This is a genomic window from bacterium, assembly GCA_028820935.1.
In the GTDB taxonomy this organism is placed as follows: Bacteria; Actinomycetota; Acidimicrobiia; order Spongiisociales; family Spongiisociaceae; genus Spongiisocius.
Genome location: JAPPHZ010000011.1, coordinates 1 through 57671, shown reverse-complemented (window position 1 = coordinate 57671; position 57671 = coordinate 1). Strand labels below are relative to the sequence as shown.

The 57671-nt window shown below is 66.7% G+C and carries 46 protein-coding genes (1 of these 46 running past the window's edge); 13 read left to right on the top strand and 33 right to left on the bottom strand.

The genetic code is table 11. From position 1 onward, the window contains the following. Positions 1-544: the final stretch of a CoA transferase gene (locus tag OXM57_02400; GenBank protein ID MDE0351534.1), read on the top strand. Its footprint begins 575 nt before the window's first position; the window shows 544 of its 1119 coding nt (coding positions 576-1119); its start codon lies beyond the left edge, outside the window; its stop codon occupies positions 542-544. A gap of 116 nt (positions 545-660) precedes the next feature. Continuing rightward, a complete protein-coding gene (locus tag OXM57_02395) occupies positions 661-1836 on the top strand; it encodes an aminotransferase (GenBank protein MDE0351533.1) in 1176 nt (391 codons plus the stop codon). Positions 1837-1866: 30 nt separating this feature from the next. On the opposite strand, the gene acpS is transcribed toward OXM57_02395, so the two are convergent. From acpS to OXM57_02330, 13 genes are all read right to left on the bottom strand, one after another. Continuing rightward, entirely contained in the window at positions 1867-2241 is a 375-nt protein-coding gene (gene acpS / locus OXM57_02390) for a holo-ACP synthase (protein ID MDE0351532.1), read from the bottom strand. A 37-nt stretch (positions 2242-2278) separates the two neighbouring features. Then, positions 2279-4117 (bottom strand): glutamine--fructose-6-phosphate transaminase (isomerizing), encoded by a 1839-nt coding sequence (gene glmS / locus OXM57_02385; protein ID MDE0351531.1) that lies wholly within the window; start codon positions 4115-4117, stop codon positions 2279-2281. 459 nt (positions 4118-4576) lie between these two features. Next, positions 4577-5926, bottom strand: coding sequence for a phosphoglucosamine mutase (gene glmM / locus OXM57_02380; protein ID MDE0351530.1), 1350 nt, complete (start codon positions 5924-5926; stop codon positions 4577-4579). A 53-nt stretch (positions 5927-5979) separates the two neighbouring features. Further along, positions 5980-6384 carry a 30S ribosomal protein S9 gene (rpsI, locus tag OXM57_02375; protein ID MDE0351529.1) on the bottom strand — a complete coding sequence of 135 codons (405 nt, stop codon included), beginning with the start codon at positions 6382-6384 and terminating at the stop codon, positions 5980-5982. Continuing rightward, positions 6384-6845 (bottom strand): 50S ribosomal protein L13, encoded by a 462-nt coding sequence (rplM, locus tag OXM57_02370; protein MDE0351528.1) that lies wholly within the window; start codon positions 6843-6845, stop codon positions 6384-6386. The genes rpsI and rplM overlap by 1 nt, the downstream gene beginning before the upstream one ends. A gap of 110 nt (positions 6846-6955) precedes the next feature. Continuing rightward, a complete protein-coding gene (truA, locus tag OXM57_02365; GenBank protein MDE0351527.1) occupies positions 6956-7690 on the bottom strand; it encodes a tRNA pseudouridine(38-40) synthase TruA in 735 nt (244 codons plus the stop codon). A gap of 28 nt (positions 7691-7718) precedes the next feature. Beyond that, the gene (locus OXM57_02360) at positions 7719-8180 is read right to left on the bottom strand and encodes a hypothetical protein (protein MDE0351526.1); all 462 of its coding nucleotides are present in this window, start codon (positions 8178-8180) and stop codon (positions 7719-7721) included. A 137-nt stretch (positions 8181-8317) separates the two neighbouring features. Then, the gene (locus tag OXM57_02355) at positions 8318-9550 is read right to left on the bottom strand and encodes an MFS transporter (protein ID MDE0351525.1); all 1233 of its coding nucleotides are present in this window, start codon (positions 9548-9550) and stop codon (positions 8318-8320) included. Next, positions 9507-10496, bottom strand: coding sequence for a 2Fe-2S iron-sulfur cluster-binding protein (locus tag OXM57_02350; GenBank protein ID MDE0351524.1), 990 nt, complete (start codon positions 10494-10496; stop codon positions 9507-9509). The genes OXM57_02355 and OXM57_02350 overlap by 44 nt, the downstream gene beginning before the upstream one ends. Next, positions 10489-12270, bottom strand: coding sequence for an NAD(P)H-dependent oxidoreductase subunit E (locus OXM57_02345; protein MDE0351523.1), 1782 nt, complete (start codon positions 12268-12270; stop codon positions 10489-10491). Before OXM57_02345 ends, OXM57_02350 begins: the two co-directional genes overlap by 8 nt. Positions 12271-12368: 98 nt before the next feature. Next, positions 12369-14303 (bottom strand): molybdopterin-dependent oxidoreductase, encoded by a 1935-nt coding sequence (locus OXM57_02340; protein ID MDE0351522.1) that lies wholly within the window; start codon positions 14301-14303, stop codon positions 12369-12371. A gap of 49 nt (positions 14304-14352) precedes the next feature. Continuing rightward, positions 14353-14742, bottom strand: coding sequence for a VOC family protein (locus OXM57_02335; GenBank protein MDE0351521.1), 390 nt, complete (start codon positions 14740-14742; stop codon positions 14353-14355). Positions 14743-14770: 28 nt separating this feature from the next. Next, the gene (locus OXM57_02330) at positions 14771-16540 is read right to left on the bottom strand and encodes a formate--tetrahydrofolate ligase (GenBank protein ID MDE0351520.1); all 1770 of its coding nucleotides are present in this window, start codon (positions 16538-16540) and stop codon (positions 14771-14773) included. A 196-nt stretch (positions 16541-16736) separates the two neighbouring features. Between OXM57_02330 and OXM57_02325 the strand changes: the two genes are divergently transcribed. The 6 genes from OXM57_02325 to OXM57_02300 all read left to right on the top strand — a co-directional run bounded on the left by OXM57_02325 (position 16737) and on the right by OXM57_02300 (position 28156). Continuing rightward, entirely contained in the window at positions 16737-17972 is a 1236-nt protein-coding gene (locus OXM57_02325; protein ID MDE0351519.1) for a glycine betaine/L-proline ABC transporter ATP-binding protein, read from the top strand. Beyond that, entirely contained in the window at positions 17969-20137 is a 2169-nt protein-coding gene (locus OXM57_02320; protein MDE0351518.1) for an ABC transporter permease subunit, read from the top strand. Before OXM57_02325 ends, OXM57_02320 begins: the two co-directional genes overlap by 4 nt. 186 nt (positions 20138-20323) lie before the next feature. Next, positions 20324-21631, top strand: a complete 1308-nt coding sequence (locus OXM57_02315) for a hypothetical protein (protein ID MDE0351517.1) — start codon at positions 20324-20326, stop codon at positions 21629-21631. A 147-nt stretch (positions 21632-21778) separates the two neighbouring features. After that, a complete protein-coding gene (gene ppc / locus OXM57_02310) occupies positions 21779-24517 on the top strand; it encodes a phosphoenolpyruvate carboxylase (protein ID MDE0351516.1) in 2739 nt (912 codons plus the stop codon). Positions 24518-24746: 229 nt separating this feature from the next. Next, a complete protein-coding gene (locus tag OXM57_02305) occupies positions 24747-26984 on the top strand; it encodes an MMPL family transporter (GenBank protein MDE0351515.1) in 2238 nt (745 codons plus the stop codon). Further along, entirely contained in the window at positions 26981-28156 is a 1176-nt protein-coding gene (locus tag OXM57_02300; protein ID MDE0351514.1) for an oxygenase MpaB family protein, read from the top strand. The genes OXM57_02305 and OXM57_02300 overlap by 4 nt, the downstream gene beginning before the upstream one ends. Here the strand turns inward: OXM57_02300 and ispH are convergent. The 14 genes from ispH to OXM57_02230 form a co-directional block, all read right to left on the bottom strand. Further along, positions 28070-29248, bottom strand: coding sequence for a 4-hydroxy-3-methylbut-2-enyl diphosphate reductase (gene ispH / locus OXM57_02295; GenBank protein MDE0351513.1), 1179 nt, complete (start codon positions 29246-29248; stop codon positions 28070-28072). The genes OXM57_02300 and ispH overlap by 87 nt on opposite strands. A 242-nt stretch (positions 29249-29490) precedes the next feature. After that, positions 29491-30507, bottom strand: coding sequence for an ABC transporter ATP-binding protein (locus tag OXM57_02290; GenBank protein MDE0351512.1), 1017 nt, complete (start codon positions 30505-30507; stop codon positions 29491-29493). Between the two features lie 136 nt (positions 30508-30643). Then, entirely contained in the window at positions 30644-31660 is a 1017-nt protein-coding gene (locus OXM57_02285; GenBank protein ID MDE0351511.1) for a polyprenyl synthetase family protein, read from the bottom strand. Further along, on the bottom strand, positions 31657-33045 hold the full coding sequence (hpnE, locus tag OXM57_02280; GenBank protein ID MDE0351510.1) for a hydroxysqualene dehydroxylase HpnE: 1389 nt from the start codon (positions 33043-33045) through the stop codon (positions 31657-31659). The genes OXM57_02285 and hpnE overlap by 4 nt, the downstream gene beginning before the upstream one ends. Then, positions 33042-33917 (bottom strand): squalene/phytoene synthase family protein, encoded by an 876-nt coding sequence (locus OXM57_02275; GenBank protein MDE0351509.1) that lies wholly within the window; start codon positions 33915-33917, stop codon positions 33042-33044. Before OXM57_02275 ends, hpnE begins: the two co-directional genes overlap by 4 nt. Beyond that, positions 33914-34858: a squalene synthase HpnC gene (hpnC, locus tag OXM57_02270; GenBank protein MDE0351508.1), complete on the bottom strand. Its 945-nt coding sequence runs from the start codon at positions 34856-34858 to the stop codon at positions 33914-33916. Before hpnC ends, OXM57_02275 begins: the two co-directional genes overlap by 4 nt. A gap of 253 nt (positions 34859-35111) precedes the next feature. Then, a complete protein-coding gene (locus OXM57_02265; protein MDE0351507.1) occupies positions 35112-36557 on the bottom strand; it encodes an NAD-dependent succinate-semialdehyde dehydrogenase in 1446 nt (481 codons plus the stop codon). Positions 36558-36589: 32 nt separating this feature from the next. Beyond that, on the bottom strand, positions 36590-38320 hold the full coding sequence (locus tag OXM57_02260) for a phospho-sugar mutase (protein ID MDE0351506.1): 1731 nt from the start codon (positions 38318-38320) through the stop codon (positions 36590-36592). Between the two features lie 66 nt (positions 38321-38386). Continuing rightward, positions 38387-38575, bottom strand: a complete 189-nt coding sequence (locus tag OXM57_02255; protein ID MDE0351505.1) for a 2-oxoisovalerate dehydrogenase — start codon at positions 38573-38575, stop codon at positions 38387-38389. Between the two features lie 181 nt (positions 38576-38756). Next, positions 38757-40022: a hypothetical protein gene (locus OXM57_02250; protein ID MDE0351504.1), complete on the bottom strand. Its 1266-nt coding sequence runs from the start codon at positions 40020-40022 to the stop codon at positions 38757-38759. An 8-nt stretch (positions 40023-40030) separates the two neighbouring features. Continuing rightward, positions 40031-40936: a hypothetical protein gene (locus OXM57_02245; GenBank protein ID MDE0351503.1), complete on the bottom strand. Its 906-nt coding sequence runs from the start codon at positions 40934-40936 to the stop codon at positions 40031-40033. Between the two features lie 360 nt (positions 40937-41296). After that, positions 41297-42007, bottom strand: a complete 711-nt coding sequence (locus tag OXM57_02240) for a M50 family metallopeptidase (protein MDE0351502.1) — start codon at positions 42005-42007, stop codon at positions 41297-41299. A 63-nt stretch (positions 42008-42070) separates the two neighbouring features. Next, positions 42071-43153 (bottom strand): phosphotransferase family protein, encoded by a 1083-nt coding sequence (locus tag OXM57_02235; GenBank protein MDE0351501.1) that lies wholly within the window; start codon positions 43151-43153, stop codon positions 42071-42073. Beyond that, positions 43150-43749 (bottom strand): hypothetical protein, encoded by a 600-nt coding sequence (locus OXM57_02230; GenBank protein ID MDE0351500.1) that lies wholly within the window; start codon positions 43747-43749, stop codon positions 43150-43152. Before OXM57_02230 ends, OXM57_02235 begins: the two co-directional genes overlap by 4 nt. Before the next feature lie 414 nt (positions 43750-44163). Between OXM57_02230 and OXM57_02225 the strand changes: the two genes are divergently transcribed. Beyond that, positions 44164-44466 carry a ferredoxin gene (locus OXM57_02225; protein ID MDE0351499.1) on the top strand — a complete coding sequence of 101 codons (303 nt, stop codon included), beginning with the start codon at positions 44164-44166 and terminating at the stop codon, positions 44464-44466. A 33-nt stretch (positions 44467-44499) separates the two neighbouring features. After that, positions 44500-45999: an N-acetylmuramoyl-L-alanine amidase gene (locus OXM57_02220; protein MDE0351498.1), complete on the top strand. Its 1500-nt coding sequence runs from the start codon at positions 44500-44502 to the stop codon at positions 45997-45999. 14 nt (positions 46000-46013) lie between these two features. Here OXM57_02220 and OXM57_02215 read toward each other — a convergent pair whose 3' ends face one another. Next, positions 46014-46886, bottom strand: a complete 873-nt coding sequence (locus OXM57_02215) for an amidohydrolase family protein (GenBank protein ID MDE0351497.1) — start codon at positions 46884-46886, stop codon at positions 46014-46016. Between the two features lie 345 nt (positions 46887-47231). Here OXM57_02215 and OXM57_02210 point away from each other — a divergent pair, with 345 nt between their 5' ends. The 3 genes from OXM57_02210 (at position 47232) to OXM57_02200 (ending at position 52970) form a co-directional block, all read left to right on the top strand. Continuing rightward, positions 47232-48857, top strand: a complete 1626-nt coding sequence (locus tag OXM57_02210; protein MDE0351496.1) for an AMP-binding protein — start codon at positions 47232-47234, stop codon at positions 48855-48857. 79 nt (positions 48858-48936) lie between these two features. Next, on the top strand, positions 48937-51738 hold the full coding sequence (locus OXM57_02205; GenBank protein MDE0351495.1) for an AAA family ATPase: 2802 nt from the start codon (positions 48937-48939) through the stop codon (positions 51736-51738). Positions 51739-51869: 131 nt separating this feature from the next. After that, entirely contained in the window at positions 51870-52970 is a 1101-nt protein-coding gene (locus OXM57_02200) for a hypothetical protein (protein ID MDE0351494.1), read from the top strand. Positions 52971-52997: 27 nt separating this feature from the next. Here the strand turns inward: OXM57_02200 and OXM57_02195 are convergent, their stop codons facing one another. From OXM57_02195 to OXM57_02175, 5 genes are read right to left on the bottom strand one after another with little or no spacing between them, the layout of a single operon-like run. Further along, positions 52998-53696: a hypothetical protein gene (locus OXM57_02195; GenBank protein ID MDE0351493.1), complete on the bottom strand. Its 699-nt coding sequence runs from the start codon at positions 53694-53696 to the stop codon at positions 52998-53000. Beyond that, positions 53696-54718, bottom strand: coding sequence for an ABC transporter ATP-binding protein (locus OXM57_02190; protein MDE0351492.1), 1023 nt, complete (start codon positions 54716-54718; stop codon positions 53696-53698). Before OXM57_02190 ends, OXM57_02195 begins: the two co-directional genes overlap by 1 nt. Before the next feature lie 10 nt (positions 54719-54728). After that, on the bottom strand, positions 54729-55646 hold the full coding sequence (locus OXM57_02185) for an ABC transporter permease (protein ID MDE0351491.1): 918 nt from the start codon (positions 55644-55646) through the stop codon (positions 54729-54731). Next, positions 55643-56581 carry an ABC transporter permease gene (locus tag OXM57_02180; GenBank protein ID MDE0351490.1) on the bottom strand — a complete coding sequence of 313 codons (939 nt, stop codon included), beginning with the start codon at positions 56579-56581 and terminating at the stop codon, positions 55643-55645. Before OXM57_02180 ends, OXM57_02185 begins: the two co-directional genes overlap by 4 nt. A 30-nt stretch (positions 56582-56611) precedes the next feature. Continuing rightward, entirely contained in the window at positions 56612-57538 is a 927-nt protein-coding gene (locus OXM57_02175) for an ABC transporter permease (protein MDE0351489.1), read from the bottom strand. Positions 57539-57671 lie beyond the last annotated feature (133 nt).

The window sequence follows — 57671 nt, the reverse complement described above, 5'->3', positions numbered from 1 at the left end:
CCAGATGGTCGACATCTCCATGCTCGACTGCCAGGTGGCCATCCTGGAGAACGCCATCGCCCGGCATTCGGCAACCGGGGAGACACCCGGTCCGCTGGGCGCCCGCCATCCGTCGATCACCCCCTTCGGCGCCTACCGGACCGCCGACCGCCCGATCGTGATCGCAGCCGGCAACGACAGCCTCTTCCGGAGCCTGTGCGCCACGCTGGGCCGGCCGGGGTGGGCTGACGATCCCCGGTTCCTCGACAACGACGCCCGCACCCGGCATGTCAACGAGCTGGGTGAGGAGATGGAAACCGTGTTGACGGGGCAGCGGGCCGACGTCTGGCTGGAGCGGCTGGAAGAGGCCGGTGTTCCGAGTGGCCCGATCAACGACATCGCCGATGTGATGGCCGACCCGGCCGTGCGGGCCCGCAACATGATCGTCGGGGTCGATCTCCCCGACGGCACGAGACTGGAGATCGCCGGGAACCCGATCAAGCTATCCGCCCATGACGATTCCCCGAGCCGTCCGGCCGCGCCGGACGGCCCCGGTGGGCCGTGATCCTCCGGATGCCGGACGGGGGACGAGCCGGCGGAGCCTGTGCCTATCGTTGGAGCCGGGGCCGACCCCGAGTCCCGGATGGCTCCACCATCCGCCACTGACCGCTAGGACGCCGTATGGACCCATCTCCTCCCGCCTTCAGCACCCGGGTTCGGGCCACCATGACATCGCCGGTGAGCGAGGTGCGGGCTTGGGCGGCGAGCGGCGCCCGAGACCATGGCTATCCGCTCCTCGACGTATCGCAGGCTGTTCCCGGATATCCACCACCTACCAGCCTGGCGGAGCACCTATCCGGGCTGGATCCGGCCGCCATCTCGCGATACGGACCGGTCCTGGGCGACCCGGAACTCCGGAGCGCCCTGGCATCCGACCTCTCGGCCGCCTACCGGGGAACGGTCCGGTCCGACCAGGTGGCCATCACGGCCGGCGCCAACCAGGCCTTCTGCCTGGCGGTGGCGGTTCTGTGCGAGCCCGGCGACCGGGTCATCCTGCCCGTTCCCTACTACTTCAACCACGACATGTGGCTGAGCATGAGCGGCGTGGAGCGCGACTACCTGGCCTGCTCGGACGGGATGCTCCCTTCGGTGGAGGCCGCCGCCGCCTTGATCGACGATCGCACCCGGGTCATCGTCCTGGTCACCCCCAATAACCCGACCGGGGCCGTGTATCCCCCCGAGCTCATATCCCGGTTCGCCCGCCTGGCGGCCGACCGGCAGCTGTACCTGGTCCTCGACGAGACATACCGGGACTTCCGGACCACCACCGAGCCCGCGCACCATCTGTTCGAGGACCCCGGCTGGGACCGGTCCGTCATCCATATCCACAGTTTCTCGAAGGTGTACTCGATCCCAGGCTTCCGGGTGGGCGGCATGGCTGCCTCCCCCGGCTTACTCCACGAGGTGGACAAGGCGGCCGACTGCCTCACGATCTGCCCCAACCGGATCGGCCAGGAGGCCGCCCGGTACGGGCTGGCGCACCTGGCGCCGTGGGTGGAGTCCAATCGCCGCACCCTGAACCGCAGGGTCGAGAGCTTCGCAGCGTCCATGGAGGACAGCCCCTACTCGGTGGCCTCGGCCGGGGGTTTCTTCGCGTACGTCCGCCATCCGTTCGAAGGAGTGGCAGGCAAGGAAGTGGCATGGCGGCTGTTCGACCGGCTCGGCATCCTGTCGCTGGCGGGCGAGATGTTCGGCCCCGGCCAAGACCGCTACCTGCGGCTGGCCTTCGCCAACCTGGAAGACCACCAGGCCATCGAGCTGGCCCGAAGGCTGATAACCGGCACCGAGTCCTGGTAGGACTCAACGGGCTTACGCCCGTGCGGCCTGTTAGTGCTCCGCCAGCGCGATGGCGAACACGAGGGCCTGGGAATCGGTGTGGGTGATCGTTATCTCCACTCGGGTTACTTCTAGCGAAGCGGCGCGTGCGGCGCCGGTGCCGGTCAGGTTCACCTCCGGCTTACCTCCGCCCGTGATCTCGACATCGCGCCAGCGCACCATCCGGTATCCGGTACCGAGCGCCTTCATCACCGCTTCCTTGCCCGCGAAACGGGCGGCGTACCGGCGGGCCGGGTTGGAGAACCGCTCGGCGTATGCCTGCTCGTGAGCCGTGAAGCACCGTTGCGCGAACCGTGGATAGCGGGCGAGGACCCGTTCGACCCGATCGATCTCGGCAATGTCCACGCCCAACCCGATGATCCGCATGGACAGCAAGGTTAGGAGGGCGCTGAGCGAACGGGCGTTACTCGACCGTCACGCTCTTCGCCAGGTTGCGCGGCTGGTCGATGTCCCTGCCCAGGCGGCGGGCCACGAAGTAGGCGAGCAGCTGGAGGGGTATGGCGGCCAGGATGGGCGAGAAGACGTCGGCGACCCGAGGTATCCGGAGCACGTGGTCGGCGACCATTCCGATCTCCTCGTCGTCCTCGTAGGCGACCGCGATGACCAGGCCGCGGCGGGCCTTGACCTCCTGGAGGCCCAGCATGGCCTTGCTGTGCACGTCCTCCTGGGTGACCACCGCCACCACCGGGGTGCCTTCCGAGATCAGGGCCAGGGTCCCGTGCTTGAGCTCGCCGGCCGGCATCGCCTCGGCATGGATGTAGGAGATCTCCTTCAGCTTGAGGGCGCCCTCCATGGCCGAGGCAAGGTCCAGGCCGCGGCCGATGAAGTAGGCGTCGGGGGATCCCGCCAGTATGTCCGCCAGGCGGGAAACCTCGTCCATGCCCTCCAGCACGCGGGCCGCCTTACCGGGAAGCGTCCGCAGCTCCGCTACCAGTTCCCGCTCCGCCGTCCGGGAGAGCGTGCCCCGCCTGCGGCCGAGCTCGATGGCCAGCAGGCTCTCCCCCACCAGCATCGCCACGTAGGCCTTGGTCGAGGCAACCGAGATCTCGGGTCCGGCCCACGTGTACAGGACATCGTCCGCCTCCCGGGCCAGACTCGATCCCACCACGTTGGTCAGGGCCAGCAGGCGGGACCCGCGCCGGCGGGCCAGGCGGGCGGCGGCCACCGTGTCGGCGGTCTCTCCGGATTGGCTGATGGCCAGGGTCAGCGATCCGTCGCGGAACAGCGGCTTGCCGTAGCGAAGCTCGTGCGCGAAGGCGACCTCGCCGGGGATGCCGGCCAGCTGCTCGAACAGGACCCGGCCCACCAGGCCGGCGTGGTAGGCGGTGCCACAGGCGGTGATCCAGATCCGGTCGATCGCCGCCGGGTCCGGATCCGACCAATCCAGGTCCTCCAGCGCCACGTGCTCGCCCCCGTCCCTGCTCGGCCGGATCCGCGCCCCCAGGGTTCGGGAGATGACGTCTGGCTGCTCATGGATCTCCTTGGCCATGAAATGGTCGAACCCTCCCTTTCTCACCGAATTGGTCTCCCAGTCGGCGGTGAAGGGCTGCTTCCGGACCGGACTACCGGCGATGGTCTCGAGGGTGGCGCCGTCGCGGGCGACGGTGGCGATCTCACCGTCCTCCACCAGCAGGAACTCCCGGGTGTACTCGAGGACGGCAGGGATGTCGGATGCCAGGAAGTTCTCTCCCTCCCCCAGGCCCACCACCAGCGGGCTGATCATCCGGGCCGCCACGATGCGATCCGGCTGGCGGGAGGTCATCGCCACCAGCGCGTAGGCGCCCTCCGCCTGGCGGATGGTGCGGCGGACCGCCTCGGTCAGGTCCCCGTCGAAGGCAACGGCGACCAGATGGGCCAGAACCTCGGAGTCCGTGTCGGAACGGAAGGCAATCCCATCGGCCTCGAGCCGGTCGCGGAGGGCCTGGAAGTTCTCCACGATCCCGTTGTGCACGACCACGAAGTCGCCGGTCGTGTCGGAGTGGGGATGGGCATTGCGGTCCGAAGGAACCCCGTGGGTGGCCCAACGGGTGTGGCCGATGCCGGCGTGGCCGGGAAGGGGGGACCGATCCACCCGTCCGATGAGGCGGGCGAGCTTCCCTTCCGCCTTGGCTACCGACACCCTCCCGCGGTCGGTGACCGCCAACCCGGCGGAGTCGTATCCCCGGTATTCCAGCCGGGCCAGGCCATGCATCAGAACGTCCTGCGCCTGGCGGGGACCCACGTAGCCGACGATGCCGCACATCTTCGCCTCCCAACCCTCGGGTCTGCTGCAAACCGATGCCGGACCCGCAAGGATGCTGGGCGAAGGCACCCGCTCGTGGCCTCGGTCAGGACACGGGGCGGTTGCTCGCCGGGCGGCGTGCGTGCGGCCGGAGAGGCCGGATGGCAGGCGGGTCGCATCCACCCGGCCGGACCCGGCCGGCGGCGCGCCGCGCGCCGATCACACGCTTCCACTCCGGTCCGGTCTCTGTCACCCCGGTTGCCCGCGGCTTTTGCTCCGAACCGTCACGACCGTGGAAGGGCCGAGAGGGCATCCGCCGAATGCTCGATGATCCCTCTTCCTCGTCACCCCGGTCCGGCGAGTCGATCTCTCGATTCGACAGCCGGGGTCAGGCGCTTGAAGAAACGGTTGTCCGTGATCGGTTGTCGCATCCAGATTAGCCCCGATCCGCACCGGCGCGGACCATCAGGCATCGGCCGGCTACACGCGGCCGAGTTCCTCGCGGACCACTCCGGCCAGCCGGTGGGCGATCGAGTCGGCGGTCTCCGCCCTGGCGGCCTCCACCATCACCCGGACCAGGGGCTCGGTTCCCGAAGCCCGCACCAGTACCCGTCCATCGTCGCCTAGCTCGGCCTCGGCCGAGGCGATCGCCTCCCCCAGGCCTTTCGCCCGGTCCAGATCCCGGGACCGGACCGGCAGGTTGACCAACACCTGGGGGAACTCGGTCATCGCATCCCGCCGCAGGTCGGCGAGCGGGCGCCGTTCCCGAACCAGCACCTCCAGGAGCCGCAGGGCGGTGAGAAGGCCGTCGCCGGTCGTCCCCCGGTCGAGTTGGATGACGTGGCCGGACTGTTCCCCGCCCAGCACCGCGCCGTGCTCGCGCATCGCCGCCAGGACGTAGCGATCGCCGACCTGCGTCTCCAGCAATTCGATCCCCGCCTCCCGCATGGACCTACGGAACCCCAGGTTGGACATGACCGTGGTGACCACCTTGTTGCCGACCAACTCTCCCCGTCTCTTGAGATGGAGGGCGATGATGGCCATGATCACGTCCCCGTTGACGACACGGCCATCCTCATCGAGCGCGATGAGGCGGTCGGCGTCGCCGTCGAAGCAGAACCCGATCCGGCCACCGGCCCCGGTCTCCGCGGCCAGGCGCTCGGGCGAGGTGGCGCCGCAGCCGTCGTTGATGTTCATCCCGTCGGGATCGGCGAAGAAGGTCACCACGTCAGCGCCGAGCGAGGCGAACAACCGGGGAGCAGCCCGGTAGGCGGCGCCGTTGGCGCAGTCGAGGGCGAGGCGCACCCCCTCCAGCGACCGGGAGGCATGGGAGCCGATCGCGGCCAGGTACCGGTCCGTCGCGTCCGGGAGGGCACGGCCGGCGCCCACCCCGGCTCCGGTGGGGCAGCGCCAGGGAGCTCCGCGGGAAAGCCGGGCCTCGATATCCGCCTCCCGCTCGTCATCGAGCTTGAAGCCGTCGGCATCGAGGAACTTGATCCCGTTGTCAGGCGCCGGGTTGTGCGAAGCCGAGACCATCACTCCCAGGTCGGCGCCGAGTCCGGTCACGAGGGCGGACACCCCGCCTACCGGAATCACGCCCGCGTCGAAGGTGTCTACGCCGACCGAGTGGAATCCGGCCTGCAGCGCGGCGACGAGCATCGGACCGGAGCGGCGGGTGTCACGGCCGACCACCACCACGCCTCCGCCCGCCGGCTCGCCGGCGGCGCGGGCCAGACCCATCACGAGATCGACACCCAGTTCGGAGTTGGCTAGCCCGCGCACACCATCCGTACCGAAGAGCCGGCGGGGATGAGAGGGATTAACGGGCAAGGTGGGGTGCGGCCCGGATGGGGACACGGAGAATCAGGGCCGGCGGCACTCTCCTACCGCTTGGTGTACTGCGGCGCCCGCCGAGCCTTGCGGAGACCGTACTTCTTGCGCTCCACGACCCGGGCGTCCCTGGTGAGCAACCCGGCGCGCTTGAGGTCGTGGCGGAGGCTCGGATCCATACTGGCCAGGCTGCGGGCGATGCCGAGGCGGAGGGCATCTGCCTGGCCATTCACGCCACCACCGTGCAGCTTGGCCACGATGTCGTAGCGGCCCTCCAGGTTGGCGACCCGAAGCGGCTCCAGCACCCGCATGCGGCGGGCCATGGTGGGGAAGTACCGCTCCAGCGACCGCCCGTTGAGGGTGAACACGCCGGTGCCGTGGTAAAGGCGCACCTGGGCCACCGCTTCCTTGCGGCGCCCTGTTGCCTGGGCTACGGCTTGGGCGACGGCTCGGGCCATCAGAAACTCACCTTCCTTATGGCGAGGTCGAGAACCTCCGGAGACTGGGCTTGATGAGGATGGTCCGGACCCGCGTAGACCTTGAGCTTGCGGATCATCCGGCGGCCCAGCTTGGTCTTGGGGAGCATACCCCGGACCGCCCGTTCGATGACCGCCTCGGGTCTACGCTCGATCAGGCTCTCGAACGATTCCTCCTTGAGGCCGCCGGGGTAACCGGAGTGCCGGTAGTAGATCTTGTTCTGGCTGTTGGTGGACGTGACCGCCACCTTCTCCGCGTTGACCACCACCACGAAGTCGCCGCCGTCCATATGGGGCGCGTAGGTGGGCTTGTGCTTGCCGGCCAGTATCGGAGCGAGGCGCGAGGCGAGGCGCCCAAGCGGCACGTCGGCCGCGTCCACTACGAACCAGCGCCGGCTGATGTCATCGGGCTTGGGGGTGTAGGTGGTCTGTCGCTTCACCATCGTCGCTCGGTTGCGGATCGGGATACTGGAAGGGGGCCGGAAAGCCAGGTGGTCGGCTATAAACGGCGGGCCGCCGGATTGTAGCGAGGTCAGCGGCCGGTTGCCAGCCGCTAACGGTAGTGCACCTGCCACAGGACCAGGCCGTGGGGCGGGGCGGCCCCCCTGGCCTCGTTCCTGTCCCTGGCGCGGAGGACCTGGGGGGTGGCACCGGGTTCGATCCGCCCCCTACCCACTTCCACCGAGAACGCGACGATGGACCGGACCATCTGGTGGCAGAACGCCGTTCCTGCGATCTCCAGTTCGAGGATGCCGCCGTGCTGGGCGGACCAGGCGGCCGAGAGAACGGTACGGACGGTCGAAGCCCCTTCCCGCCTGCGGCAGAAGGAAGCGAAGTCGTGCTCGCCGACCAGGTAACCCACCGCCCGGTTCATCGCCCCCAGATCGAGCGGCTTGCTGACGTACCACGAGGTCGTCCGCCGGAGCGGGTCGGGATGCGGACTGTTGAGGACCCGGTACCGGTACGTGCGGCGAGTGGCGGAGAAGCGTGCCGAGAATCCATCCGGCGCTCGCGCCGCGGCGTATACCACGATCTCGGGCGCCAGGAGCTTGGTGAGGGAACGAGCCAGCCGGTCGGGATCGACCGGTTTGGCGGTGGAGAAGGACACCACCTGATGGCGGGCGTGGACTCCGGCATCGGTACGCCCGGCCACCACCGTGTCTACGGGCTCGAGAACGCGGGCCAGAGCGGCCTCCAACTCACCCTGAACGGTGCGCACGGTGGGTTGGCGGGCGTAACCGTGGAATCCTGATCCGTCATAGGAGAGGTCGAGACGGTAGGTCGGCATCCGGGCGGAGCGCCCTTCTCGTGGTCCGCTAGAAGAGGATTATCGACAGGTACCAGCCGAGCAGGCCGGTGGCGGCGACGAAGCTGTTCTCCGGATGGTCGAGGTCGAACTGGGCGCCGACCGCAGTGCGGAGGGCGAGGAAGAACCACACCGCGGTGATCAGCAGCGCCACCAACCCCAGCAGGCCCGGTCGCCCGGCCAGGACCAGCGGGAAGAAGGCTACGTTGGCGAAGCCGACCATCCTGAAGGTGGCTCGGTGGTTTCCGTGGCGCTTGAAGATGTATACCGAGGCCGCCCACACCGCGGCGGTCACCAGGAGGGCGCGGAAGATGCTGGCAAGGATGGCGAACGCCGCGCCGACCAGCGAGAACGACCAGAACTGCGGAAGGATCCCGGCGATGATGATCATCACCACCGCGTTGCCGGTCGCGTACTGGTCGAAGAGCAGCGACTCGTAGAAAGGCCGATCGAGGCGGCCGGCTCGGATCATCTGGGAAAGCATGACGTCCTTGAGAATACGGCCTACCCGGCCGAAGTAACAGGAGCGACGAAGGCCGGCGGGATACCGCCCAGGCTACCACCACGCCCGCGGGCGCCTCGGTCCACCCACCAGGTGTTCCTCACTCGCTACACCCCCCTGACGCGCCGGCGGAAGTACTCGGTGGCGATCCAGGCGGTGACCAGACCGCTCAGGGTGGCCAGCACGACGACCGGGATGCGGAAGCTGCCCGTCCGGTCGATCCACCAGCCGGCCAGGGCGATTCCCGACGTTGCGCACCAGGCCGCCGCCGTCAGGCCTCCCGAGAAGGCCCGCACCGCCAGCCGCGGCGCCATGCCCTGCCCGGCCAGGTGGCCCAGCAGCCCCCATATCGGGTAGTTGAAGAACCCGAATCCCAGGGCCGCCACCATCAGGCCCGTGTACGACCAGGCCAGCACGAGAACAACCAGACCGGTGGCGTAGGCGAGAGAGATCACGCCGATGACCAGCACGGGCGATACCCGATCCGACCACGCGCCCATCATCACGGCCGCCATCAGCCCGACGGACGAAGCAATCCACCACAGCCCGGCCACCCCCACCGGTGACACACCGAACTCGTCCACCGCCGTGGCCGACATGTAGCTGACGAACGTGAAGCCGCCGAGGCCGGCCCCGACGCTGAGCAGGATCACCATCCGACCGGTCCGGACCGCCCACGTATCCCTCCAGTCTCTTCGCCGCACGGCGGTCCTGGCCAGCCGCGGCCTCGAGCCAGGAGTGCGGGGCAGCAGCACCAGGACGGCCAGCCCGGTCGCCACCGACACCGCAGTTGCGATCACGAAGGCCAGCCTCCATTCGTCCGGTCCGGCGAGGAAGAGCGCGTACGCACCGTTGATGCCACCCCCCACTCCGGCGCCCGAACTCGCCACCACGGTGACCCGCCCGAGGGAGGAGGGCTCGACCACCCGGGCGATGAGGCGTACCGACGCCGACCAACTGATCGGCGCCATCAGGCTGATGAGCACCACCGATCCGGCAAGAACCACCGGCGATCCGGCCCCCACCGCCACCAGGAACCCGACCACGCAGACCGACAGCGCGGCCAGGATGATTCCCCGTAGCGGGAACATGTCCACCACCCGGACACCCACGGCTGCGCCCAGACCGTACGCCAGAAGTCCTGATGACACGGCCAGGCCCAGGGCGCCATAGCCCGACCCGAAGCTCTCACCGATGCGCGGCAGGAGGGCAGGAACCAGACCGTTGCCGAAGCCGTGGGTGACCATGATCACGGCACAGAAGAGCGCCGCGGCCCGGCCCGTCCCTATGTAGTCCTCAGGCGCGGGACTCGGGGGACCGGCGCCGCCCTCGGTCGTCAATCCTGGCTCTCCGGAGAATCTCGTCGATGGGCGTGACGGCCAGGTCGCCGAGTTGCTGAACGTACTCGTATCCGAACCGTCCCTTGATACAGAGGTGTCCGGAGGTGACCGAGTGGTCCATCGGCGAGGTGACCTTCACGATCCGGTTGTCCTGGACGTGGAGGTCCAGGTTGCAACCGACCCCGCAGTACGAGCAGATGGTACGGGTGACGGTCTGGCCGTCCTCCTCCCACATGCCTGCCTGGCGCAGCTCGTACTCGCTGCGGAACATGAGGGCGCCGGTGGGACACACGCCTATGCAGTTCCCGCAGAAGACGCAGGCCGAGTCGGTCAACCCGGTGTCGAACTCGGTCGAGATGCGGGCGTCGAAGCCCCGCCCGGCCACCGCTATGGCGAATGTGTTCTGTGCGTCCTCGCCGCAGGCCTCCACGCACTTGTAGCAGAGGATGCACCGGGAGTAATCCCGCACGTAGAGCTCGTTGTCCACCTTGACCGGCTGGTAAACGGTCTCGGCTGCGGTCCCGGGACCGATCCGGTGGTGGCCCGCCTTGCGCTGATCGCGGTCGCCGGAAGGATCGGCGGGCGGGCCGTAGCGGTCGGGATCGCAGCCGTAACGGTCCATCCACGCCACGGTCTCCTCGTCGACCAGGTCGAGTTCGACCGAGGAGGCCAGGAACTCGTAGACCATCTTGCGGGAGTGGCGGACCCGGTCGCTGTCGGTGGCCACCTCCATTCCCTCCTCGGCCGGGCGGCTGCACGAGGGCACGAGGGTGCGGTTGCCCTCCACCTCCACCACGCATACCCGGCAGACGTTTACCGGGGTCAGGTTGTCCAGGTAGCAGAGGGTGGGCTGGTCGTTGCCCAGAACGCGGCAAGCGTCGAGGATGGTCGACCCGCCCGGAACCGTGACGGAGGTCCCGTCTACGGCCAGCGTGATCTCAGCCACGAGACCGCTCCAGCAGGCCCAGATCGATGACCGACCGGATGGCAGTCGACGCAGTGTGCCCCAACCCGCAGATCGAGGCGTCCATCATCACCCGCGCCACCTCCTCGAACAGATCCTCGTCCAGGGGCTCGCCGCCATCGTGGCGAGCCAGCAACTCCTCCTGGCGGACGGTACCGACCCGGCAGGGTACACACTGGCCGCAGGACTCGTCCCGGAAGAACTGGGCGATCCGCCTGGTTATGTCCGGGAAGTCGGTCCGGTCGTCGAACACCAGGATCACGCCGGAGCCGAGCGTGGCGCTGCGGGACCGGGCATCCTCGAAGGTCAGCGGCATGTCGAGATGGTCCTCACCGACGAACACCCCGGCCGCGCCTCCGAGCATCACCGCTCCTATACGGCCGGTTCCGGTAACGCCCCCGGCCAGGTCGATCAGTTCCCCCAACGTCCGGCCGAACTCCACCTCGTACAGGCCGGGCCGCTCGACGGCGCCGGACAGGCAGAACAGCTTCGGCCCGGTCGACTCCCCCGTTCCGATCTCCGCGAAGGCGGCCCCGCCCTCGAGCACTATGTCGAGCACGTTGATCAGGGTCTCGACGTTGTTGATCACCGTGGGACGTCCGAACAGGCCCACCTGGGTCGGGAAGGGAGGCTTGTTACGCGGCTCCCCCCGCTTGCCCTCGATGGACTCCATCAGGGCGGTCTCCTCACCGCAGATGTAGGCGCCTCCGCCACGCCGGATCTCGATCTCGAACGTGCGGCCCGAGCCGGCCACGTCCGCGCCGAGGAGGCCCTCCGCCCGGGCGCGGTCGATGGCATTCTGGAGGCGGGACTGGGCCAGGGGATACTCGGCCCGGATGTACAGGTACCCGAGCTCGGCCCCGACGGCCAGCCCGGCGATGGCCATCGACTCGACCACCGCGAAGGGGTCGCCCTCCATGATCGCCCGGTCCTTGAAGGTGCCCGGCTCCGATTCGTCGGCGTTACAGATCAGGTAGTGCGGCAGGGCGGGTGACCGGGCTACCGCCTCCCACTTGATCCCCATCGGGAAGGCGGCGCCCCCCCGTCCCCGGAGGTCGGACGCCTTGATCTCGGCGATGACCCGTTCCGGCCCCATCTCGACGGCCCGGGCCAGGGCCTGGTAACCGCCGGCCTCCCGGTAGGCGTCCAGGGAGTTCGGATCGACCGTGCCGATACGTTTGAGCAGCCGCAACGACGGATCCCCCGCCTGCGGCACGACGGGCGGGACTTCCCCGGCGGAGCCGCCTTCAAGCACGTCGGTGACGCGGTCGCAGGTAGCGCCGACCAGCACGGTGTCCTCCTCGCCGGCCCGCTGGAAGAAGACAGCCGGGGCCTGGTCGCACTGACCGAGGCACGGGCTGGGATGCACGTCAGGGCGGCCCTCCAGGCCCTCCAGTATCTCGGCGCCGCCCATGGTGCGGCAGGCCACGTCGTCACACACGTGAGCCACGCGGGCCGGCCGTTCCTCCAACGACAGCAAGGCGTAGAAGCCGGCCACGCCGTACGCCTCCGCCGGGGGGACCAGCAGCCGCTCGCAGATGTAGTTGAGCGCCCCGGCGCTGACCCATCCGATCGCGTCGTTCACCGCATGGAGCGCCGGCAGCAATTTGTGACGGCTCTCCACCGAGAGGCGATAGCCACCGAACGCCACGCGCCGGTCGGCTGGCTGCGCAGGTTCCCCGTCCCCGGATGGAGAGGGGGGTCCTAGCAACGCGTCAACGGCCAACCGCTCCGCGGAGGTCGGCTCGGCGGACATGAGTCGCAGGTCGATGGGAGTCTCCTAGACGTTTGCCGGGAAATCCCTTACAAAGGGGATGGCTTGGTGGCCGACAGCTCTGTGGTGGCCGACAGCTTTCATGCCCGGTAGTTTGCCACGGGCTGGAGTTCCGATCGTCTCCCGGCATCCTTGCGCAAGGGATCGATGCGGACCGCGGTGGCCTTGAACTCGGCGGTACCCGACTTGGGGTCCCACGCGTCGATGGTGAGCAGGTTCACATCCACCTCGTCGGGATCGTGGACGGCCATGAAGGCCAGGCCGCGGCGGAGCGTACGATCGAACAGCACCGGCGCCTCCACGGACCCCCGGCGCGACACGACGCGGACCAGGTCACCCTCGGCCACACCGAGCTCGGCTGCGTCCGCCGGAGCTACCTCGACGGCCACCGCGGTCCTCAGCGGGGATGAGTAGCCCCCGGACTGGACGCCGGTGTTGTAGGAGTCGAGCCGGCGACCTGTGGTGAGCCGGATCGGGTATTCCTCGCTCAGCTCGTCCACCGGCGGGGCCCACGGCGTCGGGAAGAAGGGGGCCGGGTCGCGAGGCAGCGGATCGTCCCAGAGATCACCGTGCAGGAACAGGGTGCCGGCATGGTCCTCGTCGGTACACGGCCACTGGAGGCCACCCGCCTCGGCGAGCCGGCGGTACGACATCCCGGCGTGGTTGGGTGAGAGGCTGCGGAGTTCGTCCCAAACCTCCTCGGCGGTCGGATACCCCCAACCCCGGCCCATCCGTTCGGCGAGAGCCGAGATGATGTGCAGATCATCTCGAGCCTCTCCAGGAGGGTCGAGAGCCTTGCGGACGCGCTGCACGCGCCGCTCGGAGGAGGTCACCGTGCCGTCCGTCTCGGCCCATCCGGCCGCCGCCGGGAACACCACGTCGGCCAGCTCGGCGGTCCTGGTCATGAAGATGTCCTGCACCACCATGAAGTCCAGCCCGCGCAGGAGGTCGCGGGCATGGTCGGAGCGGGCCTCCGACTGGGCAGGGTTCTCGCCGATCACGTACAGGGCGGTTATCTCGCCGTGCTCCATCGCCTCCAGCATCAGGGACAGATGCTTGCCGGCCCGGTCGGGCACGGATCGGCCCCAGAGGGCCTCGAACTTGCCGCGTGAGACCGGATCCTCGATCGACTGGAAACCGGGCAGCCGGTTGGGCAACGCGCCCATGTCGCCGCCACCCTGGACGTTGTTCTGGCCGCGGATCGGAACCAATCCCGATCCGTAGCGCCCGACATGGCCGGTCAGGAGGGCCAGGTCTATGAGGGCGAGGACGTTGTCGGTGGCGTTGTGATGCTCGGTTATGCCCAGCGTCCAGCAGATCTGGGCCTGTTCCGCAGTGGCATAGTCGTGAGCCATGCGGCGGATGACTTCGGGGGGCAGGCCGGTGATCTCGGCGCCCCGCTGCAACGTCCACGGCTCCACCGACTCGGCATAGGCCTCGAAACCCTCGGTCGAGTGCCGGATGAACTCCTCATTATGCAGGCCGGACTCGATTATCTCGCGCGCAAGCGTGTTGGCCAGCGCGATGTCCGAGCCCACCTCGAGCCCGAGCCAGACGTCGGCCCACATGGCCGACGTGGTGCGGCGCGGGTCGATCGCGTACAGCTTGGCGCCGTTACGAACCCCCGTCATCAGGTGATGGAAGAAGATCGGATGCGCCTCCCGGGCATTGGAACCCCAGAGCAGGATCACATCCGTGGTCTCGATCTCCTCGTAGGAACATGTCCCGCCTCCTACTCCGAACACTGCCGCCAGACCGGCGACCGAGGGAGCGTGTCAGGTGCGGTTACACGAGTCGATGTTGTTCGACTCCATGACCAGCCTGGAGAACTTCTGCGCCAGGAAGTTCATCTCGTTGGTCGCCTTGGAGCACGAGAACATGCCATAGGCGCTACCGGTATGGCGGCTCAACCCGGCCGCCGCCCGGTCGAGCGCCTCGTCCCACGTTGCCGGCACCAATTCGTCATCCCGTCGCACGTACGGGGTGGTCAATCGGGGAAGCGTCACCCTCGGCATTCCATCACCTCCTTTCCCTCACTCTCCACCAACGGCCGTTCACCCCCGCCTAGGTCGCACCGACGGTCGATTGGAACGGGATCCGGTTCACGCAGAATTCGTTGCCGTCGGGATCCGCCATCACCGTCAATTCGTACTCGGCCTCCGTGACCGTCTCCACGATTCTGCCACCAAATTGCACCGTACGCGCGAGGATCTTGTCAAAGTCCTCCTCGTTCGAACCCTCGATGTCGAAGTGGATCGGACTCTTGTCGGCCGTGACACGGTCCACCTGCTGGAGAACCAGATCGCACCCGGGCAGTACCGGGCCCATGAACAGGTAGTTGTCGAGACGCCTCCCCGGCGCCAGGCCGAGTAAAGAACCCCAGAATGCGGCCGACCGATCCAGGTCGAGACAATCTATGACCAGGTACCGGATCGAGGCGGCCGACCCTTGCACACGCTCGCCCGCCGCTGCAGCCGACAAGTCAGAACAGGCCGACGATCTTGCCGTCTTCATCGATGTCTACATTCATGTACGCCGGCCGGGCCCCCAGTCCCGGCATGGTGCGAATCTCACCCAGGAGAACCACCAGGAAGCCGGCGCCGACCGACGCCCTGACCTCGCGGACCGGCACGGTGAACCCGCTCGGCCGCCCTTTCAGAGACGAATCGTGCGAGATCGAGAGAGGGGTCTTGGCCATGCAGATCGGGAGGTTCCCCATCCCGGCCTGCTCGAACTCGGCGATCTGGCGCGCCGCCTTGGCGGAGTAGTCGACCCCGCCGGCGCCGTAGATCTCCCGGCAGACGGTCTCTATCTTCTCCTTGATCGACCGCTCCGACGGGTAGAGGAAGCGGAAGTCCGCGGGCTGTTCGCACGCCTCCACCACGGCCTCGGCCAGCTCCAGCGCTCCGCGGCCGCCATCGGCCCAGTGGCTGGACGTGACCGCCGCCAGAGCTCCCGCCTCCCGGGCGGCCCGCTTGATCACCCGGCGCTCGTTCTCCGTATCGGTCGGGAAGGTATTGACCGCCACCACCACCTCGATCCCGAAGCGGCGGGCGTTCTCGATGTGAGCCATCAGGTTGACGAGGCCGGCCTCCAGCAGGGGCAGGTTCTCCTCGGTGTAGGCCGGGGCGAGCGGCCGGCCGGCCACCACTCGAGGGCCGCCACCATGGGTCTTGAGGGCGCGCACCGTCGCCACCAGGACGACCGCATCGGGCTTCAGACCGGAGGCCCGGCACTTGATGTTGAAGAACTTCTCCATGCCCATGTCGGCCCCGAATCCCGACTCGGTAACCACGTATTCCCCGAGCTGGAGCGCCACCCGGTCGGCCAGGATCGACGAGTTGCCATGGGCGATGTTGGCGAACGGGCCCGCGTGGACGAAAGCGGCCTGGCCCTCGAGCGTCTGCATCAGCGTGGGATGCAGCGTGTCCTTCATCAGGACGGTCACCGCGCCGCCCACGCCCAAGTCGTCGAGGGAAAGGGTGTTGCCGTCGGTATCCGCTCCGACGACGATCCGACCGCAGCGGGCCCGGAGGTCGCGGAGCGCCGAGGCGTAGTCATGGCCGTCGGTGAGCGCCAGGATCGCCATCAACTCGGAAGCCACAGTGATGTCGTAACCGGTCTCGCGGGGCCGGCCGTCGATACGACCGCCCAGGCCCACCACCACGTTGCGCAGTGCCCGATCGTTGACGTCCACCACCCGGCGCCACTGGGCCCGGAACATGTCGATATTGAGCCGCCCCAGCCCGATCGCCTCGAGCTGGGCGTCGCTCATGCGCCCCTCGTGGTACCAGCGGGCATCCATGGCCGCGGCCGCCAGGTTGTGGGCCACGCTAATGGCGTGCATGTCGCCGGTCAGGTGCAGGTTGAACTCGTCCATGGGGATGACCTGGCTGTAGCCACCCCCTGCCGCCCCGCCCTTGATCCCGAAGGTGGGTCCCATCGAGGGCTGGCGGATGGCGGCGACGGCCTTCTTCCCGAGGAGGCCCAGTCCTTGAACAAGGCCGATCGTGGTGGTGGTCTTGCCTTCCCCGAGAGGTGTGGGCGTTACCGCGGTGACGTCGATGTACTTGCCGGGTGAACGGGCGCCGACCCGCTTCAATATGTCGAGGTGGACCTTGGCCTTGGTAGAGCCGTACGGAATCAGCTCATCGGCACGGATCCCAATCGAGCGAGCGACCTCGGAAATCGGGGTGACCGGAGCGGCCTGGGCAATCTCGAGATCGGAGGGAAACCTACCGGAAGCACTCATGCAAACTCCGTGAACAGTGAATTGCCGAGGGAATCCTACCCGGATAGTCCTGCCGGTCCGTGTGCTACGATGCGGTACCGTTCCGCATCGTGAGAAACATGGATGGTTCGTCGGGCAAAGCGGCCGGTCCCACACTAAGGTCATGATAAGGCGGTGAGGCCGAGCGAGTCATCAAGTGCGAGGCACGCGGTGACGAGTGAGGAAGGGAGCGGTCGTGGCCGGTGACGGGCTGATTCGCCTCGAGGACGTTTACAAGATTTTCGGTCCCCAACCTCACGGTAGGGCCTTTGACCTCGCCCGGGCCGGGGTGGGTAAGGACGAGGTGCTGCGCCAGTCCGGCCACGTTATCGGCATCCGCGATGTCAACTTCTCGGTCTCCCAGGGCGAGATATTCGTGGTCATGGGCCTCTCCGGATCCGGCAAGTCCACGGCTCTACGCACCGTCAACAAGCTCTTCGACGCCACGGCCGGCCAGGTTTGGGTCGACGGAACCGATGTCCAGACCCTGAACGGCGCCCAGCTCCAGGCCTTCCGGCGCGAGAAGATGGGGATGGTGTTCCAACATTTCGCCCTGTTCCCGCACCGGAACGTGATCGACAACGTGGGCTACGGCCTCAAGGTCCAGGGAGTCGACAAGACAGAGCGGGACGCAGCCGCCATGAAGGCCCTGTCGTTGGTGGGCCTCGAACCCTACGCCCGCAACCTACCCCGCGAGCTGTCCGGCGGTATGCAGCAACGGGTCGGGCTGGCACGGGCTCTGGCCACGGATCCCGACATCCTGCTGATGGACGAAGCCTTCTCAGCCCTCGACCCGCTCATCCGCCGCCAGATGCAGGACGAGATGATGGAGATCCAGAACGAGCTACAGAAGACCATCCTGTTCATCACCCACGACCTCAACGAGGCGCTGCGGATCGGCGACCGGGTGTGCATCATGAGGGACGGCGCTGTCGTCCAGATCGGGACCCCTGAAGAGATCCTCACAGAGCCTGCCACCGCTTATGTGGCAGAGTTTGTCCAGGATGTGGATCAAGGCCGCGTGATCGAATGTCGGGAAGTCATGCTGGAACCCAAACCGATCGATCCCGACTTGTCCCTCGCCGATGCCTTGGACCACATAGGTGATCGGAGCGGCGCCTTCGCCTGCGACCCCAACGGTCGACCCACCGGGCTCCTGACCATCGCCGACTGCGTCAGGGTGGCGAGCATGGGGTCTGTCAACATGTCGGTCGCCCTCAGGGATGACTTCGACACCACCACCGCCGAGACGACGCTCAACGACGTGTATGCATCGGCCGGCAGGGGGTTACCCATCGCGGTCACGGACGACGACGGCCGGCTGATCGGAAACCTGGATCCGCGGCACATCATGGAGGAAATGGGACGGGTCGAACAACTCATCGACGGCTTCGAGCGGGAGACCTACCTGTGAGAGTTCTTGCCGACACCTCCACCATTCTTGCCCAGGCACAGGAGCGTATCCCGATCTGGGATAACGCCATTCTCGACGAGTGGAAGATCCCCTTCGGGGATTGGATGCTACAGGCCACCAGGTGGATAGCGGTCAACCTCGAGACAGTGCTCGATATCATCGCCTGGCCGTTCGAGGTCATGGTCCGCAATCTGGTGCGCGGCTTCCTCATCGAGATCTCGTGGTTGTGGATCGTGCTGGCGATGGCGTTGGTGGCGTGGCTCACCCGGAACCTGAAGGTTGCCACTTTCGTAGCTGCAGCGTTAATGCTCTGCGGATTGCTGGCCCAAGAACAATGGAAAGAGACCGCCGCCACGATCGGGCTCATCGGGGTGGCGGTGATCCTCTGCGTGGCGATCGGGATCCCGGTCGGTATCGCCTGTGGCAGGGTGGACAGCATCTGGCAGGTGACCCGACCGATCCTCGATGCTATGCAGGTGGTTCACTCCTTCGTCTACATGTTGCCGTTCATCTGGTTCTTCGGCTTGGGCGAAGTCTCATCCACGATGGTCACGATGGTCTATGCCCTCCCTCCACTGATCCGCCTGACCAATCTGGGCATCCGGCAAGTACCCTCCGACGTGGTCGAAGCCTCCCGCGCCTACGGCGCATCGGAGGCCCGCGTCCTGTTCGACGTCCAGATCCCGCTGGCGCGGCCCGCCATCATGACCGGCATCAACCAGACCCTCCTCCTAGCCATCTCGATGCTCGGGATCGCCGCGCTCATGGGCTCGTTCGGTCTCGGGCGCGTGCTGCTACGGGCCATAAACAACCAGGATGTCGGAGAAGGCGCGGCCGGAGGTTTGGCCTTCTTCCTGGTGGCAGTCGTGCTCGACCGCATGTCGCAGCGCCAGGGCACCGAGTCCACCAACTTTTTCAAGCGGGTTCAACTGGCTTGGAAGCATCGCCGCGATCCGGAGGTGCTGATCCCCGATACGGAACCAACGGCCATAGTCGAGTACCAGGAAGCCGAGGAGTATGCCCCGGTCTCCAACCGTGAGCGTCTTCCGATGCTGCTGGTGCTCATCGGAGGCTTAGTAGCGATCGTGAGCACCTTCCTCCCATGGACATCGAATGCCGGCAAGATGAGCGCTTTTGGAAGGTGGGCGGACGCTTCTCTCGAAGGCGAACTTGCTGGTCAGGTCTTCAGCGGCCTGTCGGCCTCCGGAGGATCCTGGTTCGGTATAACCGTGCTGGCGCTGGGTCTGTTCGTGGTGCTTGCGGTACTGGCCTTCGGCGCCCGACCGGGCCGAGCGCCCCGATGGCTGGCAGTAGATGGGACGGTCATCGCTGCAATCTCCATACTGGTCGTATCTTCCGCTCATTGGCTGGCCCAATCAGTGACCGACGCCAGGATTGCAGTTGGCGCCGCGGATCCCGGCCAGGGTATCGGTGTGTACCTAGCGTTGGCAGGAGGGCTTATCGGCTCGGTCGGAGCGATTCTGTGGATAAGGGTCGCAGAACACGCGCCGCTCCACCCGCTCCCGCTGGGAATAAACTGGGGGAGGATCATCGGCCTGGGGATCGCGATCCTCGTTCTCCTTGTCGGCGTGCTCTCCGGTTGGAGTGCTGACAGCCGTCCGGATAGAGCCCTCACACCTGAGGCCATGGCGGAAGCCGAAGCGCGGGCCATAGAGATAGAGGAACTCAAACGCAGCGCGGATGAGGATCCAGAGAATCAGGCCGTATACGCGGCCGATCTCCTTGTCCTGGAAGCCCAAGCCAGGCAAGCATCGTTCACCAACGGTCTCGTCGGCAGCGGCCCGCGACTCGGCCTCTGGGCACTGATTGCCGGAGTGCTGGCTATGTTGACCGGCCTTCCCGCTGCGGGAGTATTCGGCGGCAATGAGCAGTGGAGATGGCGTTGGAGTACCGTGACAGCTGGGCTGGGAAGCGCTGTGACGTGTATCGCCTTCGCATGGATCTTCACGCATGTCCGCTCCGGCGACAACCAGTTCCTGACGGGATTCGGAGCCTTCGTTACCTTGGTCAGCGGACTGTTGATACTGGCTTCCACCATGGCCGTACTCAAGGAATTCCGGCGTTCCAAGGTCTACGGAGACCCGTCGGATTCGAAAGCCGAGCCCGACACCGCAGCAGCGGCCACGGTCGGAGCCCGTATGTGAACCCCCACCCACGCGGGAGTAGGGACTCCCGCCAAACCGAACTCAAGAAACGAACCAGAAAGGAGCATGATGAAACTCAGTATCAGAGTCACCGCAGTCTTGGCTGTTCTCGCTCTCGTGGCAGCAGCCTGTGGAGATGACACCGCTGACGAACCAGCTACGACCGCACCCCCAGCAACGGTGACGGTGACAGAGGTTGTGGTGGACGAGGCCGCCCTGGCAGAGGCCCAGGCCATGATGGACGACGCCGAGGCCATGATGGCCGAGGCGGAAGCCGCTGCGGAGGAAGCCGCGTCCATGGCCCAAGAGGCCGAGGCCATGTCGGATGAGGAGCAGGCCGCAGCTGCCCAGGCACAGGCCGACGCCGAAGCCATGATGGCAGATGCCCAGGCTGCGCTGGACGAGGCCGAAGCCATGGAGGCAGAGGCCGAGGCGAGGGCCGCCGAGGAGCAGGCCGCTATGGAAGCGGAGGCCGCGCGGCTGCCCGGTGAAGGTGTCAGCCTGACCATGGCCCGAGCCAACTGGTCGACGGGTTACTTCCAGGCCGAGTTGATGCGCCAGATGATGCAGATGCTGGGCTACGAGGTGTCCGATCCCGCCGATCTCGAGTTGGGCCCCAACCTGGCCTACCTGGCAATGGCTCAGGGTGAGGCCGACTTCTGGGTCAACAGTTGGTACCCGGGACACAACAGCTGGCTGGCGGCGGAGTTGCCGGACGGCTCCCTGGTCGGTGAGCACGTGAGGCGGGTCGGTGAGTTGATGCTCGCTGGCGGCTTGCAGGGCTACCTGATCACCAAGTCGTTCGCCGAGGAGTACGGGATAGCCACCCTCGATGATCTGAACAACAACGCCGACGCCATCGCGGCCTATGACGCACAGGACTTCAACCCGGGCAACGGCATCGCCGACATCTACGGATGCCCGGAGAGTTGGACCTGTGACGACATCATCCAGAGCCAGATCGCCTTCTCCGGATGGCAGAACATCGATCAGGTGCTGGCAGGCTACGACGCCATGTTCGCGGAGGCCACGGCCAAGGCTGACGCCGGCGAGCCGATGGTGGCGTACACGTGGACCCCGAGCTCGTACATCACGGCTCTGCGTCCTGGCGACAATGTCGTGTGGGTCGGCGTCGAGAACCCGATCGACAACTCCAATCCGCTCGGCCGTGAAGGCGGAGAGGAATGGGACCAGAGGCCTGGCACCTCTCCCGCGATCGGCGCCGATGCCTGCCCGAGCGCGGCGGACGACGGGGTCTGCGACATTGGTTGGGTAGCAGCCGATGTCATCGCCTCCGCACGCCACGACATGCTGGCCAATCACCCGGCCGCGGCGAAGCTGCTGGAGATCGTAAGGCTCAACGTCGTAGACGTGTCGCTGCAGATCGTCAGACAGGATGCCGGCGAGGATGTCAGTGCCTTGGTCGCAGAGTGGATCGCCAACAATCAGGCTCAGGTTGACGCCTGGATAGCGGAGGCTCTGGCCGCCGGCTAGTCCGATCCCGACCGACAACCGAGCACGAACCTGGAGGGCGCCGGCTACCGGCGCCCTCCACTTTCTCGGCCTAGAGATGAGAGCGAACGTGCCGGCGTCCCGTACTGCGAGAATGGCCATTGGACCGGCTGTGACGAGCCACTGCGCATGAAACCGACGCCAAGACCCACCGCGGACACACCTGAGCCGTCGCGCCGAGGGGCCTCCACCGAGTTGGCCGACGCCGACCTGCGGGCCGATATCCGGCGCCTCGGCCGCCAACTGGGCGACACACTGGTCCGGCAGCACGGCCAGGAACTACTCCACTCTGTCGAACGGGTCCGGACCCTGTCCCGCCGGCTGCGGTCGGCACAGGTCGAGGTGTCCCATGAGCTCGCCGAGCTGCTGCGAGAGGTGGATCTCGAAACGGCCCTCCAGCTGGCTAAAGCCTTCACCGTCTACTTCCATCTCGCCAACGTGACCGAGCAGGTCCATCGGGTCGAGGATCTGAACGCCGAGGGGGACACGCTCGAACGCGGATTCGAGGAGAGCCTCGTCGCGCTGGTCGAGTCGGGGATACCGGCCGCCGAAGCCGTCGCTCTGATCCACCGGACGGTGCTGAAGCCGGTCTTCACCGCCCATCCGACCGAGGCCACCCGCCGCACGGTCCTCGAGAAGCTCAGCGAGATCGCCGACGCCACCGCGACCAGAAGCAACCCGAGAACCTCCGAGGCGGATCGGGCGCGTGTCGACCGCCGGGTGGAGGAACTCATCGAGGCGATCTGGCAGACCGACGAGCTTCGCGACCAGCAGCCGAACCCGATCGACGAAGCCCGCTTCGTCCGCCACTACCTCGAACAGACCGTCCGCGAGGCCATACCGGGCCTGCTGGACAACATCGCCGCTGCGGTGCATCTGATCGGCGGCGAGCTGAGCACCGATGCCAGCCCGATCCGGTTCGGTTCATGGGTGGGCGGCGACCGGGACGGAAACCCCAACGTCACACCGGAGATGACGCTCACGGTCGTGGAACAGCAGCGGCAGACCGCCCTCGAGATTCTCATCTCCGAGGTAGCGGGTCTGGCCGGCGAACTGAGCGCGAACACCCGCATCACGGAGATATCGGACGGGCTGGCATCTTTCGTCGACCGGAGCCGGGAGTCCTATCGCGATGCGCTGGAATCCACCAAGGACCGCGAGCCCTACCGCCAGGGCCTGGCGATCGTCCACCAGCGCCTCGTGGAGGCACGCGACGGCGGACCGCGCGCCTACCGCTCTCCGCGTGAACTCCTCAACGACCTCGCCGTGCTCGAGTCCTCCCTGCGGGAGAATCGAGGGACCCTCCAGGCCCGCGGCCGGCTGGCGCGAACCCGGCTGCTGGCGGCCACGATCGGTTTCCATCTGGCCGCGCTCGATATCCGCCAGCACACCGATCACCACCACCGGGCAATCGCATCGCTCACCTCCTACCTCGGTACCGGCTACGGCGACCTGGATCGGCAAGGCAGGACCGGGTTCCTGGCCCGCGAGCTTTCCGGTACCCGGCCGGTGGCGCCGCCGGGTACCGGCGCCGGGGATGACGAGACCCTGGATCTCTTCGGCCTGCTGAGGGATCTGCTAGACGAGCACGGCGATCAGGTCATCGACTCCTACATCATCTCGATGGCCCGGGGAGTGGACGACGTGCTGGCCCCGATGATGCTGGCCCGCGAAGTGGGTCTGGTCGATCCGGCACGGGGCGTGGCGCGCCTCGGCTTCGTCCCGCTGTTCGAGACCATCGACGACCTGCGGCTGATCGGTCCCACCCTGGAGGAGTTGCTGGAGGTGCCCGCCTACCGGCGGCTCCTGGATCTGCGCGGCGGGATCCAGGAAGTCATGGTCGGATATTCCGACTCGAACAAGGACGGAGGGATCACCACCTCGCAATGGGAGATCCACAAGGCCTTGTTGGCCATCCGCGACCTCTCCCGCCGCTCCGGGATACGGATCGACGTCTTCCACGGACGCGGCGGGTCCGTCGGCCGGGGAGGCGGCCCCACCCATGCCGCCATCCTCAGCCAGCCGTACGGAGCGCTGGACGGCGTCATCAAGCTCACCGAGCAGGGCGAGGTGATCGCCGACAAGTACGGTCTGGCCGAACTCGCCCACCGGAACCTCGAACTGGCACTCTCGGCCCTGGTGGAGGCGTCCTTGGCCCACCGTGCCCCTCACCACGCCGTCGAGGACGTACGGCGATGGCACGAGATCATGAGCCTCGTGTCCTCCGCCGCGTACGAGACCTACCGGCGGTTCATCGACGACCCGGGCATGGTCAAGTACTTCACCACCTCGACGCCGGTGGAGGAGCTCGGCCTGCTCAACATCGGATCCCGCCCCGCGAAGCGACACCAGACGGCCGGGGTCACCCACCTCCGGGCCATTCCGTGGGTGTTCGGCTGGACCCAGTCACGCCAGATCGTCCCCGGTTGGTATGGGGTGGGAAGCGGGTTCGCGGCGGCCGCCGAGGCGGGGCTGGGGACCGATCTGGCCCGGATGTACCGGGAGTGGCCCTTCTTCCGCACTTTCATCTCCAATGTCGAGATGACCGTGGCCAAGACCGATCTCTCGATCGCCCGCCACTACGTGGACAACCTGGTACCGGTCGAGCGCCGGCCCATGCTCCAGATGATCGCCGCTGAATACGCTCTGACCGTTACCTCACTCCGGCGGGTGACCGGGGCCGACCTGCTGGCCGATCGCCCGCTGCTGCGGCGGACCCTGGCGGTGCGTGACCCCTACCTGGACCCGCTGAACGTGCTGCAGGTGGAACTACTGAAACGATCCCGTTCAGGCGACCCCGAGAGATACCGGCGCGGACTACTCCTGACCATCAACGGCATCGCGGCGGGCATGCGCAACACGGGTTGACGACACCCGGTCGCCTGTCGCCGCCGTGCCGGAGACGGATAGGGGCACCGGGTCCGTCGGGTGTTCGCGCAGACCGCATGAGGCCCGACGAGCGCGGCTGGAAGCGGAAACGTCGCTAGGGTGGGGAAGGGATGTTCTCGGACATCCTCATCCGGCCATCCGGGGGACCTAGGGTCACGGATCTGCCAGCAATTTCTTCCGTGAACGGCGGATAAGGAGGAGAGACCTGATGCTCGGACCGCTCGCCCGCTTCTCGACGCGCCGGCCGCTGGTCACCATCGGTATATGGGTTGGGTTGGTGCTGGTTTCGCTCGGGCTGATCGACCGGCTGCTGGACAGCGCCACCACTACCGAGTTCCGGCTGTCCTCGCGCTACGAATCGGAGCAGGCCGCCGCGCTCCTCGAGGACAGGTTGCGAGGCCCCAGGCAGCTGGCAGAGTTGGTTGTGGTCGAGTCGCCATCCATGACCGTGGACGACCCGGCCTTCCGAACGAAGGTGGAGTCGCTTGCCGCCGAGATCACAGGGCTGGGACCCGACGTGGTGGCCCTGCAGGATCACTTCTACGTCTCCAACAATCCGGTGCTGGTTTCCCGTGACCGCCAGACCACCATCATGGCCTTCGCAATGACCGGTAGCGCCCAGGACGCCACCGTGGACGTCGGTGACGTCATCCACATCGTCGAAGAAGCCAACGGGGTGGGTGGCTTCCGGGTGTTGATCGGGGGCGACGCCAGCGTTGCCTTCGAGACCAACGAACTGGCCATTCACGACCTGGAGAGGGGCGAGCGGTTCGGGGTCCCGGTAGCGCTCGTCATCCTGCTGGTCCTCCTCGGCGCGGTGGTGGCCATGTTGCTCCCGCTGGGTCTGGCCGTGGTGGCCATCGTCCTCGCCCTGGCAGCCGTTGCCGTCATCGGCCAGCAGTTCCAGCTGGTCTTCTTCGTCACGCTGATGGTGGTGATGATCGGTCTGGCGGTCGGCATCGACTACTCGCTCCTGGTCGTCTCACGCTTCAAGGAGGAGATGGCGCGCGGGCTGCCGGCGCGTGACGCGGTAGGACGTGCCACCGCGACAGCGGGTCGGACGGTGATCTTCAGCGGCGCCACCGTGGTGCTGGCCCTGGTCGGTCTCCTGATCACCCCGGCCTCCTTCTACCAATCCCTGGCGCTCGGGGCGATCCTGGTGGTGATCTTCGCCATGCTGGCGACGCTGACCCTGCTCCCGGCCGTGCTGACGTTGCTCGGTCCGAAGGTGGACCTTCTCCGGATTCGATTCCTGGCCAGGTTCTCGCTCAAGAGCCCCGACATGTCCCAAGAGGGCTTCTGGGAGAACGTCACCCGGATGGTGATGCGCCGCCCGGTGATCAGCATCCTCCTCGTCGCCATCCCGATGCTCGCCCTGTCCTACTTCTACCTGGACATGCGGACGGGGCTGAACGATGTCAACACCTTCCCTGATGGCGCGCAGACAAAGGAAGCCTTCCTGCTGCTCGAGGAGAAGTTCGCCGTGGGGAGTGTCACCCCCGCCGGCGTACTCAGCCCGGCCGAGATAGTCGTGGACGGCGACGCCGAAGACCCCGCCGTGACAGCCGCGATCGGGAAGTTGCAGGGGGCGCTCATCGCCGATCCCAGGTTCCCGGTGCCCCCCACCCGGGAGGTGAACGCGGCCGGGGATCTGACGCTCCTGTCCCTTCCCTACCCGGGTCAGCCGAGCAGTCCGGAGGCCGCCGAATTGATGTCGGTCCTCCGCGACGAGATCATCCCGACCGCGTTCGAGGGGGCCCCCGTCCAGGTCTACGTGGGTGGTCTCACCGCAGAGGTGGCCGACTTCTTCGGGATAGTGAGGGTCTACACACCGATCGTCTTCGCCCTGGTGCTCGGCCTCAGCTTCGTCATCCTGATGATGGTCTTCCGGTCCCTGGTCATCCCGCTCAAGGCAATCATCATGAACCTGCTCTCCGTCGGCGCCACATACGGGCTGCTGGTGCTGGTATTCCAGAAGGGAGTCGCGATCGACCTGTTCGGATTCCAGCGGGCCGACGTGATCGACGCCTGGATACCGCTATTCCTGTTCGCCGTCCTGTTCGGGCTGTCCATGGACTACCACGTCTTCCTGCTCAGCCGGATACGCGAACGCTACGACGAGACGGGCGACAACACCGAGGCGGTGGCCTACGGACTCCGTTCGACCGCCGGGATCATCACCGGCGCCGCCCTCATCATGGTGGTCGTGTTCGGCGCCTTCGCCACGGGACGGACCATCATCAACCAACTCATGGGCTTCGGTTTGGCGGTGGCCGTGCTACTGGACGCCACGCTGGTCCGCTCCGTCCTGGTACCGGCCAGCATGGAAGTGCTGGGCAAGCGCAACTGGTACATGCCGCCCTGGCTGAACTGGCTGCCCGACCTGCGTGTCGAGGCAGAGGAGGAGCATCCGGCAAATGGCCCCGGGGAGGATCGCAACCGGTGAGAATTCCGACCGACTACGCGGCCGGCTATGCCGAGGCCCGCCTCGTCGATGCGGAGATGGCGCGCAACTACATCGTCCATACCCGGGTCGGGGACCCCGAGGCCGATGCCTTCATCGAGAGAATCCACGAAATGCCCACCGAGCAGGCCCTACCGCTGGTCACCGCGGGTATGGACCGGGATGAGGAGGCCCTACGCCGGGCGCCCTCGTTCGTGCGGGAGTTCTTCGACCCGATGGAGACGCCTCCAGACTGGGTGAACCAAGCCGACTTCCTGCCCGGCGTCCGCATGTTCCACAGGAACTCGCCGGTCGTGCTCGCATCGATGCTCGCCGGCACCCTGGTCGAAGGGTTCTCGACCAACATCGCCAAGTCGTTCTTCATAACCGGACGCCTTCGGGACCAGGGTGTACGTCGCCTGAAGCAGAACAACCGGCACATGGTCGAGATCTTCATGCCCGGCGGTATGGAGCGGCAAGGGGACGGTTGGAAGCTGTCGGTGCGGATCCGCATCCTGCATGCCCAGATCAGGAGCCTGCTGGCGAACTCCGATGATTGGGACGAGGAGGCCTGGGGTCTGCCGGTCAGCGCCGCCCACCTCGGCTTCGCCATCGTGGCCTTCTCGGCCCGATTGCTCAAGCACATGAAGAACCTCGGCGCTACCTATACCGATGAGGAACGAGCCGGATTCATGGCCGTATGGCGGTATACAGGCCACCTGATGGGTATCCCCGATCCGATCCTGTACACCGACGAGGAAGAGGCATTGAAGGTCTTCGAGATCGGGCGCCTATGCGAGCCGGAGCCCGACTTCGAATCGATAGCGATGGCGAACGCGTTGATCAACTCGGGCCCGCTGCTCGTGGATATGACCGATCCGAAGGTCCGGCAGAACTTCGCCAACTACGTGTTCCGCGTTTCCCGGGCCCTGATCGGTAGGACGCTCTCCGACCAGCTGAACTATCCGGCCACCCCTCTGGTCGGGGTGCTCCCCTGGTTCCGCATGCAGCGGCGCTACCAGCGTTTCACAGCCCGGTACGTGAAGCCGCTGGCCAAGCAGAACAACAACTTCACCGCCTTTACGTCCCTACTCCAGGTCTCCGTCTTCGACGAGGCCGGGATCAGCTACAGGTTGCCCGACCATGTGTACGCCGAGGAGTCCAGCCGCTGGTAGGGCCGGCTGACCCGACGGGAACGACTCCAGCTTGGCTAGCGCGTCGGTAGCCGTGACCTGGCGGTCGTAGTCGAGCGGTCCCTTACCGTTCGAGGGGGCAGAGAACCCGATCCGGACCGTCGACACCAACGCATTCAGCAAGGCCCTCAGCCCGCGCGGCAGAGGGAAGTACTCATCCTCCTCGGTAACCCGGAAAAGGCTCCACCCTTCGGCAGGATCGAGGCGCTCGAGCACCTCCCGGACCAGGTGGTCGGGAGCCGATGCGCCCGCCGTCAGCCCGACCACTTCCGCAGCGTCCAACCATTCGGTTCGGATCGCATCCGCGGAGTCGATCCGGTAGGCGGCGGCGCCGCGCATACGGGCGGTCCGGACCAGGGCATTGGTGTTCGACGAGTTGTCGGAACCAACCACCAGGATCAGATCACACTCGGAACTCATCTCGAGTACCGCATCCTGGCGGTTGGTGGTGGCGTAGCAGAGATCGCTCTTGCGAGAGGTCTCCAGGTTCTCGTAGCGCCCCGAGGCCTCGGACCTGATCGCCTCCCACTCGTGCATCCCGAGGGTGGTCTGGGCGAACAGCGCCACCTTGCCGGGATCCCTTGGCCTGAAGCCCACCAGCCCCGTCTCCGGTTCGACCAGGGTGATGTTCGAAGGCGCCCGGGCCATCGTGCCCACCGCCTCATCGTGCCCTTCGTGGCCCACGAAGATGATGTCGAACCCCTTCGCCGCCCGCCGCTTGACCTCATGATGAACTTTCGCCACCAGCGGGCAGACTGCGTCGATGACGATCCCGGCCCGGTCTTCCCCGTCCCGCACCACCTCGGGGGCCGAGCCATGGGCCGACAGCATGACGGGAGCGCCTTGCGGCACCTGGTCGATCGAGTCGACGAACACCACCCCGGCTCGTTCGAAACACTCCACGACGAACCGGTTATGGACGATCTCGTGGTAGCAGTAGACCGGGGCGTCGAATATCTGGACCATCCAGACGAGCGCCTTGACGGCCATGTACACCCCGGCGCAATATCCGTTCGGCTCGGCGAGATACACGCGTCTGGGACGGTGGGTGGTCGGTAGGGCGGTCACCGGCATGTCGGAATTGTACCCCGGCTAGTTTCTAGTCGATAGTTGCTAGTCACTAGTTGATTAGTTTCTAGGCCGATAGTTACTAATAGATTTTAGATCTTATCACCCTTAGCGATGGATTCGATCGTTCCAATGTTGGTAGGCGCTTGGGTTTCCATAGTGCTGAGTCGAAGAGGCTCGTGATACAGCAGGTTAGGGGGAACCACTGCGGCCTGACTGACATCCAACCAACAAACCACAACTAACAACTAATGACTAGCGGAGGCGAAGGCGGCCGCTCCGGGGCCGGCGTAGGACACGGATACCCGGTCGCCGGGTGCGAAGTCGGGTGCGGCGATCACCCGGGCCACCAGTTTCGTCCCGTTGAGAGCCACTTGGTAGGTGGTGTCGTGCCCGTAGAACTCGACCGCGGAGACCACGCCCTGGTCCCCCCGGCCCACCGCCAGGTACTCGGGACGTACGACGACCTGGCACGGTCCTCTCACCGGGTCGGCCAGGGGAATCTGTCCGACCGCGGTGGAAACGTGCCCGTTGGTCGCCAGCCCGCCCAGCACGTTGGCCTCGCCGACGAAGGTGGCCACCCAGGCGGAGACGGGGCTCTGGTACACGTCGGCCGGCCGGCCGACCTGTTCGATCCGACCCTCGCGCATCACGGCCACCCGGTCCCCCACCACGAACGACTCCTCCTGGTCGTGGGTGACGAAGATCGAAGTCATCCTCACCTCGCGCATCAGCGCCGCCACATCGGCCCGGATCCTGGTGCGCAGGCCGGTATCGAGGTTCGAGAACGGCTCGTCGAAGAGCAGCACCCGGGGACGGGGCGCCAGAGCCCTGGCCACAGCCACCCGCTGCGCCTGCCCTCCCGACAACTCGTCGGGGTAGCGGTCCGCCAGATGCGACAGGCCGACCAGATCCAGCGTCTCGGAGACCCGGCTCCGGTCTCCCCCCTTGCCCAGGCCGAACGCCACGTTCCTGGCCACCGTCATGTGGGGAAACAGTGCCCAGTCCTGGAAGACCATCCCGATACGCCTCTGCTCCGGAGGGACGAACCGGGCCGTACCCGTAAGGGTCCTGCCCTCTAGCGTGATGTCGCCCCGATCGGGAACCTCCAGACCGGCCAGGATGCGCAGCAGCGTGGTCTTGCCGCATCCGCTGGGACCGAGCAGCGCCAGCGACTCGCCCTGTTCGACCGCCAGGTCGACACCGGCCAGCGCGGACGTGCCATTGAAACGCTTGGCGACATCGTTTGCCTGTAGATATGACATACGGGCTCCTGAAGGGGCCGTGCTACGAAGGGTTGAGCATCCGGCTAACGGCTACCTTATCCGTGATGTTAGGGCAACCTGACTAATCATACATCGGCCCGGCGTTATCCCTCCAATCGGAATGGGAAAAACCCGATCAGAAGTCGCGATCGACCACGAAAGCGGCCAGGTCCTCCAGTTCTCCGGCTACCTGCGGGTCTATGTCCGCCCCCCTGAGGGCATCAGCCGCCCGCTGCATGCAGTCGCGGGCCGCGGAGACGGTCGCCTCCCGCCCGCCCGCCTCCTCGACCAGGGCGGCAGCCGCCTCGATCCGGTCGTCATCCAGCCGCTCCCGGGCGTACAGATCGGCCAGCCTGCTGCCGGCCGGGGAACCCGAGGCCAGCGCCACCGCCACCGGGATCGACTTCTTGCGCTCCCTGAGGTCGTTACCGGCCGGCTTGCCGGTCACCGAGGGATCTCCCCAGATACCCAGCAGGTCGTCGATGGCCTGGAACCCCCGACCCAACTCCAGCCCGAAGCTCCGGAGCCGGCGGACCGTCTGTTCCGGCGCGCCGGCCAGGATGGCCCCCACCGCCGAGGCATGAGCCAGCAGGGCGCCCGTCTTGAGAGAGACCATCTCCCAGCACAGGTCGACATCCACCGCCTCCGAGCGGTAGAACGACATGTCCATGTGCTGGCCGGCGATCATTGACGCAGTGGCTCCCGACAGGTCGGCGGCCGCGGCGACCCGCGGCGGCGTGGGCCGGTCCAGCAGCAACTCGAGAGCGAGCAGCATCATGGCATCGCCGGCGATGATGGCATCGCCGGCGCCGAAGGCCTTCCATACCGTGGCCCGGTGCCGGCGTTCGGGATCGTTGTCGATGATGTCGTCGTGGACGAGCGAGAAGTTGTGAACGATCTCCACCGCGAGCGCCCCCGGAAGGGCGACTTCGGCCGCCGCACCCACGGCTTCTGCCGACATGAGCGCAAGCGTGGGCCGGATGCCCTTGCCGTGGCGCGGGTTCGGCACCGGAGCCCCAGCCGAGTCGATCCACCCGAAGTGGTAGCGGACCATGACAGCGAGGCTCGAGGACAGCCGTCCCACCGCCTCGATCAGGGCGGGTTCGACCATGACCCGGGTCCGCTCCAGCAAGTCCGGTGTGGTGCGCCTCACGTCCTGACCCCCTCAGCGGCCGGTGGAACCGTCTCCGGTATCGGGTCCCCATTCCGAATGGCAAACCTCGCCGCCCGGCGTCCGGCCTCGACGCCGCTGCGCACCGCCCCCTCCATCGTGGCCGGCCATCCCGTGCCGGACCAGGCGCCGGCCAGGAAGACCCCGGGTACCTCGCACTCGGTGCCGGATCGGAACGGATGGGTGCCGGGCCCTCCGCGGAAGGTCGCCCTCGGTTCCCTGGTGACCATCGACTCGGTCACGACCGCCCCGGCCGCGGCCGGCAGCAGGCGCTCCATCTCCGCCACGAAGTGCTCCACCAGATCCGGCGCCCTCGCACCGAGATGGGAATCCGCCGCCGACAGGGAGATAGCCAGGCATTGGCGGCCGTCGTCCAGACCGGCTGCTCCGGTCCGGTCGAACACGTACTGGATGTCGCTCCCGACCGCGGCGAACATCGGGAGGTCGGTGATGGGACGGTCATAGACCAGATGCACGTTCACGATCGGCGAGACCCCCAGCCGGTCCAGACGGTCCTGGAAGGGTACGGCACCCGATGGAAGCATCGAACCGACCACGTCGTGCGGGACGGCCACCACCACCGAATCGGCTTCGATGCTCCCGTCGCTGACCGTGACCTCCAGGCGTTCCCCGGAACCGGATCGAACCGATGACACCGCCGCCCGGGTCACCACGTGGGCCCCCCGAGCCTCCAGGGCGCGCCGGCCGGCGTCACCGTGGAGCACCGAGAGCGGTACCGACGCCCAGCCGATGTCTGCGGACGCGGCGTCGGTCAGGAGCCCGGTGACGAACACCTTGGCGGCCAGCTTGAGGGATGCGTCCCGAGCATGGACGTTCACCGTCGGTAGCACGACCAGGTCCCAGAATCTCTCCACGGCCTCAGCCGGCTGACCGCGGGCGGCCAACCAGTCACCGAAAGACATCCTGTCAAGAGTCGGATCCTCCGGGTCGAGTTTTCGCAGGACTCTTCCGGCCGCCAGGACCTTCAACCTGGCCCTGAGGCTGATATGAGGGTAAGCCAGGAGCGACGGCGCCAGATGAAGGGGGGCAGGTCCGAAGGTACGCCGGATCCTTCCCGCCTTACCCCCGGGTCGTAGCACGGGAATGTTCAGCCTCTTCTGGATGATCACGTTGCCGATCGAGCCGATCTTCTCCAGAAAGGCCAGGTAAGCGGTACAGCAACGGAGGAAGACGTGCTGGCCGTTGTCGTACGAGATCCCCTTCCGCTCGAAGGACCAGGTCGCGCCGCCCAGGCGGGGACGTCGTTCCAGCAGGGTCACCGATGCTCCCCGGTCAGCGGCTTCCAGACCGGCCGCAAGGCCGGCCAGGCCGCCACCCACGACCACCACTCGGGGGCGGTTGCTCACGGCTGCAGACCGGAGATGCTACGAACCGCCACCAGGCCCTTCTCCCAGGCCGGGAGGCTGACGCGCTCGGTGAGGGGAAGGGTGGGCTGGGCGCGCATCCGCCGCAGGAGCCGCCGGTAGATCCCCGCCATGGCGGCCGTGCAGGACCGGCTGCGATGGTCTAGATGCGCCAGCAGCACCAGGCCGCTGTCGAACCAGACCGAGGCCTGACCCGCCACGTATTCGACCATGGCGCCGACCCGCTCCGGCGGGGTCCACCGACCAGGCGCTATGCCGAAGCGATCCCGTTCCTGCTCTGGAAGGTATATGCGACCCATCCGCAGATCCTCCGCGATATCCCGCAGCATGTTGGTCAGCTGGAAGGCCACGCCCAGATCATCAGCCATCCGGGAAGCCTCGCTCTCCCCCACCGGCTCCCGCCGCCGGCCGCCTCGGACTCCGAACACGCCGAGCGAGAGGCGGCCCACCGACCCCGCCACCAGCCGGCAGTAACGGATCGTGTCCTCCATCGTGGCGTACTCCGCGCCCCGCACGTCCATCTCGCAACCTTCGACGATCTCGTGCAGTGCCCCGACCGGGATCGGGTAACGGGCCGCGGCGTCGGCCAGGGCCACCAGCACGGGATCGTCGCGGTCCTCCACGTCTCCGGCGCGAAGGCTCTCTATCGCCCCATGGAGCTTTTCCAGCTCCTCGAGCTTGCGGTCGCGGGGCCAGGTTCCGTCTCCGACGTCGTCGATGCGCCTCGCCATGGCATAGAGCGCGGCCATGGCCCGGCGCTTGGGAGGGGGAAGCAGCCGGATGCCGTAGGCGAAGTTGCGGGCCGCCTCCCAGGTAATCCGCTCGCACGTCTCGTATGCGCGCTCGGGGGTCACGGACTTGCTTTCGCGCGGTCCCCCTGGCGTCGCCGACCCAGGTAGACGCGGATGAAGCGGCGGAGGATGCCCGCTCGGCCGGCGCGCCGGGTGCCGCCCAACACCTCGAAGCCGGCCTTCTCGATGGCGTCCAGGCCGGCCAGCCCCCCTGCCACGAAGCCCGATATCGCCAGGCGGGCGTACCCGGTCAGGGACCGGACCAGTGGAAAGCCCTCCTCGACCAGCTCACGGGCGAATCCCGACTCGTAGGCGACCAGTTCCCGGAGGGCGGTCCCGGCTTCGGGGGCCGAGAGGTCCTCGACCGAGCACCCGAACCGCGCCATGTCCTCGGCGGGCAGGTAGACGCGTCCGGCCCTCGCATCCTCGGCCACGTCCTGGAGGTGCTCCAGTACCTGGAGGCCGCTGCACACCGCGTCCGATGCGGCGAGGCGTTCCGGGGTGGTCGCCTCGAAGACCGCCAGCACCATGTGGCCGACCGGGTTGGCGGACAGGGCGCAGTAGTCGAGCAGTTCTTGGCGGGTCTCGTAGCGGGTCTTGTGCTGGTCCAGCCGGTTGGCCGCCAGCAACCGATCGAAGGGCCGGCGCGGCACGCCGAAGCCGTCGACCATGGGCGCCAGCCGGCGAAACACGGGATGGCGGGGTGAGCCAGAGAAAAGAGCGTCCAGTTCCGAATCGACCCAGTCAAGGGCGGCGGATCGGTCTCCCGGGAACTCGTCCCCCAGATCATCCACGAGCCGGGCGTAACCGTAGATGGCCTCCAGGTGCCGGCGTGTTTCTCTCGGGAGCAGGCGAAGCGCAACCGGGAAGTTCTCCGCGCCCGCCTTGGCCATCACCGCATCGAGTTCCACGTGCTTCCCGGTTACCACGGGACCGGCCTGGTACGAGCGCGGTCCGTCCGCTCCCGTCAGCGAAACCCGGTCGGTCGCCCTCTCGGCAGACACCGTACCTCCCACCCCGGGAACACGACCACGGTCGGTCGATCCCGGCTATCAGAAACGATCCGCCCCGAGAATAGTTAACAAGCCCCATACGGGGACTGACCTACTGGAACAACCCGGAGCCTTCTCCCGAACGGCCACGAGTCTCCCTAGTCGGTCTGCCCCAAGGAGTGGTCAGTGTCAGGAGTTGCTAACATTTGCTAGCAACTAGCAACTAGCAACTAGCAACTAGCAACTAGCAACTAGCAACTAGCAACTACCAAGCCAGGTACTTCAGCTCCAGGAACTCCTCCATGCCGTGGTGGCTGCCCTCGCGGCCCACGCCTGACTCCTTCACGCCACCGAATGGCGCCGCCTCGTCCGAGATGATGCCCCGGTTGAGCGCCACCATTCCCGACTCGATCGCCTCGCCGACCCGGAAGGCCCGGTTCATGTCTCCGGTGTACACGTAGGAGATCAGGCCGTGGATGGTGTTGTTGGCGGCCTCGATGACCTCCTCCTCTGAGTCGAAGGACACCACCGGGGCAACCGGCCCGAAGATCTCATGACCGAGGATCGCTGCGTCGGGAGCGACCTCCGACAGAACGGTGGGCTGGTAGAAGTAACCGGGACCATCCGGCGCCGCTCCGCCGGTACAGACCGTGGCCTGGTCGTCGACCGCGCCCGAGACCAGGCGGTCGATCTTCTCGACCGCGGCAGTGTTGATCATCGGGCCGACCTCGTTGGACCTGTCGATGCCCGGGCCCACCCGGAGACCCGCCATCGCCTCGGTCAAGCGGTCGGTGAACTGTCGCGCCACGCCCGACTGCACGTAGAAGCGGTTGGCGGCCACGCAGGTCTCGCCGGCGACGCGCATCTTGGCCACCACGGCGCCCTGGACGGCGGCCTCGATGTCGGCATCGTCGAAGACGACGAACGGGGCATTACCACCCAGCTCCATGCTGGTCCGGAGGATGCGGCGCCCGGCCTTCTCCATCAGGATCCGACCGACCTCGGTGGAGCCCGTGAAGGACAGCTTCCTCACCCGCGGGTCGTCGAGCATGACGTCAACCACTCCGGAGGAACCCCGCGCCATCACCACGTTGACGGTCCCGGGAGGGGCGCCAGCTTCCGCCAGGATGTCCGCCACAGCCAGAGCCGAGAGCGGGGTGTCGGAGGCAGGCTTGAGGATGGTGGTGCATCCGGCCGCCAGGGCGGGCGCGATCTTGCGGGTCGCCATGGCCGACGGGAAGTTCCACGGGGTGACCATGAGGGAGACCCCGACCGGCTCGGGTAGCACGACGATCCGTTTGTCGCCTCGCGGAGCGGTGCGTATCTCGCCCATGATCCGGACCGCCTCCTCCGAGAACCACCGGAAGAACTCGGCGCCGTATCGAACCTCCCCGATGGCGTCGGCATAGGACTTGCCGTTCTCGAGGATGATCAGCTCGGCCAGCTGTTCCTCCCGCTCGAGCATCAGGTCGTAGGCCCGCCGAAGGATGTCCGATCGCCGTCGCGGAGCGGTGGCCGCCCATCCGGGTGCTGCTTCGGAGGCTGCGTCCACCGCCAGGCGGGCCTGTCCGATTCCCGCGGTGGAGACGGCCGCCAGTACCTGTTCGGTAGCTGGATCGATGACGTCGAGCTCTCCATCCCCCGCCGTCCAGTCGCCCCCGATCCGGAGCTGGGTCTTCGGACCCTGGAAAAGCTCGGTTACCACCGTCATCGCGTTCCTCCCAAAGGTGTTCGGCCTATCTTCTACAGGCCGATATAGCCGGCCAGGTCGGATGCCACCGCTCCGGCATGCCCCTCCAGGTCGCGTTCGACTCCGGACGGGTCATCGGATCCGGTAACCGGGCGGGTGGAATCCACGTACATCTTAAGCTTGGGCTCGGTGCCACTCGGCCGGACGAGCACCCGGGTTCGATCCTGGAGCCGTAGCTCCACCAGGGACGCTGCTCCGAGCCACCGAGGCCTCCGTTCGGCGCCCTCCCGGTAATCGGTCATTCCCACCACCGCCACTCCTCCCAAGGCATCCGGGGGGTGTTCCGCCAACCGTCGCATGGCGCCGCTGATCTCGCTCGCTCCGGCCGCTCCCGACCTCCTGATGCTGTGCTGGACCGAGACCCACAGCCCGAACCGGCGATACAGTGCCTCCAGCCGGTCGAGCACCGTCTCGCCCCGGCTCCGGCACTCGGATGCCAGATCGGCCATGAACAGGGCGGCCGACAGGCCGTCCTTGTCGCACACCAAACCCCCCACCGCATGGCCCAGTGCCTCCTCGAATCCAAAGGCCAGGACACCCCGGCCCTCGGACTCGATGTCGAGCGCCGCGTTCATGATCCACTTGAAGCCGGTCAGGGTGGTCTCGAAGCGGGCCCCTCGAGCGGCCGCCACCAGTCCGGCCATGGGCGAGCTGACGATGGTGCTGACAACGAGTGGTTGCCTGCCGCGCGGCTCCCCACCGGCCGGCCGGTGCGAGAGAATGAAGTCGGTCAGCAGCACGCCCACCTGGTTGCCGGTGAGGCCGACCCATCCATCGGCGCCGGGCACCGCCACCCCCAACCGGTCGGCGTCAGGATCGTTGGCCAGCACCAGGTCGGCGCCGACCTTCCCCGCCAGCGCCAGTGCCAGGTCCATGGCGCCCGGTTCCTCGGGATTGGGGAACGGCAGGGTCGGGAAGCGCCCGTCCGGTTCGGCCTGCTCCTCAACAGGGTGAACATCGAGGTAACCGGCTCCGGCCAGCAGCTCGCGCAGGTACCGCCAACCCACCCCATGCATCGGCGTGTAGACGATCCGCAGGCCGGGATCGACCGTCGCGGTCGACCGCAGCCGGGCCAGCTCGTTCCGGTACCCGTCCCAGACATCGGGAGAGACGCGACCCGTCCCCTCCCTGCCTTCCTGGAGCGGTGCATCCATGCGGGGAACATCGACCGCCGAACCCACCCGGTCGATGGCTGCGGAGATGCCGGCGTCGACCGGAGGGATGATCTGGGCACCGTTGGCGTCATAGACCTTGTAGCCGTTATCGCGGGGCGGGTTGTGGCTGGCGGTGATCATCACGCCGGCGCAGGCGCCCAGGGCCCGGACCGCATAGGCCACCAGCGGAGTCGGAACCTCCTCCTCCCAGAACCTGACCGCCAGACCGGCGGCGCTCAGCACCCCGACCACATCGCGCATGAAGTCCGAACTGGACGGCCGGGCATCGCGGCCAACCACTACCGGAGCGGCCGGGGCTCCCCCGTGGCGGGCCAACAGGAAGTCGGCCAGCCCACGGGTGGCCCGTATGACCGTGGCGCGGTTCATCCGGTTGGAACCGGCTTCCACGATCCCGCGCAGGCCGGCTGTGCCGAAGGCGAGCGTCCCGTCCATCCGATCGGCCAACTCGGCCCGGTCTCCGGAGTCGAGCAGTGCGCTCAACTCGGCTCTGGTGTGGGGATCGGGATCGCCCAGGATCCACGCCCTGGCCCGCTCCACCACGTCGCTCATAGAGCCGACACTAGCTAGTCCGTGGTTGCTAGTTGCTAGTTGCTAGTTGGATCTAACCGATGAACATCAGCCACTGACTAATAGCCACCGTGCCAGCCGTTGCTCGTCCCCGTCTCCGAAGTGGCAGCGGACGGCGTCGGTGACCATCGCCTTGAGATCGGCCCAGTCTTCACCCTGCGTGAAGATGCTGTGGCCCAGAGCTCGCGCATCGAAGCCGCCCTCCGGCGCCTCCGTCACCTCGAATATGATCCCCATCGCCGCTTCCACAGGTTCCTCCACGCTTGCGAGTCGCAGTTCTCCGTGCAACAGCACCCTTGACTCCGAACAGCTGCAGCCTCGCGCAGGTCAAGCTTACCGGTCACCACGCCGGGTACTCCCCGACCGGTTCGACCCCTCGTCGAGCGCTAGCGTTTGCGGCGTCCATTCGGCACAGGCCTCAGCCGCTGGGGCGGCTGCGGATGGCGAATACCCGGTAGGAAAAGCCGGCGTCCTGGCTCCTTGTTCCGAGGCTGGTCCAGCCGGAAGTACCGGACTCCTGACACTCGCCGCTCCACACCACTGTCAGATCCACCGGATACCCGCTCGGGTAGCCCGCCCGCAGCGAGGACCTGAGGTATACCGCCTCGTCGCCCCCGAACCGGACTTCGACCGGGGTCGTCAACGAGTTGGCATCGTGGTAGCCCGGCGCACTGCGGCGGAAAGTCCTGATGCCGAGCTCCGTCCCGTCGGGCCTCCCCAGGCCGGTCATCACCCAGGACATCCGGCTCACCCAGATCCGGATGGACACCCGCTCGCCGTCGATCCGCTCGGTATAGATCCGGGACGGATACCCCTGGTAGTAGGCCTGGACAGGCACCCTCACGTAGCCGTTCCGGACCGGCCGGAAGCCCAGCGACGGGGCGGCCATGGCGTCGATGGTGTCATGGAAGGAGGTGACGGCGCCGGCCACCGTGCACGCAGGCGGCGGAGGAGGCGGAGGGGGCCTGACGGTGGTGGGCGTAGCCGGCCTGGTGGTCACGGTCGGCCGCCGGGTGGTGGTGGTTCGCCTTCTGGTGGTAGTCGTGGCATGCCTAGTGGTCGCGGTGGTTCCCCGGGTAGTGTCGGTAACGGAATCGGGCGGTATCTCCCGATTGGTTGTCGTGGTCGGGCAGTCGGGCGGATGGGCGCTCGGATCCTCGGCACAGTGTGCGTGGTCCACCTTCACCCAGGTCCCGCAGTTGCCGGGGCTGGTGTCGGCCGGCAGATTCCTGTTCCCGGCGCACACGTAGTACCTGGGACCGAGGCGGTCCTCGTGCCTGTTCAGGTACCGGTACTTGACCGTGACGCCGTCCCCGTGCGGGGCGTGCCCGCCGCGCCCGATGCCACAGCTGTTGATCCTGCCCGGCTGCGGCGGGCTGATCCTGGGGCCACAGGCCCTCCACAGGTTGCCGACGGACTTCCATTTCGCACAGGTGATCTCGCCCGTGCCCGTCTCCATGTTGGTCTGGATGCACTCCAGCTTCTTCCAGTAGTTCCAGTGCTGCTCCCAGTCCCATGTCGCCACCGTCCGGCCCGGCTGCCACGAAGTCTCGGTGGGGTGGGCCCCGCCCGGCTCGGAAGCCCACAGGGCAGCGGCCACGAGCAAGCCCACCAGCACCAACCAGCCGACCGCAGCAGGCGCCTGTTCGGCAGGTACCGGGAGATCCCGCAGGTGCCTACGCATCCGAGCCATCAGTACCTACCCGTGGAACCGGGCGCCTCGTCCTCGTTGACCTCGGGGGTCGGGTCACGGGGACAGCGGACATCGCTTCCTATGTGCTCCATGATCACCAGGACCTTCACGCAGTAGGACCTCCTGTAAGAGAGCTTCCATTCCCCGTCCACCTGGACGAGGGTGTCGAGGAATAGATCGGTGGGAACGAAGTCGGGATGGTGGAGCCGGTAACGGACCGCTATCACCCCGCGGTCGGCCTCCGGACCGCCCCGCCACACGATCTCCTCGAATACCACGCTGGACCGGCCGCGCCGCTCCGGGTGGTAGAGAGCGGCGTCGTGGGTCCGACCGAAGTCGTCCAGCGCGGCGAACACCTCATCGAGCAGGGGACCGTTCCTGATGGCCGAGCGGCGCTGGGGGTCCGTGCCGGTGTATGCCAGGTACGTGGCCCGCTGGACCTCGGCCAGCGTGCACGGATCCTCGACCGGACGGCCGTCCGCGACCCACAGTTCTTCGATCGGAGGGCACTGCCCCGGTTCCATCGCCCGGAGCTCAGCTGCCGGATCCGAGTCTGCAACTGCGTCCGCTGGAGCGAGGGCGGACAGGGTGGACGCCCGCCCGACCTCCTCCCCCGTCTCGGGCGGATAGCGGACGGTGGTACCCGTCAGCCACGCCGACGGATCGGTGTCGTGACTGTGGTCATGGCCCGTGGCGGCGGTCGGATCACCGCCTTCCGACTCCGCATCCGTCGCGACCGATTCCGGGGGCGTGGCCCACTCGGGCGTGGCCTGGCCGGTCTCTTGCCCCCCTGCCGCAGGAGGCGCGGCCGTCGAAGAGGGGGCTGCTCGCTGCGATGTCCTGATCGGTCCGGTGATCATGAGCACCGCTGCCAGCACCCCAGCCACGAATACGATGAATAGCATCTTCTCTACTAGGTGATTCATGGCTTGATGCGCTCCGATGCGGTATAGCTATCGCTACCGGAGGCAGCGTATCGGAGCCAGAACCGGAAGTGAGTCACCAAACAGGGGTAGAAATTCTCTGACTCTCTGAAATTTTTCTCACTCTGGGCTGAGATACCTGTTCAGGCTGTGATAGATCACGGCATCGTATAGCACAGCTAGACATCCTGTACATCAATAATTCGAACCACGACCACCACTCAACCACAACTTTCCTGCCTCATTGCAGGCTTCACCTCGGCTGGCTCGGTTCGGACGCACCGCCGGGCCCCGGGGAGGCCTGCTCGGGCGGATGGCCGGGTCTTCGGAAGGAAGGCGCGGTCAGGGTGAGGGTGGGCGCATGATGGGACGCCGGTACGCCACCAGGTCCGCCCCGGCGAACACGACCGCCAGCACGGCGGCCAGCACGAGACCTCGTTGCCAGGCCCAGACCGCCGCCGCCACACCCACGATCATCCCGATGATCCGGGAGTGGAGATCGCCGCTCGGGCCCAGCATCTTGATCAGCACGGCACGAAGCATCTTCGACCCGTCCAGCCCGCCGATCGGCAGCCAGTTGACCAGCCCCCATACCACGGACACCCAGATGAAGGCCCCTACGAAGAACACCAGATACTCCCCGTAACGATCGGCGGCCGCCAGGTGGACGCGCCACGGGCTCTCGATCGCCAACTCACCGAACCGGCCCAGGCCACCCAGGCGGGCGTACCAGTAGAGGCCAAGGCCGGCGAAGAGGCCCACCGCGGAGCCCGATGCGGCGATGGCGAACAGCCTCCAGCCCCCGAGGGGGATCTCCCGCTCTCTCCAGTAGGTCGCCCCGCCCAGCGCGTAGATGGTGATGCCCTCGACATGGCCGCCGAGGCGCCGAACGGTTGCCGCGTGGCCCAGTTCGTGCAGGACCACCGAAATCAGGATGGCGAGCGCCCACAGGGTCGTGGCGACCGGGCCGAGTCCGGTGTCGAACAGCAGCACCAGGACGAGCAGGAAGGTGAAATGGATGTGGACGGGGAACCCGAACAGCCGGAAGCGCACGGAGGCCAGCGTAGTTGGAAGTGCCGGCAACGCCGGTGGCGGCAAAACGTACCGGGCGCCGTCTCAGAGAGACGGGCAAGCACCACCTTCCAGAGACTCGAGGGCGAAGTCCGCCAACCGCTCCACCGAACCGGCCAAAGACAGGAGGTCCACGCCCGAGATGTTGTCCATCACGCCGTGCCGGTAGCGGGCGTAGACCCCTTCCAGGATGGCGGCCAGGCGCCATGCCTGCATCGCCCGGTAGTAGGGGAGCTCCGATACGTCCGCCCCGGTGAGGGCCGCGTAGCGGGCCACCATCTCGTCGCGGGACTGGAACCCACCGTCCTGGACCACCGATGACCGCCAGAGCTCCGGCCCGCCGGGATCGATCCAGTCGTTGGCCAGGTACCCGAGATCGGTCATGGGGTCGCCCAGGGTGCAGAGCTCCCAGTCGACCACGGCCCCGACCTTCCCGTCCTTGACGATCAGGTTGCCGAATCGATAGTCACCATGCACGACACCGGTTCGTCTCTGGGCGGGGATCCGGTTCTCCAGCAGGGTACGGACCCGGTCCATGACGGGGAGGTCCCGCTGCTTGGAGGCCTCCCACTGGCGCGACCACCGGCGCAGTTGGCGCTGCACGTACGCGTCCCGGCGACCGAGTCCGCCCAACCCGATGTCATCGGGGTCCAAGGAGTGGAGGCCGGCCAGCACCGCCACTGCGTCCTCGCCGAGAACCCGCCGGTCGGTCGGCGTCATGGACGACCCCGCCGTGCGGTCGTGGGGCACCAGGCCGGCGACGAAGCCCATCATGTAGAACGGCGCGCCGTTGACAGCCGGATCGCTGCATAGGCCGAGGGCCGGGGGCACCGGTACGCCCGTCCCGCCCAAGGCCGAGATGATCCGGAACTCGCGGGCCACATCGTGAGCTGTCGCCAGGACATGCCCGAGCGGGGGCCTTCTGAGCGCGTACTCGGCCCCGCCCGCTCCTTTCACCCGGTAGGTGAGGTTGGAGTTGCCGCCCGGTATGGGCTCGAACCGGAACGGCGGTACGGCGCTCTCGATGTTCCGCACCATCCACTCGGTGACCCGCTCCCTGTCGATCCCGGGAACGGCGTCCCCCGGCCCCTGGCCGTGAGGCGGCTGCTCGTGCCCGGTCCGGCTCACAGCGGTCCCCTATCGGCCCAACGGAGGGTGATCTGGAGGAGGGGCCCGATGGTCAGGGTGTAGATCAGGGTTCCGATACCGACCGCCCCGCCCAGTAACCATCCGGCGATCAGCACCGTTCCCTCGATGAGGGTGCGGGCCAAACGTATGGACATGCCCCGGGCAGCCAGGCCGGTCATGATCCCGTCCCTCGGGCCGGGTCCGAGGCGCGACCCTATGTACAGGCCCGATCCGAACGCCACCAAGCCGATGCCGCCGACCAGGTACAGCACGCGCAACCAGAGGAGTTCCGTCTCGGCCACCACGAACAGGGTGACGTCGATCATGACCCCCACCAGGGTGGCGTTCAGAAGGGTGCCGAGGCCGGGACGCTGCCGCAGGGGAATCCATCCCAGCAGCACGACGGCGCTCACGGCGATGGTCACCAGTCCCACCGAGAGAGGAGTCCGCAACGCGATGCCCTGATGGAAGGCGTCCCACGGGGACAAGCCGAGGTTGGCTCGGATGTTGAGCCCTATGCCCGCCCCGAACATGGCCAGCCCCAGGGCCAGGCCGGGGATCCGGACCAGCACCGAGCGGGTACGGGCGGTGACCAATCACGCCATCCGCGAGGGCGCTGGAAAAGACGGGGATCGGTTGGCCCGCGACGCCTTGACCTGAGGGATCATTGTTGACTGTCGGGCCAACCGGACATTTATTGAGTACCCTCCTACCGGCGCGGCAAGCGGAACGGACCGCCCATCATCCCGGGTCGTATCGGATCGGGCTGGACCATGGCACATCCTGTCGGGTCGTCGAGCGTGCGGACAGAGTAGACGAGGCGACCGGTATGCACTTGTCCCGGTGACGCCCGGATCCGCGTTCCCGTTCGGCGCCTGCGCTGGTACCCTTGGGAAACCAGCCAAGCACTAGGGTGGTCAGGCGCGGCTGATTGCGGATCAGGCCTGTGAAAGGCCATAATTGAAGCTGCGCGGGAGCCGAAGGAGTCAGGGGCGATGGCCGACTACAAGATGATGGTGTGGATCGACCAGGATTTATGCACCGGGGACGGCATCTGCGAGGAAATAGCTCCCGACGTATTCGAGGGTCGTGACGACGGCCTCTGGGTGGTGAAGGAAGAGGCCAGGCACTTCGGCTCGACCCTGGTCTTCGATGATGAGGCCGGAGACGGTCATGGGCCCGAGGGCGCCCGAGGGGTGGCGCGGGTTCCCGACAGCCTGATCGAGGACGTGATCGAATCCGCCGAAGAGTGCCCGGGCGAGTGCATCATGATCGAGCCCTACAACCCCGAGTTGGTGGCCGAAGGCCGGTAGGACGGCGCCCAGCCGGGTCCTGGCCATACCCGGATGATGACGACCGGCTCTCGCCGCCGGGGGGCGGCCATCCTGGCCGCGGCGCTCCTCCTCTCGACCGTAGCCCTGTTACCGGCCGGCGCCCAGTACTACCCCCCGGGTCCTCCGGGCGACGGCGTCGTGATCAGCGACGACGGACTGGTGCTCCCGGTGAGGGAGATCAGGGATGACGGATACGTGGTCACCACCACCTGCTGGAACGAAGGGACGGTGACCGGAGGCACGTACATCTCGCACGTGGAAGTGGTGATCGACCCCGGCCACGGAGGTTCGGAAACCGGGGCAGTGGGCAGCAACGGGCTGACCGAGAAGGCCCTGAACCTGGACGTCTCGGAACTGCTGATCGAGGAACTGCGCGACCGGGGTTTCAACGCGATCATGACCCGGACCACCGACGTCCGCATCCCGATCGTGGTGCGGGCCGAGATCGCCCGAGCCCTGAAGCCCGACGTGTTCATATCTCTCCATCACAACGGTGGAGCCACCGCCCGCTCCGAACTTCCCGGTACCGAGACCTACCACCAGATAGAGAGCGCCGACTCGAAGCGGCTGGCCGGCATCCTGTTCGAAGAACTGCAGGGCGCGTTCTCGCAGTACGACGTCGCGTGGCGCAAGACCGTGTTCCAGGGGGCCTCCTCCGTGCTCCGCGTCGAGGTTCAGGACGACCTGTACGGCATCCTCCAGTACACGCCCGGCATCGCGACGGTCATCACGGAAGCCGCCTACCTCTCGACACCGGAGGAAGCCCGGCTGCTCGCCGACCCGGAAGTGCACAAGGTCGAGGCGGTGGCCATCGCGGACGGGATAGAGCGGTACCTCACCACCACCGACCCGGGCTCAGGATTCAACCCCATGTTCAGCACCTCCCGGAAGCTCTCCGCCGGAGGACCCGGCGGCTGCAGGGATCCCGAGCTGGGCGACCTCGGCGTCGACGAGCCGGGCTTCGACGACGTTCCGGAAGGTGCTCACCGGGCCGGTATCGATGCCCTGCGGGATGAGGGCATACTTGCCGGCACCGAGTGCGGGCCCGATCTGTTCTGCCCAACCCAGCGCATAAAGCGCTGGATGATGGCGGTGTGGCTGGTGAGGGCCCTGGACGGCACCGACCCCGATCCCGTCACGGAGTCCCGGTTCGCCGACGCCGGCGCGGACCGCTGGTGGACGCCCTACGTCGAACGCCTGGCCGAGCTGGACGTCACCCACGGGTGTGCCACGGAACCCGCCCGCTTCTGCCCCTACGGCCTTGTCACCCGGGGCCAGATGGCGTCCTTCCTCGCCAGGGCCTTCGATCTCGGCCAAGCTCTTCCGAGCGGCTTCACCGATACCGCCGGCAGCACCCACGCGTCCGCCATCGACGCCGTTGCCGCCGTAGGCATCACCCGCGGCTGCATGATCCTCCCGGCCCGCTACTGCCCAGGCGCCGACACCACCAAGGGCCAGATGGCCACCCTGTTGGAGCGAGCCCTAAGGCTGGCTCCCCGCGCTTCTAGCTAGAACCAATCAGCGGTTTAGAAGTCGAACAGCGATAGGGCGGTGCCGCCCCGGATGGCAGCCCGGTCGTCGGGCGGGATGCCGGGTAGGTAGTGATCCACCAACGACAGCACCTCGGAGTGGCCGGGGTTGTCCTTGATCCAGGGCCAGTCGGATGCGTTGAGCATCCGCCCGGCGCCGAAGGCCGCATAGATCCGGTCCACCACCTCCTGGAGGTCCGGGTACGGATAGGGGGTCTGGGTGAAGGCATACTGGCCCGACAGGTGCACGTAGAGATCCTCCGGATGCTTGGCGGCCATCTGCTCGATCAGACCCAGGGAGTCCGGGGGAAGCGGGATGTCGAAGCGGGGACGCCGGTCCTCGTCGATGGCTATCTCCATCCAGATGTCGGGACAGAAGCCCAGGTGGTTGAGGACCACCTTGAGGCCGGGGAGTAACCGCATCACCCCGTCAAGCAGGCCCACCTGGTCGGGATCGCCGTAAAACCACACCTTCATGTCCAGGTCGCGCATCGCCTCCAGTGCCGGGAACACCGCCAGCGACTCGGGCGCCTGGCCCGCCTCCCCACCAAAGCCGTAGAAGCGAAGCCCCTGGATACCCACCTGCTCCGCTCTCCGCGTTACCTGTCCGGCGCCGTCCTCCGCATCGGGGTCGTAGACACCCACCCCGGCGAATTTGCCGGGGAACTCCACCAGGATCTCCGCAAGGTAGTGATCGTGGACCGACAGCGGAACGATCACGGCATGGTCTACGCCGGCGCTGCCCATGGCCCCCAGGAACTCCTCCGCCGACTCCTCCCGCTCGACCGGGGTCATCGCCTCGAAGACGTCCCGCGGGTACTGCTCGCTTGCCGGCTTGAAAAGATGCAGGTGGGCGTCTACTACCGCCATGGTGTCGAACCTCCGTATGCCGCTGTCCTCCGACCGGCCCATACGTTACAAGCCGCCTTGAGCCGACCGGGGGTCACCCCACATGGCGACCCGTGTGCGTATCCACGCCCGCCCACGATCGCCTTCAAATGCCGGACACAAGGTAAGGGGGCGAATGGCAGGCACACCGGACCCGGGCATGCGGCGGTATCCTGATTGTTGCCAGGCGCCGCCGCTCCCGACGGTTGCCCGCTTCCAGGACCGTGCGGCGCTCGGGTGGATCCATCAGGGCATCCGCCGGCATCACGGTGGCGTAGCCGCGGCTGCTTCGGGAAGGAGAGGACCGTGAGCGATGCCCGGACGAACATGGCCGACTACGAGGAGGCCCGCCGGACGTTCCGGCTCAGGGTGCCGGCCGAGTTCAACTACGCGAGGGACGTGGTCGACGAGCGGGCACGGGTGCGGCCGTCAGACCTCGCCCTGCTGGCGCTGGATCCTCAGGGGGGAAACCCCCGGCGGTTGAGTTTCGGTGACCTGTCCGAGCGATCGAACCGGGCCGCGAACTTCCTCTCCGCCCGAGGGGTGACGAAGGGGGACAGAATCTTCTTGATGATGCCACGCATCCCGCAGTGGTACGACGTCATGCTCGGCGCCTTCAAGCTCGGGGCCGTTCCGATGCCCGGAACCGTGCAACTCACTCCCAAGGACATTCGATACCGGATCGAGAGTGCCGAGGCCACGGTGGCGGTGACCGATCCTGCGGGCGCGGCCAAGGTCGACGAAGTGCAGTCCACCTTCCCCATGGTTAGGCAACGGATCGTTGCCGACGGGGCATACGGCGACTGGGACTCGCTCGAGGACGGGATGGAGCGAGCGAGCACGGAGGTTCCGGAGTCGGCCCCGACCGCGGCTGCCGATCCGCTGTTGATCTACTTCACATCGGGCACGACGGGCCAACCGAAGATGGTGCTGCACACGCACGCCTCCTATGGGATCGGCCATGAGATCACCGCGCGGTTCTGGATGGACCTCAGGCCCGGTGATCTGCACTGGACGATCTCAGATCTTGGCTGGGCGAAGGCGGCTTACGGGAAGCTCTTCGGTCAGTGGAGGCGCGGGGCGGCTGTTCTCGTATGGGACGGCAGGGGAAAGCCGGAGTTCGACCAGATCCTGCACATCGCCGAGAGTTACGGGGTGACGACGTTCTGCGCTCCCCCCACCATCTATCGACAGTTCGTCCAGATGGACCTATCGCGATTCGACCTGTCGCGGATGAGGCACGCGATGGCGGCGGGCGAGCCTCTGGAGTCCGAGACCTTCGAGGTGTGGAAGCAAGCAACCGGTCTCGAGATCCATGACGGCTACGGACAGACCGAGACATGCATCACGGTCGCTAACTATCCCAGCCTGCCCAAGAAACCCGGGTCGATGGGCAAACCGAGTCCCGGCTACGAGGTTGCAGTCGTCGACGATGGCGGCGTGCCGGTGGAACCGGGAATCGAGGGGCAGATTGCGATCAGGGTGAAGCCCCAGCGACCCGTCGGCCTCTTCTCGGAGTATTGGAAGGACCCGGAGCGCACCGCAGAGGTGTTTCAGGGCGACTGGTACTACAGCGGCGACCGGGCCCACGTCGATGAGGACGGATACTTCTGGTTCGGTTCAAGAACCGACGATGTCATCATCTCCGCCGGATACCGGATCGGACCTTTCGAAGTCGAGTCGGTGGTAATGGAACACCCCTCGGTCGCCGAGACAGCTGTGATCGGAGTGCCGGACCCCGAACGGGGCGAGGTCGTCAAGGCGTTCGTCGTCCTCGCGCCCGGCCGGGTGGCATCACCGGATCTGGCGAGCGAGATCCAGCAGTACTGCAAGAAGTCGACGGCTCCCTACAAGTATCCCCGTCAAGTCGAGTTCGTGGAGGAGTTGCCGAAGACGATCTCCGGCAAGATCCGCAGGGTCGAACTCAGACGACGAGAGGCTTCGACCGAGTGACCACGCCGGTGGGCGTGTCACAACTCCTACATACAATCTCCTTCGTTCGATGAACAGAGGTCAACGCAAGGAGGGACGGATGGCAAGCGGCGCGACGGATGTCGACCCGCGGGAGATCGAATTCCGCAGACGGTGGTACGAAGCCCACGCCCGTCGGGCACAAGCGGACATCGATGGAGGCCACTTCAAGGATTGGCTTCCGGACCTCTGGACCGCTGGGTCCGAGGCCCTCGAGATCCGCGATCGACTCGCCTCGTCCGGTGACTTGGACGCGTTCAAGGCCGAGCAGGACGCTTGGGCCCGCGCGAACGACGTCGGGTTCAAGGGTCAGATCGGCGCCATGTTCATCAACTCCCTCGTGAAGAACACCGACGATCGCGCCACCCTGACCCGCCTGCTCGTCAGCGGCTTGACCGCGCCTACGGATCGTGACTCAGCAGCACAGAAACTGGACGCACTGGTCGACCACGTCAACCGCATCAAGGTAGGTGCACATCCCGCTCCGTTGTCCGCGGCCTTCACGCTTTCTTACTTCTGGGCGCTGCAGCAACGGAGACGGTGGCCGATCTTCTGGCCTAACGACCGGAGATTCCTGGCGGCTACCACGGGCACCAAGTTCTCCGGTTCTCCAACGGAGCAGTACATGGAATTCGTTGACCTCGTGGCTGAGTTCGACGAAGACTGCGAGCGCTTCGCCAGGGTGAGCAGTTGGTGGATAGAACAACAGCCGGTGTTTCTCGATCCCGTTCTCGTAGATCGCTGCGACTACGGCGCCAAGAACCGCAACGAGGAGTCGATCGAGGGCCTCAAGAGCAATGCCGACGTGATGGTGGCTATCGCCAAGTATCTCGGTCAGGCAATGGTCGAAAACCTGTCTGAGGCGGCCACCTACACGCTGAAAGCGTGGAGGCCGCCTGTCCTATGGACAACGAACGGATGGGGCAGACCTGACCTATGGGTCGATTGGAGGGTTGAGGATACACAGGAGTGGGAGATCTCATTGCGCCTATGGATCAACCATAAGGGCGCTGCCCTCGGCGTGATGTCGGGATGGGGAAAGAACTGGAAGCCCAAAGCGCAAGAGGCGATCGAGTCGACGCCGGTCGATGGGTTTCGCATCATGGAGCGAGGCGATGAGGATGATATGGGGTTCTACGGGAGAGCCGGTACTTTCTTGTACGGCCGTTCGTATGAGACGGACGAGCTTGCGGATCTGGACCTGCGAGCCGAGGCAATGAGGGTGGCCACCGCTGCCCGCCCCGTTCTCGATGCTCTGGTCAGTCGGGCCGAAGGCGACGGTCCCCCCAGGACCCCTCCGGCGGCTGATCCGCTTTCCGACGCAGTTGCGGAGTTCCGCCGAGATACGGCTTACCCGACTCCTCATGACGCAGGGCAGAAGGCCCGCCAACCCCGGCTACGAGAGATTCTCCGGCCCGGCAATCTGGCTACCACCGACCGTGGCGAGCTACGCAAGGTCTGGACGGGTGCGTATGGCGGCACCGGTCCCCAGCCGTATCTCGGCCGAGCTGTGAGAGATGCCGACGAGGTCGAGTACGAGCGGATTCTGAGAACCCTGGAGTACCTGTGCTGGGGTGAGGGAGACGACGCCGACCGGATCGACCGCGTGCTCGACGATCCTGAATACAAGGTGAGCGGTTTGGGTGAAACGGTCGTCTTCAAGCTGCTGGCCATCTGCTACCCGGATCGCTACCTCTGTGTCTACCCCTACTCCGGGGAACACGGAAAGCTCCGGATGCTGCGCGCGCTCGACCTTCCTGAACCGGCAGCAGGCACGAGCAGAGGCCGCAAGCACGTCGAGTCGAACAACCTGCTGTGGGAGAAGCTGGCGCCTTTCTTCCCCGGAGATCCGTGGGGCATGATGTGTTTCCTCTACTGGTATATCGATTATCTCGAAGACGGGGGAACATCGGACGATGAACCTCATCCGCTCGATGCGGCCGCGGCGGACCTGCTGGTGGAGCCCGGTTTTCTTCATGACATCGTGGAGTTGCTCCGGGATAAGGGACAGGTGATCCTCTACGGACCGCCCGGCACCGGCAAGACGTATCTTGCGCAGCGACTGGCCACCGCTCTCGCGCGTGATCCTGCTGACAGGGCACTGGTGCAGTTCCATCCCTCCACGTCCTACGAGGACTTCTTCGAGGGTTACCGACCGGAGGAAGGTCCGGACGGGCAGATCGTCTACCGGCTGACCCAGGGACCGCTGGCGCTCATGGCCGAGCGAGCGGCGCGGCATCCTCAGCGCCGCCAGGTGATGGTGATCGATGAGATCAACCGCGCCAACCTGCCGAAGGTGCTGGGTGAGTTGCTGTTCTTGTTCGAGTACCGGGACAAGTCGATCTCGACTCTGTACCGGCCCGAGGGGGAGTTCGATCTGCCGGAATCCTTGTGGTTCATCGGCACCATGAACACCGCTGACCGGTCGATCGCCCTGGTCGATGCCGCGCTACGCCGCCGCTTCCACTTTGTGCCGTTCTTCCCCGACCGCGGTCCTACCGAAGGGTTGCTCGACCGATGGCTGGAGCGTGAGGGCCAGCCCTCGTGGGTGGGAGAGTTGGTGGCCATGGTCAACGACGAGTTGGCCGAAGCGATCGGTGCGGACCTCCAGCTGGGTGCCAGCCACTTCATGAAAAAGGGCTACGGGAACGATCCGGGTGAGAATGACCCGACCCTGGACAGAATCTGGCGGTTCAACATCGAGCCCTTCATCGAGGACCAGTTCTTCGGCAACGAGACCCAGATCAACAGGTTCCGCCTCGGGCCGGTGCTCCGGCGTTACCGGTCCCAGTCGGGCCGTGACGACCCCGCGGAACTCGAGGTTGGGGCATCAACGGATAGCGCGGAGCCCATAGGACGATGATCGACCTTCCAGGGTTATTCGAGTACGACAATGTTGCTGTCTCCCTCTCGGAACGTCGGGCGCGACGGTTGGACGCGGAGGCCGGTGGTTACCTATCCATAAGTCCCCACCCCGATCCGGGGATGTGGTCCGTGACGGCCCGCGAGTACGTGGGCACCCTTGTGGTGGACGACATGCGGATCCTGATCCGTCCGAAAATCCGGCTTGAGAACCTGTTCCTAATGCTCGAGGTCGGTCTACCCGAGCAGGCGTGGCGCAAAGAGGACTTCGACTATGCGACCAACCCCGACCTGCTCCAATCACTGGTGTCCTTCTATGCCCGGACCCTGGAGACGACACTCGCCCGAGGCCTCTACCGGTCATACCGGAACCGGAACGAGGATCTGAAGGCGATCCGGGGCCGCATCGACTTCGGCCGGCAACTGTCACGAGCCCGGTTGCCGATGCCGGTCGCCTGCCGGTACGGGGAGTTCACCTCCGATGTCATCGAGAACCGAGGGTTGAGGGCAGCAATCCGCCTCTCGTTGCGGGTCGCGGGGGTGGAGGCATCGGATCGGCGGCGGCTGATGCGCGAGCTGGTGGCAATGGAAGAAGTGTCAGACTCACAGGTCTCAGGAGACGAGCTTCAACGCGTCCACTACACCCGTTTGAACGATCACTACCGGCCTGCCCTCGGACTGGCCCGGCTGTTGCTCGACAACCTGACCCTGGTCGACCGGCGAGGCGGCACCACGGCTGCCTCCTTCATGGTGAACATGAACAACCTCTTCGAGGAATTCGTTACCCAGCGTCTGAGCCGTGCCTTACAAGGTCACCTGTTGGTGGAGGGCCAAAAGGATGACTACCTGGATGTCGGGAGGCAGGTTGGGATCCGGCCCGACCTGAGGTTCCGACACCCCGGCTCCGGGTCCGTTACCTACGTAGGCGACATCAAGTACAAGCTGACCGACGACGCCGTCGCTCGGAGCGCCGACTACTACCAACTCCTTGCCTACACCACCGCCCTCGACCTCCCCGAAGGTGTCCTCATCTACTGCCGCGCGGACGGCGGCAAGCCGGCCAGCGAGATCACGGTCCGCCATGCGGGGAAGAAGTTGCACGTTTGGGCGCTGGATATGAGCGGCACTCCAGCCGAAGTCGGCACAGGGATCGAGCGCTTGGCCAGTTGGATCGCAACCAGATCGGACCAAGCCCGGTCCCTGGTTCCTCACCGGCTGTCGATTCCCGCATAACCCGTCTCTCGGCAGCTCTTTTGGCGTCTAGGCGTCGGTGGCGGCCTCGGAGGCCAGGCGCTCTTCTCGGGCCTCTTGGATCTGGTCGGTGTGGTCGGCGATCCAGGCCAGGTGGTGGCCGATCAGGTAGCGGCGGAGGAAGGTCACCATGTGCTCGAAAAGCTGGGGCTGGTCCTCCAGCAGTGACGGGCCGGTGGCGTCGCTGGCACCGCTCACCTGGAGCTTGGGGCCTCTCATCCTCGGGTAGATGAAGCCGACGTGGCGCTCGACTTCCTCGTTGAGCGCGCCCTTGACGACCAGGCGCATGGCGGAGCGGGTGGTGCGCCAGTCAATCTCTCGAGGCGCATCCGGCAGCGGGCTGATCATGACCTGGACGGGCGCTCCCTGATCCTTGTCGGCGAACAGCAGGGCCTCGGTGACCCGACCGTAGGCGACCAGCGCCACGGGGCCGAATGAGGCGGTGGTCTCCCCCAGCAGGGCCGGGACATCCTGTCCCAGCAGGCCGGGATCCGCATCGCCGTCCGACAGGCCGTGGCCTCTCAGCTCCACGCTGATCACCCGGAACCCTTGGGAAGCCACTCTGGCGGTGAGCGGACCCCAGGCATCGAGGTCGTCTCCGTGGTCGTGCAGGAACACGACCGCCGGTCCGTCCACCGGCCACTCGTGGCCGCGGAGAACCAGCCCGTCTGGAAGCCGGATGGCGACGGGGACCGGCGCCGCCGGCATCAACCGGCGAACGGCTGAGGGTTGAAGCACCGGAAGAACCGGCCCTCCTGGTCAGCGGCCAGCTCCGGCTGCTCGGTCCAGCACCGGTCGAGAGCATGGGGACAGCGCGGCGCGAAGGCGCACCCGGGCGGCATCATCTGGAGGGACGGGACCAGGCCCGGGATCGGATCCAGGCGCCGGCGGGTGGTGCTCACCTTGGGCAATGCCCGGAGCAGGCCCTGGGTGTAGGGATGGCGCGGGTCCTCGAACAACTCGTCCACCGGGGCCTGCTCCACGATCTCGCCGGCGTACATGACCGCGACCCGGTCGGCCACCGCGGCCACCACCGCCAGGTCGTGGGTGATGAGGAGCATGGCCATGCTGCGCTCCCGCTGCTCCGTGACGAGTTGGTCGAGGATCTGGGCCTGGACGGTCACATCGAGCGCGGTGGTCGGCTCGTCGGCGATCAGGATGTCGGGGTCCAGCACGAGGGCCATGGCGATCATCACCCGCTGCCGCATACCGCCCGAGAGCTGGTGGGGGTACGAGTCGAGCTGGGAGATCGGATCGGGCAGGCCCACCTTGGTGAGGGCGTCCCCGGCCAGTTGGCGGGCTTCCACCTTGGTCATGTCCCGGTGGGCCCTTATGACCTCGACGATCACGTCCCCCACCGTGAACACCGGGTCCAGGGAGGTGAGCGGATCCTGGAAGATCATCGAGATGGAATCGGCCCGGATGCTGCGCATCCGCCTGCCGCTCACGCTCAGCAGATCCTCGCCGCGAAACCGGATCGTCCCTTCGCGGACCCGCACCGGCGGGGTGGGTAGCAGGCGCATGATGGACAGCGCGGTGATGCTCTTACCACAGCCGCTCTCGCCCACCAGGCAGAGCACCTCGTTGGGGTAGATGTCGAGCGACAGGCCACGCACCACGTCGAACGACTCCCTCCTGGTGCTGACCATGGTGCGAAGCCCGTCGATCGAGAGCAACGGGGCGGTTGCCGGCCGGTCACCGCCGGATGGCCGGCCACCCTGATCGGTCATAGTTGTCACCTCAGCTTCTCCGCAGGCGGGGGTTGACGACCGTGTATCCGACATCGGCCAGCCAGTTGGACAGCAGGACGATGGTGATCAGCACCAGCGAGAAGAACTGCGCCACCGGGTAGTCGCGCCTCAGCACGGCGTTGACCAGCACCTGCCCCAGGCCGGGCCAGCCGAATATGGTCTCTACGACCAGCGCATACCCCACGATCTGCCCGATCCTCAGGCCCGCCAGCGACACGATCGGCACCAGCGCGTTGCGGAAGACGTGGCGGCCGATGACCTTCGACTCCGAGAGGCCGCCCGACCGGAGGGTGCGGACGAAGTCCTGGTTGAGGTTCTCCAGCATGGCCGAACGGGTCATCCGGACGGTCAGCGCCATGCCTTCCATCGCCAGCACCACCGCTGGCAGCACCAGCTGCTTGGGACCGCAGCAGCCGGCGGAGGGGAGCCATCCCAGCACGGACGCGAACAGCCACACCGCCAGCAGGGCCAGCCAGAAGTTGGGAACGGCCATACCGGCCACCGAGAAGGTCATGATCCCGCCGTCCCACCACGAGTTCCTGCGCAGCGAGGCCAGCATGCCCAGAGGGATGCCCACCCCGAACACGAGCACGAAGGCGGCCACTCCGAGTATGAGACTGTTCTTGCCGTGCTCGGTGATCAGCTTTCCGATATCGGCGTTGTTGGTGAGGGAGTTGCCCAGATCGCCGGTGAACAGCCGGCCCATGTAGTCGAAGTACTGCTCGTGGAACGGGTCGTTGAGGCCGAGTTGCTCCCGGACGGCCTCCCGCTCCGCCGCCGAAGCGGAGGCCGGGACCCGGGCCGCCACCGCGTCGCCACCTGACAGCCGGATGGCGTAGAACACGGCGATCGAGGACAGCACCAGGACGATCACCATGTACACGGTGCGGGCCAGTACCCGTTTCATTCCTCGTCTACCCCCTTCGCCTCGTGCCTGAGCCTCGGGTCGAACACGTCCCGCAAGCCGTCGCCGATCAGCGACACGGCCAGAACCAGCAACACGATGGTGATACCGGGAATGGTCGCTCCCCAATGGTTCTGCTGGAGATAGTTACGCCCGTCGGAGACCATCCCACCCAGGCTGGGGGTGGGCGGCTGGGCACCCAGGCCGATGAAAGACAGCGCCGCCTCGGCGATGATGGCCACCGCCACGTAGTAGGAGGCCAGCACCAGCGCCGGCGCCAGGATGTTGGGGAAGAGGTGGCGCCACATGATGCGAGAGGTCGACAGCCCACCCGCTCGGGCCGCCTCCACGAACTCTCGCTCGCTGAGAGCCAGCACCTCACCGCGGACCACCCGGGCAATGGCGGCCGTGTTGACCAGGCCAACCGCCAGGATCACCGGAAAGAGGCCTTCCCCCAGACCGCCGGCGAAGAGCACCGCCACCAGGATCAGGGGGAAACCCCACACGAAATCGACCGTGCCCCTGATCATTCGATCTTTCCAGCCGCCGAGGAACCCGCCGAACATACCCAGCAGCAGGCCCAGCACGAGGGAGAGCACAGTCACCCCCGCCGCCACCATCAGGCTGACCCGGATGCCTATGAACACCCGGACCGCCAGGTCCCGACCCAGGTGGTCGGTACCGAGCAGGTAGCCCTCGCTGCCGGGCGGAAGAAGGGTGCTGGCGAAGCTCTGGAAGGCCGGATCGGCGCCGGAGATGATCGGGCCGAAGACACCGGCACCCAGCACGATCAGCCCCAGCGCGGTTCCCAGCAGGAGGAGCTTGTTGCGCCGCATGCGACCGAGGGCGGCGCGCACCGGTCCTACCCGCTGATTTTCCTCGAACTCGGCAAGCTGCAGGTTCCAGGCTTCCAGATGGGTGCGGGTCCCGTCAGCCATCGTCCATTCCTCGGTGTCCCATCATACGTTTCAAGATCGGGCCGTCCGCAGGCGCGGGTTGGCGAACTGGTAGCCCAGATCCGCCGCCCAGTTGCCCAGGATCACCAGGGTCACCAGCACCAGCGAGAAGAACTGCGCCACCGGGTAGTCCCTCCTCAGCACGGCGTTGACCAGCACCTGCCCCAGGCCGGGCCAACCGAATATGGTCTCCACGACCAGCGCATAGCCCACGATCTGCCCGATCCGCAGGCCGGCCAGCGACACCAGGGGAACCAGGGCGTTCCGCAGTACGTGGCGCCCGATCACCCGTATCTCGGACAGCCCACCCGACCGGAGGGTCCGCACGAAATCGCGGTCCAGGTTCTCGAGCATGGCCGAACGGGTCATCCGGACGGTGAGGGCCAGGCCCTCTGCTGCCAGGACGAAGGCGGGCATCACCAGCTGTTTGGGACCGCAGCAGCCGGCGGACGGTAACCAGTGGAGGGTGGAGGCGAACAGCCAGACGACCAGCAGCGCCAGCCAGAAGTTGGGGATCGCCATGCCGCCCACCGAGAAGGTCATGATCGACGCATCCACAACGCCGTTGCGGCGCAGCGAGGCCAGCACCCCCAGAGGGATGCCGAGGCCGAAGACGATCACCAGGGCGGCCACCCCGAGAATCAGGCTGTGCCGACCGTGGATTATCAGCATGTCGGAAATGGGCGAGCTGTTGGTCAGGGAGTTGCCCAGATCCCCTCGGAGCAACCGGCCCATGTAGTCGAAGTACTGCTCGTGGATGGGAAGGTTCAGTCCCCAGAGCTCCCGGAGCTGCTCCCGCGCCTCCAGCGAGGCCGAGCCCGGCTGGATCACGGCGGCCACCGCGTCGCCGCCCGAGAGACGGATGGCGTAGAAGACCGCCACCGACGAGACAGCCACGATCACGACCATGTATGCGGAGCGGGCTAACAGCCGTCTCAAGGCCAGACCCTCCTAATGGAGAGGGGCGCCCCCCGGCGCGGCCCCCGGAAGGGACGACAAACACCCACGGTTGTACGGGAACCTATTGGGGGGGGAAAGGGTTGTTGTTTTTATGGGTGTTGTTTGAAACCAA

Coding starts and splice junctions, on each gene's coding strand:
- truA (MDE0351527.1), bottom strand. CDS start 7,690: ATGCCGACCTACCGTCTCGACCTCTCCTATGACGGATCAGGATTCCAC.
- OXM57_02250 (MDE0351504.1), bottom strand. CDS start 40,022: ATGCGTAGGCACCTGCGGGATCTCCCGGTACCTGCCGAACAGGCGCCT.
- OXM57_02210 (MDE0351496.1), top strand. CDS start 47,232: ATGGCCGACTACGAGGAGGCCCGCCGGACGTTCCGGCTCAGGGTGCCG.
- rpsI (MDE0351529.1), bottom strand. CDS start 6,384: ATGGCCCGAGCCGTCGCCCAAGCCGTAGCCCAGGCAACAGGGCGCCGC.
- OXM57_02245 (MDE0351503.1), bottom strand. CDS start 40,936: ATGCTATTCATCGTATTCGTGGCTGGGGTGCTGGCAGCGGTGCTCATG.
- OXM57_02255 (MDE0351505.1), bottom strand. CDS start 38,575: ATGGGGATCATATTCGAGGTGACGGAGGCGCCGGAGGGCGGCTTCGAT.
- ispH (MDE0351513.1), bottom strand. CDS start 29,248: ATGCCGGTGACCGCCCTACCGACCACCCACCGTCCCAGACGCGTGTAT.
- OXM57_02190 (MDE0351492.1), bottom strand. CDS start 54,718: ATGACCGATCAGGGTGGCCGGCCATCCGGCGGTGACCGGCCGGCAACC.
- rplM (MDE0351528.1), bottom strand. CDS start 6,845: ATGGTGAAGCGACAGACCACCTACACCCCCAAGCCCGATGACATCAGC.
- OXM57_02345 (MDE0351523.1), bottom strand. CDS start 12,270: ATGTCCGCCGAGCCGACCTCCGCGGAGCGGTTGGCCGTTGACGCGTTG.
- OXM57_02360 (MDE0351526.1), bottom strand. CDS start 8,180: ATGATCCGAGCCGGCCGCCTCGATCGGCCTTTCTACGAGTCGCTGCTC.
- OXM57_02205 (MDE0351495.1), top strand. CDS start 48,937: ATGGCAAGCGGCGCGACGGATGTCGACCCGCGGGAGATCGAATTCCGC.
- OXM57_02180 (MDE0351490.1), bottom strand. CDS start 56,581: ATGGCTGACGGGACCCGCACCCATCTGGAAGCCTGGAACCTGCAGCTT.
- glmS (MDE0351531.1), bottom strand. CDS start 4,117: ATGTGCGGCATCGTCGGCTACGTGGGTCCCCGCCAGGCGCAGGACGTT.
- OXM57_02225 (MDE0351499.1), top strand. CDS start 44,164: ATGATGGTGTGGATCGACCAGGATTTATGCACCGGGGACGGCATCTGC.
- OXM57_02220 (MDE0351498.1), top strand. CDS start 44,500: ATGATGACGACCGGCTCTCGCCGCCGGGGGGCGGCCATCCTGGCCGCG.
- OXM57_02260 (MDE0351506.1), bottom strand. CDS start 38,320: ATGAGCGACGTGGTGGAGCGGGCCAGGGCGTGGATCCTGGGCGATCCC.
- OXM57_02330 (MDE0351520.1), bottom strand. CDS start 16,540: ATGAGTGCTTCCGGTAGGTTTCCCTCCGATCTCGAGATTGCCCAGGCC.
- OXM57_02265 (MDE0351507.1), bottom strand. CDS start 36,557: ATGACGGTGGTAACCGAGCTTTTCCAGGGTCCGAAGACCCAGCTCCGG.
- OXM57_02215 (MDE0351497.1), bottom strand. CDS start 46,886: ATGGCGGTAGTAGACGCCCACCTGCATCTTTTCAAGCCGGCAAGCGAG.
- OXM57_02290 (MDE0351512.1), bottom strand. CDS start 30,507: ATGTCATATCTACAGGCAAACGATGTCGCCAAGCGTTTCAATGGCACG.
- acpS (MDE0351532.1), bottom strand. CDS start 2,241: ATGCGGATCATCGGGTTGGGCGTGGACATTGCCGAGATCGATCGGGTC.
- OXM57_02185 (MDE0351491.1), bottom strand. CDS start 55,646: ATGAAACGGGTACTGGCCCGCACCGTGTACATGGTGATCGTCCTGGTG.
- ppc (MDE0351516.1), top strand. CDS start 21,779: ATGAAACCGACGCCAAGACCCACCGCGGACACACCTGAGCCGTCGCGC.
- OXM57_02195 (MDE0351493.1), bottom strand. CDS start 53,696: ATGCCGGCGGCGCCGGTCCCCGTCGCCATCCGGCTTCCAGACGGGCTG.
- OXM57_02395 (MDE0351533.1), top strand. CDS start 661: ATGGACCCATCTCCTCCCGCCTTCAGCACCCGGGTTCGGGCCACCATG.
- OXM57_02305 (MDE0351515.1), top strand. CDS start 24,747: ATGCTCGGACCGCTCGCCCGCTTCTCGACGCGCCGGCCGCTGGTCACC.